Consider the following 56424-nt stretch of genomic DNA (forward strand, 5'->3'; position numbering starts at 1 on the left):
CCCTTCACGGAGGAGTCGGTCCCCTCGGAGGCCGAGCTGCGGATCGCGCAGGCCCAGCTGGTGGGCTGGCTGGAGGGACTCTTCCACGGGATCCAGACCGCGCTGTTCGCCCAGCAGATGGCGGCCCGCGCCCAGCTGGAGCAGATGCGCCGCGCGCTGCCCCCCGGCTCCGGCGACGACGAGGGGGTCCCGGGAGGCGACCCGCACGGCGCTCTCCGATCGGGCCCGTACCTCTAGGACCGTCCTCGCCGCTCATCCGGCGACGCACGCCCCGGAGCCCACCGGGCCCGGCCCGCATCGTCTGCGGGCCGGGCCCGGTGGGCTCCTGTCGTACGGCGTGCCGGCCCGCTCGCGCTGCCCGTCAGGCCGGGTGCGCGGCGGGTGCCAGCAGCAGGACCTTGCCGATGTGAGTACTGGACTCCACCACCCGGTGCGCCTCGGCCGCCTCGGCCATCGGCACCGTTCGGTCCACGATCGGACGGACCACGCCGCCCTCGACCAGCGGCCAGACGTGCTCCCGCACCGCCGCCACGATCGCGGCCTTCTCGGCGAGCGGACGGCCCCGGAGCGAGGTCGCGGTGACGGCGGCCCGCTTGGTCAGCAGGGCTCCCAGATCGAGTTCGGCCTTCGCGCCGCCCTGGAGGCCGATGATGGCGAGCCGTCCGTTGGTGGCGAGGGCCTCCACGTTCTTCGCAAGGTACTTCGCGCCCACGATGTCGAGGATCACGTCCGCACCGGCGCCGTCGGTCGCCTTGCGGATCTCCTCCACGAAGTCCTGCTCGCGGTAGTTGATCAGGATGTCGGCGCCGAGTTCCGCGCAGCTCGCGAGCTTCCCGGCGCTGCCCGCGGTCACCGCGACCCGGGCGCCGACCGCCTTGGCCAGCTGGATCGCCATGGTGCCGATGCCGCTGGAACCGCCGTGCACCAGCAGGGTCTCGCCAGGACGCAGGTGCGCCACCATGAAGACGTTGGACCAGACCGTCGACGTGACCTCGGGCAGCGACGCCGCCGACACCACATCGAGTCCCGCGGGCACCGGCAGCAGCTGCCCGGACGGCACCACCACCTTCTCCGCGTATCCGCCGCCGGCGAGGAGTGCGCAGACCTCGTCGCCCACGGCCCATCCGCTCACCCCGGGCCCCAGCGCGGCGACCCGCCCCGCGCATTCGAGACCCGGGTACGGCGAAGCGCCGGGCGGAGGGTCGTAGAAGCCCTGGCGCTGCATGACGTCGGCGCGGTTCACCGCGCTGGAGAGCACCTCCACGAGGACCTCGCCCTCGCCGGGTACGGGATCGGGCACCTCGGTCCAGACGAGTGCCTCGGGGCCACCGGGTTCCGGGATCGTGATCGCATACATGGCCGCGAGGCTACTCCGTACCCGCCGACACGCCCGGGAGGCGGTGGCGAGGGCCTACAGCCGCTGCGGGCCCTGCGGCGGCCGGTTCGGGACCAACGGGGAGGGCAGCGGAGAGGCGCGCACGATCACGACCACCCGGTCCGTCGTCTGCAACGGGCTGGCGGCCGGGTCGTCGTAACGGAGCATCCGGTGCCCCCGCACGACGTTCACCACCAGGTCGTCGGTCTCCCGGGCTCCCTTGCCCACCTCGCTCTTTATCACCGGCCGTTCGATGAGATCCAGACCGCTGCCCTGCTGGATGAGGTCCTCCAGCACCGTGCCCGCGCTGGGGCTGAGCGCCGAGAGGCCCAGCAGCCGGCCCGCCGCACTGGCGCTGGCGATGACGGCGTCCGCGCCGGACTGCCGGAGCAGCGGGGCGTTCTCCTCCTCGCGCACGGCGGCGACGATCTTCGCGCTCTGGTTCAGCTGGCGCGCCGTCAGTGCCACCAGGACCGCGGTGTCGTCGCGCTGGGTGGCGATGATGATCTGCTGCGCCTTCTGGACCTCGGCGCGCAGGAGCACCTCGCTGCGGGTGGCGTCCCCCTGCACCCCGGTGAACCCCTGGGCGCCGACCGCGTCGATGACCTTGCCGGACGGATCGACGATGACGATCCGGTCCTTCCTCACGCCGGTCGCGCAGAGGGTCTGCACGGCTGAGCGGCCCTTCGTACCGAAACCGACGACCACACTGTGATCACGCACGTTGCTTCTCCAGCGATTCAGCGATTCAGGGATTCAGCGATTCGGGGATGACGCATCACGGACGGGCGGCGCGCGGTACGACGCGACTCCCAGGGTACGGAAAGACAGGACACCACGGCCGCGCGGAACGCCTTACGCTTCTTCCCGCCGGTGACGACGCACCACGGGTGGAGACGCCACTCCGTGCCAGCCACTGCGGCCACCGTCCTCGTCGTCGATCCGCGACCATGGGCCACGACGTGACCACCTGCCCGCCGCCGCCAGAGGACATGCCTTGAAGGACGAGAACCGACCAGCAGCCCGGACCGGCAGGTTCTCCATTCTGCGGACGCTCTGGCACCGCTCCCGCGCGGAGGCGAGGGACGACAGTGAGGCCAGTCGCTCCATCACCATGCCGACGCAGGGGGCTCTGCCACCGCTCCAACAGGTGCTCCGGCGCCTGGCGATGGCCCTGCTGGTGCTCGCGATCACGGTGCTGATCGTCTGGGCGGACCGCTCCGGCTACAACGACACCTCCGACGGCAGCGTCGACCTGCTCGATGCCGTCTACTACGCGACGGTCACCCTCTCCACCACCGGATACGGCGACATCACCCCGGTCAGTGACGGCGCCCGGCTCACCAACGTCCTCATCATCACCCCCCTTCGGGTGCTCTTCCTGATCATCCTGGTCGGCACCACCCTCGAAGTCCTCACCGAGCGGACCCGTCAGCAGGTGCGCATCCACCGGTGGCGCTCCCGCACCAGTGGCCACGTCGTGGTGGTCGGCTACGGCACCAAGGGGCGCCACGCCATCGAGTCGTTGATCGCCACGGGGATCACCAAGGACAAGATCGTCGTGGTGGACCCGCAGCAGAAGGCCGCAGACGCCGCGAGCGACGACGGGCTGGTGACCGTGATCGGCGACGCCACGCGCTCCGAGACGCTCATCAAGGCCGAGGTGCAGAGCGCGAGTCGGGTGATCGTCGCCCCTCAGCGCGACGAGACGGCCACCCTGATCACCCTGACCGCCCGCCAGCTCAACAAGCACGCCACCATCGTCGTCGCCGTCCGGGAGGACGAGAACGTTCCCCTGCTCAAGCAGAGCGGAGCGGACACCGTGGTCACCAGCTCCAGTTCCGCCGGCCGGCTGCTCGGGGTCTCCATGGCGAGCCCGCCGGTGGCCAGGACACTGGAAGACCTGATGACCCACGGAAGCGGACTCGACCTCGGGGAGCGGGCGGTGCGGGAGGACGAGATCGGACGGCCGCCACGCGCGTGCGCCGACCTGATCGTCGCGGTCGTCCGGTATCGGAAGCTGCTCGACTACACGGACCCCGCGCTCACCAGCCTCCAGCGCGGAGACCGCGTCATCACCATCAGCCGATCCGGTTCGGAGCACTGAGCAGGGCCCACAGCGTGGTGTCCAGCGGGTGCGGTCTTCGGCTCCCGTGCCGCTGCCGATGCCGTCGGCGCTGCTGGTGCTCCTCGTGCGGCGGGTACGGCTGGTACGGCTGGTACGGCCACGGCATGTTTCACGTGAAACGACGCGGACGTTGTTTCACGTGAAACCCCTCCACCCCGGGGGGAGTTGCAGCCAGTGGGGACTTCAGACCCACGGCAGGTCGAGAACCTCCACCTCGGTGCCGGGCCGCACCCCTCCCGGCGGCACGACGGCCATCCCGTCGGCGGTGGCGATCCCCCGCAGCATCGCGGGCCCGTTGTAGTGCAGGGGGATCACATGGTCCCGGTCGTCTCCGCGCCCGGCCCGGTGCACCACCGGCACGAGCCGGGTGTCGTGCGGGTGCCCCTGCACCGCGTCATGGACCAACGCCCGGTACGGCTCCTGCTCCACGCGGCCGGCAAGGCCCCCGAGCAGCGGAAGCGCGAGGGTGAGGAGGCCGGAGACGGCCGCGAGCGGATTGCCGGGCAGTCCGACCAGGCAGGGGCCGTCCGGGGCCAGTCTGGCCAGCAGCATGGGGTGCCCCGGCCGTACCGTCACCCCGTCCACCAGCAGTTCGGCGCCGATCTCCGCGAGAACCGGGTGCACATGGTCGACCGGACCGGCCGCCGTACCGCCCGTCGTCAGCACCAGGTCGGCGTCAGTGCTGGTGAGCGCCCGCCGCAACGCCTCCGGGTCGTCGCCCAGGCAGCGGGGGTCCGCAACCTCGGCGCCCATCGACCGCAGCCACGGTCCGAGCATGGGGCCGAGGGCGTCGCGGATCCGGCCACCGTGGGGGAGACCCGAGGTGAGCAGTTCGTCTCCGAGGACCAGTACCTCGACCCGAGGGCGTGGCACCACGGCGAGGGCGTCGTACCCGGCGGCTGCGGCCAGGCCGAGCACGGCGGGGGTGACCAGCGTGCCCGGCACCAGCAGTTGCTCGCCGGTCCGGCACTCCTGGGCGCGCGGCCTGATGTCCTGGCCCGGGACGACCGCGCGCCGCGCGTGCAGCATCCCCTTGGCCTCGTCCACCTCGGCATGCTCCGAGCGGATCACCGCCGTCGCCTCGGCGGGCATCCGGGCTCCCGTGGCGATGCGTACCGCCTCCCCGTCGGGCAACTGTCCGAGGCCGCCGTCCCCGGCGAGCAGCCCCGAGCCGTCGTGGAACCGCCACGGACCCGGGCCCGTGACGGCCCAGCCGTCCATGGCGGAGGTGTCGAAGGAGGGCAGGTCGGTCAGCGCCACGAGCCCTTCGGCCAGTACGTGGCCGAGGGAAAGATCGAGCGGCAGCCGGATCGCGGGGAGCGAGGTCCTGCGGCCGGCCCGAAGGGACACCGTCCGGGCCCGCTCCCAGGGGGTGGCGGCCCGCCGGGCGGGGGCGGCCTCGCGAGGGGTACCCGCCCGGCCTTCCGACGGGGCCTTGTCGGCGGGGGCCGACGACGCCGGAGGGCCCGCTTCCCGGGACCGGTCGGCCCGCGATCCGGAGGGCTCGCCGGACGCGGCCCCGGCTGGGGAGGCGGAGCCGTGCGAGGGCACGCGGTTGGCCAGCGCCAGGGCCTGCTCCACGGCCCGCTCCTCCTCCATGGACGACGTCCTCCGCGCCGGCGCGGGGCAGTCGTCCAGTTCCGGGAGGACGAAAGTTTCTCCGGGCGCGTGCCGGCCGGTGATGCGGACGGTCGGGGCCTCGGGCGGGAAACCCTGCTCCCGGCCGGTCACGCGGTTCCCGTGCTCGTGCCGTCGCCCGACTCTTCCTCCCAGCGCAGGGCGAGGGCAGTCGCCTTGCGGGACGCCTCGGCCACCGCGCGGGCCGCGTCACCGGGTTCGGCGTTCGCGCCGGCCCGTCCGGCCGCGTAGCCGACGAGGAAGGTGGTGAGCGGGGCGGCGGGCCGCGCGACACCGTGGGCGGCGTCGCGTGCCAGGTCGAGCAGGACGTCGGTGTCGACGTCGAGTTCGATGCCCAGTTCGCTCTTGACTGCGGTGATCCATTCGTCCAGCACGGCCTCATGCTCCCTGATGTGCGCCCTCGCCACCCTGATGTCGTCCCAAGTGTCGCAGTCGAAGGAGGCGCGTTCGGGTGTGGCCACGGCGGCGAGATCGAGTTCGGCCGTCAGCAGGCGCAGCGGGAGCCCGGCGAGGGAGCCGTGCTCGGTGGCGAGCAGGGCGAGCTCGCGCCGCAGCGGTTCGGCGCGGTAGACGGCGACCAGCGGCTGTCGACGCCCGCCCGGGTCCGTGCTCAGGGCGCCTTCCCTGTTGCCCGCTTCGGCGGCGGTCAGCAGGGAGTCCAGGGTGGCGGAGCCGAGGAACGGCAGATCGGCGGAGAGGGCCACGATCCACGGGGCGGTGGTCTCCCGCACGCCCGCGCCCAGCGCGGCCACCGGTCCTCCGCCCGCAGGGGTCTCACGGGTCCAGGTCACCGGCCGGACCGTGGGCCGGCGGGGCCCCACCACCACCGTGCTCGCCGCTCCGGCGCACGCCGCGAGCACGCGGTCGAGAAGCGCCCGGCCGCCGACGCTGAGCCCGGGCTTGTCCGCTCCCCCCAGTCGTCGGGCGGCCCCTCCGGCGAGAACGATGGCGTCATAGGCGGTCATGCGACGAGTATGGGCGCCCGGTCCGGGGCCCCGGACCGCCGGGGGATGCCCGGCCCGGAGCCCCGGACCGCCGGAGCCCCGGACCGCCGGGGGACCGCCCGGTCCGGGGACCGGGACCGCCCCGGGAGCCGTGGCGTACGGGCCGGGCCGTCGGCCCCTACCGTCGGCCCCTACAAGGTGCGCAGCAGGATCGCCGGCTGTTCCACGCAGTCGGCGACGTACCGCAGAAACCCTCCTGCCGTGGCGCCGTCGCAGACCCGGTGATCGAAGGTGAGCGAGAGCTGCACCACATGACGCACCGCCAGCTCGCCGCCGTGCACCCAGGGCTTCGGGACGATGCGGCCGACACCGAGCATCGCCGCCTCGGGATGGTTGATGATCGGAGTGGAGCCGTCCACCCCGAACACGCCGTAGTTGTTCAGGGTGAAGGTGCCACCCGTCAGCTCCGCCGGTGTCAGCTTCCCGTCCCGGGACGCCTCGGTGAGCCGGGCCAGCTCGGCCGCCAGCGAGTCGACGGACCGCGTGTGCGCGTCGCGGACCACGGGGACGACGAGCCCCCGGTCCGTCTGCGCGGCGAAACCGAGGTGGACGGAAGGCAACAGGACGATCTCCCGGGCGGAGGCGTCCACGGTCGAGTTCAGCTCGGGGAACTTCGCCAGCGCCGCCGCACAGATCCGGGCCAGCAGGGCGAGGATCGACACCTTCGGGCCCGCGGCACCGTTCATCGCCGCGCGGGCCGCCATCAGCTCGGTCGCATCGGCGTCCACCCAGCAGGTGGCGTCCGGGATCTCCGTCCTGCTGCGCGACAACTTGTCGGCCACCAGGCCCCGCAGGCCTCGCAACGCGACCCTTTCACCGGTCTCGGAGGCCGGCAGCGGGACGGCGGCTTCCACGGCGCCGGCCGCGTGCTCGCCGACCACCGCCGCCTCCCGGATCGTCGCCTCGACGTCGGACCGCAGGATCAGCCCGTCCGGCCCCGACCCGGCCAGCTTCCGGAGGTCGAGTCCGTGCTGCCGGGCCAGCCGGCGGACGAGCGGCGAGATGACCGCGACCGGACCGGCCCCCGTGCGCGCTCCGGCCGACACGGCAGGACCACCGGCAGACGGGCCGGGTCCGGCAGGAACGGCACGCGGGGCGGGTGCGGCAGCCGCTGCGGCCGGGTCGGGCGCGGCGGCCGTCACGAGCTGGGGGCGGACCCGTCGGCGTCGCGCCGCCGGAGCCGCCGTCCCGTACCCGACCAGCACGTTGCCCGAGGACTCCGGCGTGTCTCCCCGCGCCTCCGCCTCCGCCTCCGCCTCCGGTGAGGGCGACCGCGCCGGACCCGGTGTCGGAGCGTCCACGGAGGCCGCTCCCGCCGCAGATCCGACCGCCACCGTCACCAGCGGGGCCCCGACCGGAAGCTCCTCCCCCTCCTCGCCGAAGCGGACCGTCACCACGCCCCCGTACGGGCACGGCACCTCCACCAGGGCCTTGGCCGTCTCGACCTCGACCACCGGCTGGTCCACCGCGACGACGTCACCGACCTCCACCAGCCACCGCACGATCGTCGCCTCGGTGAGGCCCTCGCCGAGGTCCGGCAGCGTGAATTCGAGCACCGTGGGCATCAGCGCGCCGCCTCCCACTGGAGCCGGGCCACCGCGTCGAGCACCCGGTCCACCCCTGGCAGATGGTGCCGCTCCAGCATCGGCGGCGGGTACGGGATGTCGAAACCGGAGACCCGCAGCACCGGCGCCTCCAAGTGGTGGAAGCACCGCTCGGTCACCCGGGCCGCGATCTCGCCCCCCGGTCCGCCGAACCCGGTCGACTCGTGGACGATCACCGCGCGGCCGGTCCGGCGCACGGAGGCGGCCACGGTCTCGTCGTCGAACGGCACCAGCGAGCGGAGGTCGACGACCTCCAGGTCCCACCCCTCCGCCACCGCCGCCTCGGCGGCCTCCAGGCACACCGGCAGGGACGGGCCGTAGGTGATCAGGGTCGCGCTCGTCCCGGGCCTGCGGACCACCGCCCGCCCGAGGGGCTCGACCTCCGCCGGGTCCTGGGGCGACCAGTCGGACTTCGCCCAGTACAGCCGCTTCGGCTCCAGGAACACCACCGGGTCGTCCGACGCGATCGAGGCCCGCAGCAGCCCGTAGGCGTCCTCGACGGTGGCCGGAGTGACGACGTACAGCCCCGGGGTGGCCATGTAGTACGCCTCCGAGGAGTCGCTGTGGTGCTCGACTCCGCCGATGCCGCCGCCGTAGGGGATCCGCACGGTCAGGGGCATCGGCAGGGCTCCCCCGGTGCGGTTCCGCATCCGGGCCACATGGCTGACGAGTTGCTCGAACGCGGGGTACGCGAACGCGTCGAACTGCATCTCCACCACGGGTCGCAGGCCGTACATCGCCATCCCGACGGCGGCGCCGAGGATGCCCGCCTCCGCGAGCGGGGTGTCCGTGCACCGGGCGTCGCCGAACTCGGCCGCCAGCCCGTCGGTGACCCGGAAGACGCCGCCGAGCGTGCCGACGTCCTCGCCGAGGACGTGCACCGAGGGGTCCTCGGCCATCGCGTCCCGCAGCGCCCGCCCCAGCGCCTGCGCCATCGTGGCCGGCCGGGTCCGGTCCGCCCGTACCGCCGTCGTCATCGTCCGTCCTCCGCGACCTGCTCGTCGTCCGGTCCGCCGGCGGCGGGCCCCTGCCCCGGGGCGTGCCCGGCGTCCTCGTGCGCGCTCGCCGCCTCCAGCTCGGCGCGCAGCCGCGCCCGCTGTTCTTCCAGAGGTCCCGTCCGCCGTGTGAAGACGTGCGCGAACAGATCCATCGGGTCGAGCACCGGATCCGCGTTCATCCGCTCCCGCAGCGCCGCCGCCATCCGCTCGGCGTCCTGGCGCACCGCCCCGAGGGCCTCCTCGTCGAGCAGACCCCGGCCGGTCGCCTCGCGTTCCACCAGGAGCACCGGATCGTGGTCCCGCCAGGACGCCACCTCCTCGTCGGAGCGGTAGCGGGTCGCGTCGTCGGCGTTGGTGTGGGCTTCCATGCGGTAGGTGACCGCCTCCACCAGCGTCGGTCCCCCACCGCTCCGGGCGCGCGCCACAGCCTCGGCGAGCACCTCGTGGACCGCGACCGCGTCGTTGCCGTCGACGAGTCTGCCGGGCATGCCGTACCCGACCGCCTTGTGGGCGAGGGACGGCGCCGCCGTCTGCTTCGACAGCGGCACCGAGATGGCGAAGCCGTTGTTCTGCACCAGGAAGACGACCGGCGCCCGCCACACCGCCGCGATGTTCAGCGCCTCGTGGAAATCGCCCTCGCTGGTCCCGCCGTCCCCGACCATCGCCAGTGCCACCACGTCGTCGCCCTTGAGCCGCGCCGCGTGCGCCAGACCGACCGCGTGCGGCAGTTGCGTCGCCAAAGGGGTACAGAGCGGCGCGATCCGGTGCTCGCGGGGGTCGTAGCCGGTGTGCCGGTCACCACGCAGCAGCGTCAGCGCGTCGACCGGGTCGAGACCCCGGGCCACCGCGGCGAGCGTGTCGCGGTAACTCGGAAAGAGCCAGTCCCGTTCCTCGAGCACCAGCGCGGCGGCCACCTCGCAGGCCTCCTGCCCCGTGCTGGACGGGTACACGGCGAGGCGCCCCTGCCGGGTCAGCGCCGTGGCCTGCGTGTTGTACCGGCGGCCGCGCACCAGTGCGGCGTGGAGGCGGAGCAGCAGCCCGGGATCGACTCCGGCCGCTGCGTCCGTACCGAGCACCCGGTACGGCTCCGCATCCGGCAGCAGCGGCTCCGGGTCGGTGAGCGGCTTCCACGCAGGGGGCGGCGCGGGCCGGTAGGCGGCCGCGCCCGGCAGCTCTTGGACCGTCATGAGAGGCACCTCCTGGCAACAGGGCAGAACGACAGGGGCAGTGACCCCGCCGGGACTGGCGCCCTACGTCGGGGTGTACGTCCCCGGAGGAGGGAACGCACGTGGACGAGCCCCGGGGGTGTCCCGGGTGACCTGTCCCACCTACCGATTGTTCGGTCGCCGACGCATTTTGGCTACAGGCACCCCCGCCCTGTGGACAAACGGTTCTCCACAGCCTGGGATGGAGGCAGCTCGTCCACACCGGGGAGGCACGGGGGCATGGCAGCTGAACGAATGGCCGAGGGGTCCGGGCAGGCACCGCCGCCGCGTCCGCTGGACGCCGTCGACCGCGACATCATCCGCATCCTCCGCGCCGACGGCCGGGCCTCGATACGGGCCGTCGCCGAGCAGGTCCACGTCTCGCGCGCCAACGCCTACGCCCGCATCGACCGGCTGGTCGAGGACGGGGTGATCCGGGGCTTCAGCGCCCGCGTCGACCACGAGCGGGCCGGGCAGGGGGCCTCCGCCTACATCACGCTCAAGATCGTGCAGAACTCCTGGCGGACCGTCCGCGAGCAGCTCCAGGCCCTGCCGGGCGCCACCCACCTCGCCCTCGTCAGCGGTGATTTCGACGTGCTGCTGCTGGTCCACACACCGGACACCCGCGCCCTGCGCGAACTCGTCCTGACCCGCATTCAGGCCATTCCCGAAGTGCTCTCCACCCGCACCCTGCTGGTCTTCGAGGAAACCGACCTGGGCCACGGCTCCGCCGACCCCGCCACCTGACACCACCGCGCCGGCCGGCCGGCCCCGACGCACGGGCCGGGCCCGGCGTCCTCAGCGGCCGGTGTCACCGCCCGGTGGAACGCATCCCCTCGAAGGCCAGCCGCACGACGGTCCCCGGCAGGTCGCCGCCGGCCCCGTCCCCCTCCGCGGCGCCGGCCGCCCCGGCGCCGTCGGCCTGCGGCCGGTACCACTCGACGAGGGAGTTCACCATGCCGAACAGCAACCGGGTGGCCAGCCGTATGTCCACGTCGGCCCGGAGGTCCCCGTCCGCGACGGCCGCCTTCAGAAGTGCCGAGACCCGCTGGTCGAACTCGCGGCGCCGTTCCAGCGCCCAGCGCTCGGTCTTCGTGTTGCCGCGCACGCGCAGCAGCAGGGTGACGTAGGGCAGGTCGGCCATCAGCACCTCCACCGTGCGGCGCGTGACGTACTCGACGCGCTCCACCGCGCGTCCCCGCACCGCGCCCGGCTCGTCAAGGATCCGGAAGAGGCCGTCGATCGCCCGGCTCACCGCGCGGCGCAGCAACTCCTCCTTGCCCGCCACGTGGTGGTAGATCGAGGACTTCGAGATGCCCGCGGCACGGGAGAGGTGCTCCATGGACGTGCCGTCGTATCCGCGCTCGTTGAAGACCCGCACGGCGACGGCGAGCAGAGTCTCCGGGGTGTACGTGTCCCGCTTGGCCGTGGTCATGGACGCGATCCTCCCCCATGAGTTGTCCACAGGTTGTCCGGGGCCCCTTGTCCCGACCGATCGTTCGGTTACTCTAACCCCGTCAGCACGTCCCCGCCCGGCTCGATGAGGAGTTGGTCCGCCATGGCCGCCGCGCTCTCCCTCCAGAAGCTGTCCGAGATCCACCGGCCCACCCTCGACCAGGCCCTCGAAGCCGTCCGGACCCGCGCCTACTGGTCGCCCCACCCCGAGCACCCCAAGGCGTACGGCGAGGGCGGAGCACCCGGCAGCCTGGGCGCGGCCGAGGGCAAGGCCGCGTTCGACGCCCTCCTGCAGAGCAGGTTCGACCTCGGTCAGCCCGGCACGGACGGCTGGACCGGCGCCGAGACCTCCCCGTACGGCCCCGAGCTGGGCATCGAGTACCCGCACGCCGATCCCGACGTCCTGCTGCCCGCGATGAGCGCCGGAACGGCGGCCTGGCGGGACGCAGGCCCGGAGGCCCGGGCCCTGGTCTGCCTGGAGATCCTGGCCCGCATCGGCGCCCGGACGCACGAGCTGGCGCACGCCGTCATGCACACCAGCGGCCAGGCCTTCCTGATGGCGTTCCAGGCGGGCGGCCCGCACGCCCAGGACCGCGGCCTGGAGGCCGTGGCGTACGCGTACGAGGAACAGCTCCGTACCCCCGCCGGGGCCGACTGGTCCAAGCCGCAGGGGAAGCGCGACCCGCTCCGGCTGCGGAAGACCTACACCGCGGTCGGACGCGGTGTCTCGCTGCTCATCGGATGCAACACCTTCCCCACCTGGAACAGCTACCCGGGCCTCTTCGCCTCGCTCGCCACCGGCAATCCGGTCCTCGTCAAGCCGCACCCCCGCGCCGTGCTCCCCCTCGCGCTCACGGTCCGCATCGCGCGGGACGTGCTCGCCGGGACCGGCTTCGACCCGAACCTCGTCGCGCTGACGGCCGAGCGGCCGGGTGAGGGGAGCGCCAAGACGCTGGCCCTGCGCCCGGAGGTCCGGATCATCGACTACACCGGCTCCACCGCCTTCGGGGACTGGCTGGAGACCCACGCGCGCCAGGCCCAGGTGTACACCGAGAAGGCCGGGGTCAACACGGTCGTCATCGACTCCACCGACGACTACACCGGCATGCTCGCCAACCTCGCGTTCTCGCTCTCCCTCTACAGCGGCCAGATGTGCACCACCCCGCAGAACCTCCTCGTCCCGCGCGACGGCATCACCACCGACGCCGGCCCCCGGACGTACGACGAGGTGGTCACCGACCTCGCGACGGCCGTCTCCGGGCTCCTCGGCGACGACGCCCGGGCCGCCGCCCTCCTCGGAGCCCTGGTCAACCCGGAGGTGCGGGGCCGCCTCGAAGCGGCGCCGGACCTCGGCGACGTGGCCCTGGCCTCCCGCGAGGTGGCGCACCCCGAGTTCCCGGACGCCGTGGTGCGCACGCCGGTGCTGGTCAAGGTGGCCGCCGGGGAGCCCGGCCCGGACGGCGGTGAGCCCGTCCACCTCTCCGAGTGCTTCGGGCCGGTGTCCTTCGCGGTCCGGGTGGACTCCACGGCGGACGCGGTCGAGCTGCTGCGCCGCACGATCCGGGAGAAGGGTGCGATGACGGTCGGCGCCTACACCACCTCCCCCGAGGTGGAGAGCGCGATCGAGGAGGTCTGCTTCGAGGAGTCCGCCCAGCTGTCGCTGAACCTGACCGGCGGGGTCTACGTCAACCAGACGGCGGCCTTCTCCGACTTCCACGGCTCGGGCGGCAACCCGGCGGCCAACGCGGCCCTCTGCGACGGTGCCTTCGTCTCCGGGCGCTTCCGCACCATCGAGGTCCGCCGCCAGGCCTGAGCCAGTGCCGGGCCGCCGCCCCACCGGGAGCGCGCGGCCCGGTCGTCAGACCCGCGGGTCCGGCACGTCCGCGTACCGCTGGATCCACGCGTGCATGGCGATGGCGGCAGCGGCGCCCGCGTTGATCGACCGCGTGGAACCGAACTGCGCGATCGAGCAGACCATCGACGCGTGGGCCCTGGCCTCCTCCGTGAGCCCGGGGCCCTCCTGGCCGAAGAGCAGCACACAGCGCCGGGGCAGCACGGTCCGCTCCAGCGGGACGGCGCCGGGGAGGTTGTCGATCCCGATGATCGGCAGCCCTTCCGCTGCCGCCCAGGCGGTCAGGTCGGCGGTCCCGGGGTGGTGGCGCACGTGCTGGTAGCGGTCGGTGACCATGGCCCCGCGCCGGTTCCAGCGACGCCGGCCGACGATGTGGACCTCCTTCGCCAGGAAGGCGTTCGCCGTACGCACGACCGAACCGATGTTGAAGTCGTGCCCCCAGTTCTCCACCGCCACATGGAAGTCGTGGCGCCGCAGATCGAGGTCGGCGACGATCGCCTCACGAGTCCAGTAGCGGTACTCGTCCCCCACGTTGCGCCGGTCACCGCCCGCCAGCAGCTCGGGGTCGTACCGCTCGCCCTCCGGCCAGGGGGAGGGGTGCGGCCCGACACCGATCCCGTCCCCGAAGCCCTCGTCGTACTGCGCCGGTTCCGGGGCCGGATCGGGCCCCTCGGCCACGAAGGGCCGGAATTCCTCTGTACTGCCGGTCTCGCTGCTCACCCGACGAGCGTAGGGCCCCCGTCGGCGGGCCGCCGCGAGGCCTCCCGGCCGGGCTCCTCGCCCCCCGCCTCATCGGTACCCGCCCCGGCGCCCTGCGCCGCGGCGGCACGCGCCCCCGCAGCCCCCGGATCGGCAGCCTCCGCCTCGGTGGGCTTCCGTCGACCGGGGAGGCGTGCCGCGGCCGGGCCACGGCTCACCCGGGCCAGCAGCCGGTCCCGGCCGGAACCGACCCGGGCGCCGAGCCACACCAGGAAGACCGTGGGCAGGAAGACGGCGTCCGCGGAGATCATCGCCATCGAGAAGAAGGGCAGCCCCAGCAGGACCGCGATCCCCGCGTGCTCGCCCATCATGAGCACCAGCAGGACGTTCTTCACCCGCCGGTCGAAAAGCGTGAACGGGAACGCGACCTGCACGATCACCGTCGCGTACGTCACCACCATCACCATCACCGCGCTGCCCGCGATCAGGTTCGAGAGCTCGGGCCACGGGGTGAAGTAGTCCAGCTTCAGGGGGTAGTAGAGCGCGGTGCCGTCCTGCCAGCGCGAACCCTGGATCTTGTACCAGCCGGCGGTGGCGTAGATCAGACAGACCTCGGCCATGATGACGACGAGGGCGACGTTGTGGGCGATGTTGGCCACCACGTCGAGCAGCACCCGCGGTTCACCGTCGGGCGCGTACCGGGTCGCGGCCCACCGAGCGGCGCACCCCAGCCACAGCAGCCACAGCAGCGTCGGCAGCCACCAGGTGCCCCCCAGACCGTGCTGCACGGTGGCGACCAGCAGGACCGGCCCGAGGACCGCCCAGAGCACCAGCCCCACCACGTCCCGGCCCGGCCTCAGCCCTTCCGCCCGGCGCGCGGCCTCCCGTGCGGCCCGCCGCGCGTCGAGCGACCAGACCTGGGCGCACCGCGTCAGGACGAGGTAGATCGCCATCAGATGGACGACGTTGTCGCCGCCGTCGCCCATGAAGACATTGCGGTTCTGGATCGAGAGGACCCCGACCATGAAGAGGACGGACATCGTCCGGGTGCGCCACCCGATCAGCGTGCAGAACGCCGATACGAGCGTGAGCGCGTAGACCGCCTCGAACCACGCCGAACCGTCCGACCACATCAGGACGGTGAAAGCGCGGTTCTCGGATATCAGCCGGTGCGCCAGCTCCCACTGCCACGGCGCGTCCGGCCCGTACAGCTCGTGCCGGTACGGCACCTCGCGCAACAGGAAGAGCAGATAGGTGGCGGTGAACCCGATCCGGATCACGGCGCTCTGGTAGGGGCCGAGGGCCGAGGCGGTGACCCGCTGGACGGCACGGCCGGCCCTGCCCACGGCCGCGGGGCGTGCCAGGGGGTCGGGGTGTGCGGGGGAATCGGTGCGCACGGCGGACTCGGCGTCCGTCACGGGGGCGGTACTCACTGGTCGGCCTCCTCGCCGGACGCGGCTGCCGCCGCCACGCCACCCTCGGGCAGATCGTCGCTGGACACGGTCCACCAGGCGAGTTCGCGGTAGACGGGCCGCGTGTCGGCCTTCTCGGTGCTCCACGGGGGAGCGTCGACCAGACGGGCCGACGAGCGCAGCTGAATGCGGTCGACCGTCCCGCCGTAGTCGTGGCCGTCCAGCCGCAGCATCACGATGCGCCGCAGGTACGCCTCGGAGAGCTCACCGCGCGCACCCGTCGAACGGTTCTTGTCGTCGTGGCTGTTGACGAAGAAGTCCCAGGCCCTGCGCAGTTCGTTCTGGTAGGCGTGGCTGGGCAGCGGGTTGCCCCGTATCGCCTTGCCGTCCTCCGCGCTGAGGCTCATCCAGCGGGTGGTGCTGCGCGCACCGCTCGCGTCGACGACTTCGGCCCGGACGTGCACGGTGATGTTCTGCTGAAGCGGGTTGGGAGCGAAAAGCTTCCAGTTCTGTTCGAACTCCGGGTAGATCCAGTCGTCGATGGTCTCCCCGTGCTGCTTGGAGAGCGTGTTCGACGGCGCCACGTGGAGGAAGACCATGCCCAGGTGGACGCAGGCGATCAGACCGACGACCCCCGCCACCAGCGCCGCGACGACCCGGTACGGGGTCGACAGCGCGGCGATTCCGGCCCGTGCCGCATCCGGGGGCGGCCCGGCCGGCGCGGGGGAGGCGGCGTCCGGGCCGCCGTCGCCGCCCTCACGGCCGTCGCCGTCCCGGCCGGCGCCCTCACGGCCGTCGCCCGCTCCGCGGTCCGCGGCAGCCGGCACCCCGGCTCTCCCGGCCTCGGTCCTTCCGGTACGGGATTCGCGGGCACCTGGCTCCTCGGCCGCCTCGGGTTCCCAGGCACATGGCTCCACCGCTGTGTCGGGCTCCTGGGGGCCGGGTTCCACGACGGGCCCTGGTTCCCCGGAACCGGACACTCCGCCGCTCTCCACCGGCTCGCTCCCGGCAGCACCCTTCTCGTCGGCGCCGAGGGCGTCGGGCCGCTCTCCGGCGGGGCTCGGCGTCTCTTCGGACGCCTTGTCGGCACCCGCCTCGTCCGGACCCTCACTCCCGTCGGCGAACCGACGTTTCGAGCGCCCCCCGTGATCCGATTCCATCCCGCCCCGATCGTCGTCGATCACCACTCGGTTATCCACAGGGTTGACACCCTACGGTCCACCGGCCGACCATTGAAGTCGATGGACCGAACGATCGGTCGGGACGGAGTCGTCATGGTGACAGTGGCCTCGGGCCGCCGGGCAGCGGAGGGCGCGGACACGACCGCTGCCGGGGACGCCGGCCGCACGGCGTCGTTCGACGCGGCGGTGGCCGCGGACGAGCGGATCGAACCCCGCGACTGGATGCCGGACGCGTACCGTGCCTCGCTGGTCCGCCAGATGGCCCAGCACGCGCACTCGGAAATCATCGGGATGCAGCCCGAGGCGAACTGGATCACCCGGGCCCCCTCGCTGCGCCGCAAGGCCGTCCTGATGGCCAAGGTGCAGGACGAGGCGGGCCACGGCCTGTACCTCTACAGCGCTGCGGAGACCCTGGGCACCAGCCGGGCGGAGCTGCTGGACAAACTGCACGCCGGCCGCCAGCGGTACTCGTCGATCTTCAACTACCCGACCCTGACCTGGGCGGACGTGGGCGCGATCGGCTGGCTGGTGGACGGGGCCGCCATCACCAACCAGGTCCCCCTCTGCCGCTGCTCGTACGGCCCCTACGCCCGCGCGATGGTCCGCATCTGCAAGGAGGAGTCCTTCCACCAGCGCCAGGGGTACGAACTCCTGCTGACGCTGAGCCGGGGCACGCCGGCACAGCACGCGATGGCCCAGGACGCGGTGGACCGCTGGTGGTGGCCGTCGCTGATGATGTTCGGGCCGCCGGACGACGAGTCCGCGCACAGCGCCCAGTCGATGGCCTGGAAGATCAAGCGGCACTCCAACGACGAACTCCGTCAGCGTTTCGTCGACATCTGCGTCCCGCAGGCCGAGTCCCTCGGCCTCACCCTCCCCGACCCGGAGCTCCGGTGGGACGACGCCGAGGGCCGGCACCGCTTCGGCGCCATCGACTGGACGGAGTTCCAGGAGGTGCTCCGGGGCAACGGCCCCTGCAACGACCAGCGTCTCGCCCAGCGCCGTGCGGCCCACGACGCCGGCGCGTGGGTACGCGACGCGGCAGCCGCGTACGCGGCCAAGCACGCGCCGCCCGAGCGACCCCGACAACCCGCGGACCCGCCCGCCTCCGCTCCCCCGCGGGGAACGGGTGCGACGGCGGGGACACCGGCCCACCCGACCCGCACGACGGAGGCGACACCATGAGCGGCTCGACCGACTGGCCGTTGTGGGAAGTGTTCGTCCGCTCCCGCAGAGGGCTCTCGCACACGCACGCGGGCAGCCTGCACGCCCCCGACGCCACCATGGCCCTGCGCAACGCCCGGGACCTCTACACCCGCCGCGCCGAGGGCGTCTCGATCTGGGTGGTCCCCTCCACCTCCGTCACCGCCTCCTCGCCCGACGAGAAGGACTCCTTCTTCGAACCGGCCGCCGACAAGCCCTACCGCCACCCGACCTTCTACGAGATCCCGGAAGGAGTGCGGCACCTGTGACCGCCACCCCGACCGGCGCCGCTGCCGGCGCCCGGGCCACCGCGCACCCCCCGGTCCTGGCCGGAGCCCTCGCGCTGGGCGACGACGCCCTGGTGCTCTCGCACCGGCTGGGGGAGTGGGCGGGCCACGCCCCGGTGCTGGAGGAGGAGGTCGCCCTCGCCAACATCGCGCTGGACCTGCTCGGCCAGGCCCGCGTGCTCCTCTCCCTCGTCGGCGACGAGGACGAACTCGCCTACCTCCGCGAGGAACGCGCTTTCCGCAACACCCAGTTGGTAGAGCAGGAGAACGGCGACTTCGCCCGCACCATCGCCCGGCAGCTCTACTTCTCCGTCTACCAGCGTCTGCTGTACGAGCGGCTCGCGGCCGGAGAGAGCTGTTTCCAGGCCCTGGCGGCGAAGGCGGTGAAGGAGGTCGCCTACCACCAGGACCACGCCGAGCAGTGGACCCTCCGTCTCGGTGACGGCACCGAGGAGAGCCACCGGCGGATGCGTGAAGGGCTGGACGGACTCTGGAGGTTCACCGGTGAGCTCCTCCAGCCGGTCGAGGGCGTCGACATCGACTGGCAGGGCCTCGCCGACGACTGGCTCGCCTCGGTCACCGACGTGGTCGTGCGGGCCGGCCTCTCCCTGCCCACCGGCCCGCGCAGCGGCGCGTGGACGGCCGGCGCCGGCCGTCAAGGTCTGCACACCGAGCCCTTCGGACGCATGATCGCCGAAATGCAGCACCTCCATCGCAGCCACCCGGGGGCGTCATGGTGACCGTGACGCCGCTGGAGGAGGAGTTGCGCCGGATCGCCGGAGCCGTCCCCGACCCCGAACTCCCGGTGGTGACCCTCGAAGAGCTCGGTGTCCTGCGGGGAGTGCGCGTGGAAGGGGCGGGCCGTGACGCCGTCACCGTCACCCTCACCCCGACCTACACCGGCTGCCCCGCCGTGGAGACCATGGCGCACGACGTCGAACAAGCCCTCCGTGACCACGGAGTGGCGCGGGTTTCGGTGGTCACCGTGCTGGCACCGCCCTGGAGCACGGACGACATCAGCGCGGAGGGCCGGCGCAAACTCGCCGCGTCCGGCATCGCGCCCCCACGCGCCCTCCACCCTCCGGACGGTCCGGTGCCGCTCACCCTGGCCGTGCGCTGCCCGCACTGCGGCTCGACCGGCACCGAGCTCCTCAGCAGATTCTCCTCGACCGCCTGCAAAGCACTGCGCCGGTGCACCGAGTGCGGCGAACCCTTCGACCACTTCAAGGAGTTGTAGATGTTCCATCCGCTCCGGGTCGCTGCCGTCGAACGCATCACGGACGACGCCGTGGCCGTGACGTTCGACGTCCCGGCCGCCCTGCGGGAGACCTTCCGCCACGTACCGGGCCAGCACCTCAACGTGCGCTACCGGGTGGACGGCGAGGAGATCCGGCGTTCCTACTCGCTCTGCTCCCCCGCCGTGGCGGCCCCGGACCCCCCGGTGCTCCGGGTCGGCATCCGCCTGGTGGACGGTGGCGCCTTCTCGACGTACGCGCTGAAGGAACTCGCGGTCGGCGACCGGGTGGAGGCGATGGCCCCGACCGGGCGCTTCACCCTGGAGCCCCGGCCGGGGCTCTTCGCGGCGGTGGTCGGCGGCAGCGGCATCACGCCGGTCCTGTCGATCGCCTCGACCCTGCTCGCGCGGGAACCCCTGGCCCGGTTCTGTCTCGTGCGCGGTGACCGGACGGTGGCGTCGACGATGTTCCTCGACGAGGTGGCGGACCTCAAGGACCGCTACCCGGACCGCTTCCACCTCGTCACCGCGCTCTCCCGCGAGGAGCAGGCGGCCGGGCTCCCCACCGGCCGGCTCGACCAGGAGCGGCTGACCGCTCTGCTGCCCGCCCTGTTGCCGGTGGCGGACGTGGCCGGCTGGTTCCTGTGCGGACCGTTCGGACTGGTCCGGGGAGCCCAACGGGCCCTGCGCGCACTGGAGGTGGACCGCACCCGCATCCACCAGGAGATCTTCCACGTGGCCGAGGCTCCGGACCCGGCAGCGGCCAGGACAGCGAAGGCCTCGGATGCAGCCGCCGGTGGCGCGGCCGTGATCACCGCCCCCGCGGAAGCCACGCTGACGGCGACCCTGCACGGCCGCTCGGGCAGCTGGCCGGTCGAGAACGGCGACTCACTGCTGGAGACGGTGCTGCGCAGACGCGACGACGCGCCCTACGCCTGCAAGGGCGGCGTCTGCGGCACCTGCCGCGCTCTCCTCGTCCGGGGCGAGGTACGGATGGAGCGGAACTACGCGCTGGAACCGGAGGAGACCGAGGCGGGCTTCGTCCTGGCCTGCCAGTCGCACCCGCTCACCCCCGAGGTAGCCATCGACTTCGACCGCTGACCGACCGGACCTGAGCGGCCGGCCGACCGACCGGCCGGCCAGCTGGCCGACCGCTCAGAGGACGAAGGGCGACGCGGCGTCGTCGGCGACCATCGGCCGGCCGGCACCGTCCCAGGCGAGCATGCCGCCCTCGATGTTCACCGCGTCCACGCCCTGCTGGACGAGGTACTGCGTCACCTGGGCGGACCGTCCGCCCACCCGGCACATCACGTACACTCGGCGACCGTCCTCGGCTGCCTCGGTCAGCTCGCCGAAGCGGCCGACGAAGTCGCTCATCGGAATGTGCAGCGCGTTCTCGACGTGACCGGCCGCCCATTCGTCGTTCTCACGCACGTCGAGCACGAAGCCGTCCGACGGCACCGCAGCGACGTCCACCGAGGGCAGCGGGGCGAAGTTCATGGGTCATGCCTTCTCTCGTACGTACGCGACACCGTCTCGCGAAACGCTACTGCACCAGCTCCGCGAGCTCCGCTTCCCGCCGGGACACCTCGCCCAGCAATTGGTCGGCGATGTCCACCAGCAGTTGGTCCGGATCGTCCGGCGCCATCCGCAGCATCGATCCGATCGCGCTCTGCTCCAGCTCCTGCGCCAGCACGGTCAGCAGCTCCTTGCGCCGACTGAGCCACTCCAGCCGGGCGTAGAGCTCCTCGCTCTCGCTGAGCAGCGCCGGCGGACGCACCGGGTCCGCCGCCCACTCACCGGCCAGTTCCTGGAGCAACGGCACGTCGCCCCGCCCGTACGCCCCGTTCACCCGGGCGATGAACTCCTCGCGCCGCTGCCGGTCCGTCTCGTCCCGTGCCAGGTCGGGATGGGCCTTGCGGGCCAGCTCGCGGTAGAGCTTGCGGGCCTCGTCGCTGGGCCGTACCCGCTTCGGCGGCTGGACCGGCTGTTCGGTGAGCATGGCCACGGCCTCCGGGTACAGCCCTTCCGAGTCCATCCAGCCGTGGAACAGCTCGTCCACACCCGGCATCGGCATGACGGCGGCACGGGCCTCCCGTGCGGTGCGGAGGTCCTCCGGATCGCCGGTCCGGGCGGCCTTCGCCTCGGCGAGGAGGGCGTCCAGCTCGTCGAGGCGGGCGTACATCGGGCCGAGCTTCTGGTGGTGCAGCCGGGAGAAGTTCTCCACCTCGACCCGGAAGGTCTCCACCGCGATCTCGAACTCGATCAGCGCCTGCTCCGCCGCCTGCACGGCTCTGGCGAGCCGCGCCTCCGGCCGGGCGTCGGACTCCTCCGCGCCGGGCACCGGCTCCCGCACGCGAGCGCCGTCCGTCGCGGACGCGTCCTCCTGCGTGGAAGGCCCCGCGTCCCGCGGCTGATCGCCGTCCCCCGCGCTGTCCAGGTCCTGGACCTGCTGGTCCGCGTCCTGGACCTGCCGGTCCTGAACCTGCCGGTCATCGTCGTTCCGGGTGGTGCCCACCCCGGCGGCTTCGTCGGTCACCCGTCCAGCGTATGGCCCCGGCCGGCCCCCCGAGGACCCGGCGGCGCCCACACCGCCGTTCACACCCCCGGCTCGGCGGCCAGCCGCCCGGATCCGATGGCCTTGAGCAGCGCGGCATGGTCCGCCTCGGTCCGGTCCGCGTACAGCACGGCGAAGTCCGCCACCGCCTGCTCCAACTCGTCGTTCTTCCCGCAGTAGCCGGCGATGAGACGGGGATCGACGCTGTGCGCGTGGGCCCGGGCGAGCAGCGCGCCGGTCATCCGCCCGTAGTCGTCCACCTCGTCCGGAGCCAGCGCCGCCGGATCGACGCTGCCCTTGCGGTTCCTGAACTGCCGCACCTGGTAGGGCCGGCCGTCCACGTCGGCCCAGCCGAGCAGATGGTCGCTGACGACCTGCATGCGCTTCTGCCCCAGCACGACCCGGCGGCCTTCGTGCGCCACCACCGGAACGTCGAAACCGACGGCCGGCAGGAACGGCGTCAGCGCGGACGGCCTGGCCTCCTTCACCTGGAGCACCAGCGGCTCCCCCCGGTGGTCGAGGAGGAGCACCACGTACGAGCGGGTCCCCACGCTGCCCGTCCCGACCACCCGGAACGCCACGTCGTGGATGGTGTGACGGGCGAGCAGCGGCACCCGGTCCTCCGGAAGGGTCCCCAGGTAGCCGCCGAGCCCGGCCGCGACGGCCGCCGCCTCCGCGTCCGGGACCCGGCGCAGCACGGGAAGTGCGTCCACGAAGCGCCGCCCGCCGTCCTCCGACACCTCGGTGGACCGGGCTGCGAAGCGGGCACTCGTGTTCCGCCTGGCCTTCTCCGAGACCCGCTCGAGCGTTCCGAGGAGATCCCGTGCGTCCGCGTGCGAGACGAGCGCCTCGTCCGCGATGGCGTTCCAGGCGTCGAGCGCGGGCAGCCGGGCGAGCAGCCGCATCGTCCGCCGGTACGCCCCCACCGTGTCGTACGCGCCCCTGCGGCAGGTGTCCTCGTCGGCCCCGGCGGCCCGGCCCGCGAGGACGAAGGAGGCGGCCAGCCGCTTGAGGTCCCACTCCCAGGGCCCGAAGGCCGTTTCGTCGAAGTCGTTGAGGTCGATGACGAGGTTGCCGCGGGCGTCCCCGTACAGACCGAAGTTGGCCGCGTGCGCGTCGCCGCAGAGCTGTGCGCCGACCCCGGTGACGGGCGTGCCCGTGAGGTCGTGGGCCATGAGCCCGGCAGCACCGCGCAGGAAGGCGAAGGGGGACGCGGCCATCCGTCCCACCCGTATCGGGGTCAGCCCGGGGACCCGGCCCCGGTTCGACTCCTCGACGGCCCGCACCGCGTCGGGTCGCCCCGGCGGAAGGACCAGCGAGGCGTGGGCGGCTCTCGGCACCCGCTCGCGCAACGCCCGGCCCGCCGCCTTCCGCGACGACTCCTCCGCCCGCCGCGCGAAACCCGCGACCGCCGGGATGCGTGTCCCGGGCACCCCGTTCGCCGGCGCATCCGCCACCGGCCGCCGTTCCGGGCCGGCCGGGGCGAAGCCCGCTCCCACCACCGCGAGGCCCGGATCGACCGAGGACGCACGGGCCACCGACGCGCTCTCCGCGGAGGCGGACACCGGAGCATCCCTCACGGTCGGCTCCGCCGCCGCCAGCACATCGGTCCCACTCATGGAAACCGCCTCCCCCGCCCACCGGCGGTCCCGTTCGTCCTCGATGGGCCATGACCGTACCGCCGTTCACCCCGCACCGACGGCCCTCATGCACACGTACCGTCCCCACCGGTGGAAAAGACGCTGAGCAGGCCAAAGAGCGGGTAAAGCCTCTCGCTCGTCACCTCGGACCCTCACGCCGATCAACTCCGGCGTGACCGTGGTCACCTGCGACACCGGCGCGACTCGTGACACGGCCCCCGTCGAGGACCAATGACGGAGCCCGACGCGCCGCCGACCGCCTCGCCCACCCCGCCCCGGGTTCGGAGACGCACTCCGGGAGACGGGTACGCGGCACCGTTTCACGTGAAACACCGCACAGTGCCGCCCGGCCGAACGCGGATCACGCCCGAGCACGCCGGCCCCGGCGGACGCCGGCCGAGAACGCGCGCGGACGCCGGACGAGAGCCCTCGCGCACACCGACGAGAGCCCCGGCGCGCGCCGGACGAGAACCGCTCACCCCGACCGGACAGAGGCAATCCGCCACCGCACAACGAAGAACCCCCGCACCGGATCTCTCCGTTGCGGGGGTTCTGTCGAACCGACCCAGCAGCTGTTCCCAGCCGCTCATTGTGCGCGAGGGGGGATTTGAACCCCCACGTCCCGAAGGACACTGGCACCTGAAGCCAGCGCGTCTGCCGTTCCGCCACTCGCGCAAAGTGGTGTCCAGTTCCTCGCACCGTTTCGGTGCTTCTCCCTGGCGACATCGGAAGATTAGCACGCTGAGCGGGGAGGATTCACATCCGTTGTTTCGGGGGGCACCGAGGGGGAAACGGGAACGCGGAACCCTCTCCCCACTCCTGCTCAGTGCACCCCGCGTGCGGGACACTGTCATGGGGCCACCTCTACGATCCGTGTGAGGGGTGACACTCATCCACCGGGCAGACAAGGGGAACCAGCCGATTTCCCGAGGCGTGGATACGATCAGTAAGCAGTACAGGGACGATGACACCGGAGGAGGTGCCCCATGGGAGTCATGAAGCGTTTCGAGCAGCGTCTCGAAGGTCTGGTCAACGGCACCTTCGCCAAAGTCTTCAAGTCCGAGGTCCAGCCGGTCGAGATCGCGGGCGCGCTCCAGCGCGAGTGCGACAACAACGCGACGATCTGGAACCGCGAGCGGACCGTCGTCCCCAACGACTTCATCGTCGAGCTGAGCGCTCCCGACTACGAGCGGCTCAGCCCGTACTCCGGCCAGCTCGGCGACGAGCTGTCCGGGCTGGTGCGGGACTACGCGAAGCAGCAGCGCTACACCTTCATGGGACCGATCAAGGTCCACCTGGAGAAGGCCGAGGACCTGGACACGGGCCTCTACCGCGTGCGCAGCCGCACTCTCGCGTCCAGCACCTCCCAGCAGGAGCCCGGCGACCCGCAGGGCGACCCGGGCCGGCAACCCTACGGAGCCCGTCCCGACGCGTACGGGGCCCAGCGCCCCGCGCCGGGCAGGCCCGCCGCGCCGCAGGGGCAGCAGCCCCCCGGCGGCTACGGATACCCGCCGGCCGCCGCCCCACCGATGCCGGCGGCCCCGCCGCCGGCCACCGGACGCCCCGCGGGGACCGCCAACGACCGGCGCCGCCCGCCCGCCGCCTCCGGCCCGCTCCCGGACGCCCAGGTGCGGCGCTGGATCGAGATCAACGGCACCCGCCATCAGATCTCCCGCCCGACGCTGGTGCTGGGACGCAGCACCGAAGCCGACGTGCGGATCGACGACCCCGGCGTATCGCGCCGGCACTGTGAGATCCGGACCGGAACGCCCTCGACGATCCAGGATCTCGGGTCCACCAACGGCATCGTGGTGGACGGGCAGCACACCACCCGCGCTACGCTCCGCGACGGCTCGCGGATCGTCGTGGGCAGCACCACCATCGTTTACCGGCAAGCCGAAGGGTGAAGCGGGGGCAATGTCAGAGCTGACCCTGACGGTCATGCGGCTAGGTTTCCTGGCCGTTCTGTGGCTATTCGTGATCGTGGCCGTACAGGTCATTCGCAGCGACCTGTTCGGGACGCGCGTCACCCAACGCGGCTCGCGCCGCACGGGTACCGAGACGCGCCCCCAGCAGGGGCGCCAACAGGCGGCAGCGCCGCCGCAACAGCGCCAGCAGCCGACGCGTCAGCGTCGCGGCGCACCCACCAAGCTGGTCGTCTCCGAGGGCTCCCTCACGGGCACCACGGTCGCGCTCCAGGGCCAGACCATCACGCTGGGCCGGGCCCACGATTCAACGATCGTGCTGGACGACGACTACGCGTCCAGTCGGCATGCCAGGATCTACCCCGACCGGGACGGCCAGTGGATCGTCGAGGATCTCGGGTCCACCAACGGCACGTATCTCGACCGGACCCGTCTCACCACCCCGACGCCCGTTCCGCTGGGTGCGCCGATCCGTATCGGCAAGACCGTCATCGAGCTGCGGAAGTAGTACGACAATGAGCGAGCGGAGCGAGCGAGCCGCGGCGGTCCTGACGAAGGACGCGGCCCGGCTCCCGACCGGAGGGTGGGCAGTGTGGCTCGACAGGACCGGCCGTACCCCGAACCGACGGGCGAGGTGCGCATGAGTCTGACCCTGCGTTTCGCCGCCGGATCGCACAAGGGCATGATCCGGGAGGGCAACGAGGACTCCGGCTACGCCGGTCCCCGCCTCCTCGCGATCGCCGACGGCATGGGCGGTCAGGCCGCCGGTGAGGTCGCGAGCTCCGAGGTGATCTCCACGCTCGTCCAGCTCGACGACGACGTCCCGGGGTCGGACCTCCTCACCTCGCTCGGCTCCGCCGTGCAGCGGGCCAACGACCAACTGCGCGACATGGTCGAGGAGGACCCCCAGCTGGAGGGCATGGGCACCACGCTCACCGCCCTGCTCTGGACGGGCCAGCGACTCGGCCTGGTCCACGTCGGCGACTCCCGCGCATACCTGCTGCGCGACGGGCTCCTCACCCAGATCACCCAGGACCACACCTGGGTGCAGCGACTGGTCGACGAGGGCCGGATCACCGAGGAGGAGGCGACCACCCACCCGCAGCGCTCCCTGCTGATGCGGGCCCTGGGCAGTGGCGACCACGTCGAACCCGACCTCTCCATCCGCGAGGTACGGGCCGGTGACCGCTACCTCATCTGCTCCGACGGCCTCTCCGGCGTGGTCTCGCACCAGACGATGGAAGAGACGCTGGCCAGCTACCAGGGTCCGCAGGAGACCATCCAGGAACTGATCCAGCTCGCCCTGCGCGGCGGCGGACCGGACAACATCACCTGCATCGTCGCCGACGTGCTCGACGCCGACAGCAACGACACCCTGGCCGGCCACCTCAGCGACACCCCGGTGATCGTCGGCGCGGTCGCGGAGAACCAGGCCCAGCTCAGCGACGGCGGGGCCATGCAGACCCCGGCGGGACGCGCGGCCGGCCTCGGCCGCTCGGTCCCGCCGCCCGCCGGTGGCTTCGGGCCTCCCGGCAGCGGCTCCGACACCGACTACGGCGACGGACCGCACGGCGCCTTCGAGGCCTACACCGAGGACGACTTCGTCAAGCCCGGCGGACGCCGGTGGCTCAAGCGGTCGCTCTACGTCGTGCTCGCTCTGGCGATCGTCGGCGGTGGCCTGTACGGCGGGTACCGCTGGACGCAGACGCAGTTCTACGTGGGCGCGAAGGACGACAACGTCGCCCTCTTCCGGGGCATCAGCCAGGACCTCGGCTGGGTCTCCCTCTCGAAGGTCGAGAAGGACCACCCGGAGATCGAACTCAAGTACCTGCCGCCGTACCAGCGCAAGCAGGTCGAGGAGACGATCGCCGAGGGCAACCTCACGGACGCCCGTAAGAAGGTCGACGAACTGTCGGCCCAGGCGACCGCCTGCATGAAGGCCGCTCAGCGTCGAGCCGCCGCCGAGCAGCAGGCCGCGGAGAACGCCGCCTCCACCGACAAGACCTCCGGCACGGCCTCCGACAAGGGGACCGTCAAGGAGACGAAGCCGACCGCAGCGACCCCCACTCCCGGCCCCAGCCTCTCGGAGGAAGAGCAGAAGCTGGTCCCGCAGTGCGGAAAGCAGTAAGGCCGTAGGGGGCCCACAGCACCATGAGCGTTGTCACCAACACGACCACCATCGGCGCGATCGACGCACCGAGCCGCCGCAACACCGAACTGATGATGATGGTCTTCGCCGTCGCCATCTCGGTGTTCGCGTACGCCAACGTCGGTCTCGCCATCGACGGCAAGCTGCCTTCCGGCATGCTCGGCTACGGTGCCGGGCTCGTCCTGCTCGGCGGCGTGGCCCACCTCGTGGTGCGCAAGTTCGCGCCGTACGCCGACCCGCTGCTGCTGCCGCTGGCCACCCTGCTCAACGGCCTCGGTCTGGTGCTGATCTGGCGCCTCGACCAGTCGCAGCGGCTGATCCAGGACGCGGAGCGGCGCTGGGGGTCCTACAGCCCGGACGCGCCCAAGCAGTTGCTGTACTCGGCGATCGGGGTCGCCTTCTTCGTCGCCGTGCTGATGGTCCTCAAGGACCACCGCGTCCTCCAGCGCTACACGTACATCTCCATGGTCGTGGCCCTGATCCTGCTGATCACGCCGATCTTCTTCCCCGCCGTCAACGGCGCGAAGATCTGGATCAGCCTGGGCCCGTTCTCCATCCAGCCCGGAGAGTTCGCGAAGATCTTCATCGCGATCTTCTTCTCCGGCTATCTCATGGTGAAGCGCGACGCGCTCGCTCTGGCGAGCCGGCGCTTCATGGGGATGTACCTCCCCCGCGGACGCGACCTCGGCCCGATCCTGACGATCTGGGCGCTGTCGATCCTGATCCTGGTCTTCGAGACCGACCTCGGCACCTCGCTGCTCTTCTTCGGCCTCTTCATCGTCATGCTCTACGTGGCGACCGAGCGGACCAGCTGGATCGTCTTCGGTCTGCTGATGTCGGGGGCGGGCGCCGTCGGTGTCGCGACCTTCGAGCCGCACGTCCAGCAGCGGGTGGACGCCTGGATGGACCCCTTCAAGGGATTCGGTCAGGGCGGGGCGGGTGCGAGCGAGCAGATCGCCCAGTCCCTGATGTCGTTCGGCTCCGGCGGCACCCTCGGCACCGGCCTCGGCCAGGGCCACTCGGACCTGATCATGTTCGCCGCCAACGCCGACTTCATCCTCTCCACCGTCGGTGAGGAGCTCGGCCTGGCCGGGATGATGGCGGTCCTGCTGGTCTACGGCCTGATCGTCGAGCGCGGCATCCGTACGGCGCTCGCCGCCCGCGACCCCTTCGGCAAGCTCCTGGCGGTCGGCCTCTCAGGGGCCTTCGCCATCCAGGTCTTCGTCGTCGCCGGCGGGGTGATGGGCCTCATCCCGCTCAGCGGTATGACCATGCCGTTCCTGGCGTACGGCGGTTCGTCCGTTCTCGCCAACTGGGCGCTGATCGCCATCCTCATCCGGATCAGCGACACCGCGCGCCGCCCGGCGCCGGCCCCCGCCCCCTCGCCCGACGCCGAGATGACTCAGGTGGTCCGTCCGTGAACAAGCCCCTGCGCCGGATCGCGATCTTCTGCGGTGTCCTCATCCTGGCCCTGCTGGTCCGCACCAACTACCTCCAGTACGTCAGGGCCGACGAGCTGAACTCGCGCGAGGAGAACCGCCGCGTCCGGATCGAGCGGTACGCCCACGAGCGCGGCGACATCATCGTCGACGGCAAGGCCGTCACCGGCTCCGTGGAGACGAACGGCAGCGACTTCAAGTACAAGCGGGTCTGGAAGGACGGGCCCATGTGGTCCCCCGTCACCGGATACTCCTCGCAGGCCTTCGACTCCACGCAGCTGGAGAACCTGGAGGACGGCATCCTCACGGGCAACGACGACCAGCTCTTCTTCAACCGCACGCTGTCGATGTTCACCGGCGACGAGAAGCAGGGCGGCAACGTCGTCACCACGCTGAGCGGCGCCGCGCAGAAGGCCGCCTTCGAAGGGCTCGGCAACCAGAAGGGCGCGGCCGTCGCGCTCGACCCGCAGACCGGCGCCATCCTGGCTCTGGCGAGCACGCCCTCCTACGACCCCTCGGTCTTCGCCGGCAACTCCGACAAGGACTCCGAGGCCCGCGCGAAGCTCCTCGCGGACAAGGACAAGCCCATGCTCAACCGGGCTCTGCGCGAGACCTACCCGCCGGGCTCGACGTTCAAGGTCGTCACCGCCTCCGCCGCCCTGGAGAACGGCCTCTACGACTCCATCGACGAGCCGACCGACTCCCCCCTCCCGTGGATCCTCACCGGGACCCGGAACCCGCTGCCGAACGAGGGCAACATCCCCTGCAAGAACGCCTCACTGCGCGAGGCGCTGCGGTACTCCTGCAACACCGTCTTCGGCAAGATCAGCTCCGACCTCGGCAACAAGAAGATGATCGAGGAGGCCGACAAGTTCGGCTTCAACGAAGAGGTCTTCACCCCGGTCCGCGCCGACAAGAGCGTCTACCCCGAGGACATCCCCTCGCAGAACGCCATGGCGGGCATCGGTCAGGCGTCCAACCGCGCCACTCCGCTCCAGATGGCCATGGTGGCCTCGGCCGTCGCCAACGACGGCAAGCTCATGCAGCCGTACATGGTCGCCAAGCGCCAGGCACCCAACCTGGACACCATCTACACGGCCGAGCCGAAGGAGATGAGCCGGCCCCTCACGGCGGCCAACGCCCAGAAGCTGCAGCAGATGATGGAGACCGTCGTCCAGAGCGGGACGGGAACCATGGCGAAGATCGACGGCGTCACTGTCGGCGGAAAGACCGGTACCGCGCAGCACGGACTGAACAACAGCGAGAAGCCGTACGCCTGGTTCATCTCGTACGCGAAGACCGACAAGGGTTCCCCGGTCGCCGTCGCGGTGGTGGTCGAGGACGGCAAGGCCAACCGCGACGACATCTCGGGTGGCGGCCTCGCCGCCCCGATCGCCAAGGCGATCATGAAGGCGGTTCTCGACGGCAAGTAGCGGGGCCCGTCGCACGACCGCGTACCGGGACATCGGGATACCGGTCGGGTATCGGCTGACGGGTGCGGGCCGATCGCGTCGCGCGTGCCCGGTAGCGTATGCGCCAACAGCGCACCGCCGGACCACACACGGGTGCGGTCGGGACTGACGGAGAGGGCTGCAACAGTGATGGAAGAGCCGCGTCGCCTCGGCGGCCGGTACGAGCTGGGCTCGGTGCTCGGCCGTGGTGGCATGGCCGAGGTCTACCTCGCGCACGACACCCGGCTCGGCCGCACTGTGGCCGTGAAGACGCTCCGGGCCGACCTGGCCCGCGATCCGTCCTTCCAGGCCCGGTTCCGCCGTGAGGCCCAGTCCGCCGCCTCGCTCAACCACCCCGCGATCGTCGCCGTCTACGACACCGGCGAGGACTACGTGGACGGGGTCTCGATCCCGTACATCGTGATGGAGTACGTGGACGGCTCCACGCTCCGTGAACTCCTGCACTCCGGTCGCAGACTGCTGCCCGAGCGCATCCTGGAGATGACGGTCGGGATCCTGCAGGCGCTGGAGTACTCGCACCGCGCCCAGATCGTCCACCGCGACATCAAGCCGGCCAACGTCATGCTGACGCGCACCGGCCAGGTCAAGGTCATGGACTTCGGCATCGCCCGCGCGATGGGTGACTCCGGCATGACGATGACGCAGACCGCCGCGGTCATCGGCACCGCCCAGTACCTCTCGCCGGAGCAGGCCAAGGGCGAGCAGGTCGACGCCCGCTCCGACCTCTACTCCACCGGCTGCCTGCTGTACGAACTGCTGGCGGTACGCCCCCCGTTCATCGGGGACTCGCCCGTCGCGGTGGCCTACCAGCACGTCCGCGAGGAGCCGCAGCCGCCGAGCAACTTCGACCCCGAGATCACGCCCGAGATGGACGCGATCGTGCTGAAGGCGCTCACCAAGGACCCCGACTACCGCTACCAGTCGGCCGACGAGATGCGCGCCGACATCGAGGCCTGCCTCGACGGCCGCCCGGTCGCGGCGGCCGCGGCCATGGGCGCGGCCGGTTACGGGGCATACGGCGGGTACGACGGCGGCTACGGCGGCGACCAGCCCACCACCGCCCTGCGCGCCGCCGAGGGCGGTGGCCCGCAGACGTCGATGATGCCGCCGCTCAACCCCGACGACGGCGGGTACGGCTACGACGACCGCCCCGGCCGGCGCCGTCAGAAGAAGAGCAACACCTCGACGATCCTCCTGGTCGTGGCGGGCGTCCTCGTGCTGATCGGCGCCATCCTGATCGGTCAGGTCGTCTTCAGCAAGAAGGAGAGCGACGCCACGGTTCCGGTGCCGAACCTGGTCGGCCTGACCCTGCAGCAGGCCCAGCAGCGCGCGGACAACTCCGATCTGCTCCTCAAGGTCGGCGAGGAGAAGCCGTGCGAGGACCAGGAGAAGGGCAAGGTCTGCTCGCAGAACCCGAAGAGCGGTGAGCTCGACAAGAACGACACCGTAGAGGTCGTCGTCTCCACCGGAGCTCCCAAGGTCGAGGTCCCGGACGTCACCGAGAAGTCCGAGGACAACGCCCGCAAGAGGCTGGAGGACAAGGGGTTCACCGTCAAGGTGAAGCGCGAGCAGTCCGAGGCCACGCCGGGGACGGTGACCGAGCAGAGCCCGGACGGCGGCTCCGAAGCGGAGAAGGAGTCCGAGGTGACGATCACCGTCGCCACGGAGAAGCTCCTCTCCATGCCGAACGTGTCGACGAACGGCCGTACCTACGACCAGGCGCAGGGTCAGCTGGCCGCTCTCGGGTTCACCAACATCGCCCGGGAGGACGTCGACGGGACCGCAGCGGTGAACACCGTGGTCGGCCAGACCCCGGAGGCCAACAGCCAGCAGGCCAAGGACGTCCGGATCGTGCTGAAGGTCTCCAAGGGCCCGCCGCAGCCCGAGCAGACGACCGTCCCGGACCTCACGGGCCACACGCTCGGCGAGGCGAAGGCGATGCTCGCGCAGAACGGGCTGGTGCTCGGCAACGTCGACGGCTCGACCGACGACAACGCCCGCGTCTTCGGTTTCGACCCGCCGGCCAACCAGCCGCTCGCCAAGAACAGCCCGGTCAACGTGAAGACGGTCGGCGGCGGTGGCGGTGGCGAGGCCGGCGACTTCTTCGGGGGACTCACCGGCTGAACACCTGAGCCAAGGAAACGGGCTCCGGCCACCTCAGGGTGGTCGGAGCCCGTCTCTGTGTTCGGAGGGTGAGCCGGTGCTCAGGGGCGGGGTGTCAGCGCAGTTCGGCCGGGGGAGTGCGGTCGGCGTCGACCTTCTCCGTACGCTCGAGTTCGCCCCAGACGACGTAGCGGTACTTCGAGGTGTAGACCGGAGTACAGGTCGTCAGGGTGATGTAGCGGCCGGGCTTCGTCACGCCCGCCTCCTTCGGCACCTGCTGGAGCACGTCGACGTTGTACTTCGTGGTCTCCGGGAGCGTCTTGAACACCTTGTAGACGTACCAGGTGTCCTCGGTCTCGAAGACGATCGCGTCACCGTCGTGCAGCTTGTCGATGTTGTGGAACTTCGCTCCGTGCCCGTCCCGGTGGGCGGCGAGGGTGAAGTTGCCCCGGGGTTCCCCCGGCAGCGCGGCCGGGATGGGATCGGTGTAGTAGCCGGCGACGCCGTCGTTGAGGATCGCGGTGTCCGTGCCCTTCTTGACCAGCACCTCGCCGTTCCTCATGGCCGGCACGTGCAGGAAGCCGACGCCGCCCCCGGTGTCCAGCGCACCCGGACCGGAGGCGGCCCCCCAGCCGTCGCGGACCGCGTTGCCCTGCTCGTCGGCCGCGCGGTCGGCCACGACGTTGGTCCACCACAGGGAGTACGCGACGAAGAGGCCGAGCACCACCCCCGCGGTGATGAGGAGTTCACCGAAGACGCTGACGGCCGCCGCGACCGGATGACGCGCGGCGGGCGCCGCTCCGGCCGGGGGCGCGGGTTCGTCGGCCCGCGCCTCGTGCTCGGTCTTCGTCGCCACCGCACCGTCCTTGCCGTGAGGTTGTCCGTCAGTCCAGGAGAGCGTCGGGCTTGCCCTCGCTCCGCGGCCGCTCCTCGACCATCTTGCCCCAGACGATCAGACGGTAGGTACTGGTGAACTCCGGTGTACAGGTGGTCAGAGTCAGGTAGCGGCCGGGCGCCGTGAAACCGGATCCGGCGGGCACCGGGCTGATCACCGACACGTTGGAGGGCGAGGTCTGCGCGAGCGTCTTCACCATCTCGTAGGTGTAGTACGCGTCCTGGGTCTCGACCACGACCTTGTCGCCCGGTACGAGTCTGTTGACGTAACGGAACGGCTCACCATGGGTGTTGCGGTGACCGGCCACCGCGAAGTTCCCCGTGGGGTCGGACGGCATCGCGGTCTTCAGCGAACCCTCGCTGTAGTGGCCGATCATGCCCCGGTCGAGGACCTTCTCCTTGCTGGTGCCCTCCGCGATGGGCGCGACGACGTCCAGCTTCGGGATGTGCATGACCGCGAAGCCCTGGCCGGGCGCGAAGGTCCCGGGATCCCGGTCGCCGGTCGCCCACTGGTCCTGCATCTTGTGGGTCTCCTGGCCGGCGATCCGGTCGGCCCGCACGTTGGTCCACCAGAGCTGGTAGGCGACGAACAGCAGCATCAGCACGCCGAGCGATATGAAGAGCTCACCGGTGACCCGGCTGACGACCACGGCCGGACTGTCCTTGGCCGCCCGGGCCGCCTTGCGGGCCTCCACCCGCGACATCGGCCGGGCGGGCGGCGCACCCTCTGCCCTGGCACCCCCGCCGGCCGGGGCCGGCTGCCGCGGGGCGCGGCGGCGCGTGCCCGCCTTCGCCGCCCGGCGCCGCTCGGCCCGCCCGCCCGGGGCGGGGCCGTCGGGAGCGGGGCCGTCCTCCGGGCCCCGACCGGTGCGGGTCGCTCCGGTCGCGCGCTCGTCCAGAACGGGGATGAGGGCGGTCACCACCTCGTCCCGCTGCCCGGGAGCGGGGTACGGCCCGGTGGCGGAGTCCGGCGCGGTGGCGGAGTCCGGCGCGGTGGCGGGGTACGGACCGGTGACGGGGTCCGGCGCGGCGGGGGACGCGTGGCGGCCGGAGGTACGGGCGGGGCCCGCCGCGGGGGCGCCGTCCACCGGCCCGGGCCCGGCGCCCGTCCCGAAGCCGGCTGCGGTGGGCCTGGCCGGGCCGGGATGCTGCGGCTGCCGCTCCTGCCCGTACCAGTCACGGTGGTCACCCCCGTGACCCGCGGGGTCGTACCACTCGCCGGGCCCGGCAGCCCGCCGGAAGCCCTCCTGCGGCCCGTACGTGGCCTGTTGAGGGCTCTGATAGTGCCGGGGCGGGGTGGAGAGGGGCGGCGGCTGTTCCCGTCCCGTACGGGGCCGCAGGGAGCTCTCCACCACCACGCCCTCGACGACACGTCCTCCCGTGGGCGGACGGTCGGCCGGCGGGCGGCGCGGAACGCTCTCCACCGGATCCGGCCCGGCGTGGTGCGGCCGGGACGGAGGGTGGCCGCCCGGCAGGGGGTCGTTCAACGGATCGTCCAGCCGGCCGACCGCCTCCTCGAACGAGCCGCCCGTCCCGCGCCCGCGCGGGTACTCCTGAGCGGCGTCGTGCTCGGGACGGCGTGCGGTCACGCGACGGCCTTGCCCACCACCGGCGTGAGCCCCGCCGATCTGCCCACCGCGCCCGTGTCGCCGCACCGGACGAGCCAGTTGGCCAGCATCAGGTGCCCGTGCTCGGTGAGCACCGACTCGGGGTGGAACTGCACGCCCTCGACCGCGAGTTCGCGGTGGCGCAACCCCATGACGATGCCGTCGGCCGTCCGCGCGGTGACCTCCAGCTCCACGGGGAGCGCGGAGGGTTCGGCGGCCAGCGAGTGGTAGCGGGTGGCGGTGAAGGGGGACGGCAGCCCCGCGAAGACGCCCTGCCCGTCGTGGCTCACCGGCGAGGTCTTGCCGTGCAGCAGCTCCGGGGCACGGTCCACGACCCCGCCGTACGCCACGGCCATTGCCTGCATGCCGAGGCAGACACCGAAGACCGGAACGCCCGTCGCGGCGCAGTGGCGCACCATGTCGATGCAGACACCGGCCTGCTCGGGAGCGCCGGGCCCGGGCGAGAGCAGGACCCCGTCGAAACCGTCCTGGGCATGGGCGGTGGTGACCTCGTCGTTGCGGAGTACCTCGCACTCCGCGCCGAGCTGATAGAGGTACTGCACGAGGTTGAAGACGAAGCTGTCGTAGTTGTCCACGACCAGAACGCGTGCGCTCACTGCCCTGCCTCCGCTCCGGCGCCCTGGCCGTCCACCGTCACGTCGCCGAACGGGAGCAGCGGCTCCGCCCAGGGGAAGACGTACTGGAAGAGTGCGTAGACGACCGCCAGGACGAGCGCGAGCGAGATGATTCCCCGCAGCCACGCGTTGCCCGGCAGATGCCGCCAGATCCAGCCGTACATGCTGCCCCTCCATTCGGTTCGGGACCAGACTAAAGGGCTGCGGCCCGGACGTGGGGCAGCTGTGGAAAGCGGCGGTCCGCCGGGTGGAAGGCGATCGTCCGGTGCGGCTGCGGCGGCCCTACTCGACGGGCTGCGCGTAAGGGAGGTCGATCGTGCCCGCGTACGCCGGCAGGGTCGCGTCATCGTCCTCGTCGACCTTCCAGCCGAGGCCGTAGGCCTTCACGTACAGCTGGTAGTTCTGCAGGGCCGTGGAGGCGCCGAGCGCCTTGCGGAGCTCGCCGGGGTCGCCGACGGCCGTGACCGTGTACGGGGGCGAGTAGACGCGGCCCTGGAGGATCAGGGTGTTGCCCACGCAGCGGACCGCGCTGGTGGAGATGAGCCGCTGGTCCATGACCTCGATGCCCTGGGCCCCGCCGTCCCACAGCGCGTTGACGACGGCCTGCAGGTCCTGCTGGTGGATCACCAGGTCGTTGGGCTGCGGCTCCGGGTATCCCGGGTTCGCGGTGGCGTCCGGCGGAGCGTCGTCGAGCGTGACGCTGACGGACTTCCCCTTGATCTTCGTGGTGCCGGCCGATTTTTCCAGCGCCAGGCGCCGGGCGTCCTCCGCCTCCGTGCTGCCGTCGCCGCGCTGTGCCAGCGCGTCGATGCGCGCGCGCACGGCCGCGTTCGAGTCGGTCAGCTCCCCGTTCTTGTCGCTCCGCTCACGGATGAGGTCGGAGAGCTTGAGCAGGGAGGAGTCGCTGCGGATGTTGGTGCCCCTGGCCGTGTTGGCGCTGGTGACGAAGATCAGACCGGCCAGCGCGAAAACGGCAGCGGTGAGCACCCGGACCGGCCACTTCGAGGTGCGCCGGGCCGCCCCTTCGGGAGAGTCCGCGAGATTGCTCAACGTACCCTTATCTCATCAGGCGCCATGGAAGCACTACGCTAACGGACGCCCGGGGGAGGCAGCTTCCCCCCGGCGCCCTCGGGCGCCAGTCAAAGATCACTGCGCGGTCACGCAGCGCATCGACAGGAGCGTTCCTCGTGCCGAAGTCACGTATCCGCAAGAAGGCCGGTTTCACGCCGCTCCCGGCGAACCAGGCGACCACCATCAAGCTGGGGAACCGCGGCTGGATCGCTCCGGTGATGCTGGGGCTCTTCCTCATCGGTCTGGCCTGGATCGTCCTGTTCTACGTGACCGACGGCTCGCTCCCCATCGAGGCGCTCCACAACTGGAACATCGTGGTCGGCTTCGGGCTCATCGGCGGCGGCTTCGCCGTCTCCACGCAGTGGAAGTAGCCCTCGGGCCCCGCTGACCCCGCTGTCCCACCGCGCTCCTCCCCGCGGCTCGCGCCGCGACAACCGCTCGTCCCCGTCGGATCGCACCACCCGGTGACCGGCCCCATCCGTGCGACCACGGTGCCCGGCCGCCCGGGGGTCCGCTCCTGCCCCGCCACGCCGATGTCGGACCTCTTCCGCAAGCCCTGCCCCGAAGTTACCCACAGAGTTATCCACAGGCGGGGGAAAAGGTCGGACGATCTGTGGATAACCCGCGCCGAAGTTGACGCCGATGTGACTACAGCCTCCCCCATCCGGGGAGGCTGTAGGGGGTTAAGGGGAGAAGAAGACCCTGTTCAGCGACGCGGCGAACGCATGTACCCATGTTTTCCACCCGGCCTGGCGCCATCCTGTGGATAAGTGTCTCGCAGGAGTGGACAAAATCCGTCAGGTCAATACGGCAGTACGAGCAAGAACGATCACAGCGGTCACCACCAGGACCAGTGCGCAGGCTCCGCACTGCACCGCGATCCGCCTCGTGCGGGGTGCGTGCACCAGGGCGACGGCGATGAGCGTGCCGGCGACCAGCCCGCCGAGGTGGGCCTGCCAGGCCACCCCGGGCCGCAGGCTGAAGAGGACGTTCAACGCCAGGATGACGAGGGCCGGCCGCAGGTCGTAGTTCATCCGCCGCATGAGGACGACGGTGGCCCCCAGAAGGCCGAAGACCGCCCCGGAGGCTCCCAGCGAGCCCTGGTTCTGCGCGCTCATCCAGTAGGTGACCGCGCTTCCCGCCAGGCCGGAGAGCAGATACAGCGCGAGGAAGCGGATCCGGCCGAGAGCGGCCTCCAGGGGCCCGCCCAGCCACCACAGCCCGAGCATGTTGAACGCGATGTGCAGCAGTTCCTCGTGGAGGAACACCGACGTGAGCAGGCGATACCACTGCCCCTCGGCGACCCCCACCCAGGCGCCCGGGAAGGGCTGGGGATCCCAGGCGCGGCCCAGCATCATGAGGTCCTCCACCAGCCACGACCTGCCGGTGAGCCAGACGGCGGCGAACACGGCGACGTTGACCGCGAGCAGGATCTTCGTGACCAGGTGGGGATCGGCCGAGACCGTCCCCCCGGTGAGCGTGCGCGGCCGCGAGGCGGCCGGGTGGTGGCCCGTCCCGGCCGCGTTCCGCACGCATTCCGGGCACTGGAAGCCCACGGAGGCGCTGACCATGCACGCGGTGCAGATCGGCCGCTCGCAGCGGGTGCAGCGGATCCCCGCGCTCCGGTCCGGATGGCGGTAACAGACCTGCGGCGACCCGCCCTCCTCGGACGGGTCCCGGTCTGCCGGCGGCTGCTGGTCCATCGGTCCCGGCCTCTCCCGACCTCTCGGTCTCTCGCTGCCAGTCCTGTAGCTGCCAGTCCTGGTCCGTTATGTAACCGTACGGACCGTCGGTCCGGATGGTTCCCCACCGGGCGCCTCGTTTTCGGGCCGGCGGGCCGGAGAGGCCCGGGTCAGCAGCCGCGCGTCGGCACCGCGGCAGCCCTGGGAGCACCGGGTGCACCGGGTGCACCGGCTCAGAAATCCGGAGGCCCGATCAGGACCGACTCCAGGACGACGTCCTGGTAGGGCCGGTTCGTCCGCGGATTCGCCGGAAGCGACGCGATGGCGTCCACGACCCTGCGCCCGGCCGTGGTCGGGACCTCGCCGAAGATGGTGTGCTTCCCCGTCAGCCATGCGGTGGGTGAGACGGTCACGAAGAACTGCGAGCCGTTCGTACCCGGTCCGGCGTTGGCCATGGCGAGCAGATACGGCCGGTTGAACGCGAGGTCGGGATGGAACTCGTCCGGGAACTCGTATCCCGGTCCCCCGGTCCCGTTCCCCAGCGGATCACCGCCCTGGATCATGAACTTGTCGAGGACCCGGTGGAACACCGTGCCGTCGTAGAGCCGGTTCCTCGACCGGGTACCCGTCGCGGGATGGGTCCATTCGCGGCCGCCGGTGGCAAGGTCGACGAAGTTGCGAACGGTCCTGGGAGCGTGGTTCGGCAGAAGCCGGATCTCGATGTCGCCCAGGCTGGTCCTGAGGGTGGCGTACAACTGATCGGCCACGGTCTGCCTTCCATGAATCATCGGGTCTGCGCTGAAAAGCTCCCCGATCCTCGCACGACGGGCCGTACCGGCGAGGCGTCCGCGGAACCCTCTTCCCCCGTGCCCCACACGGACGCTCCAGCAGGACACACCCGATCGGGCGGGCACGCGTACGGCGCGCCTCCATCCGAACCGTGGCATCGTCGTCCACGCACTCCCTGATTCGGATTGACTGCATATGCCCATGACCCGGATGCCCGCCCCGCATGCCGCGCCCAAGCCTCGCAGGCATGATTTCGGCATGGGCGGACAGGCGGAGTACCTACCCGCCACCAAGGAGGAGGATCACGTGACCCGCATCGACAGCGTGCGCGCCGCAACCGACTCGGCGAAGGACAGCGCGCAGCACGCCGCGGAAGTGGTGGCGCCCTACGCCGACACAGCCAAGATCCAAGCCGCGCACTACGCCAACGAGGCTCGCGTGCGCCTCGCACCCAAGGTGTCGGCCGCCGCACAGCAGGCCCGCGTCCAGTACGTCGCGCACGTCGCGCCGCGCATCGAACAGGCCCGTGCCCATGTGCCCCCGAAGCTCGACGGCGCCGCCCGTGATGCCGCCGTACGGACCCGTAAGGCGGCCAAGAACGCGGCCGACTACACGGTGCCCCGCTTCGAGCACGCGGTGGCCGTGGCACAGCCGGTCGCCGAGGAGGCCCAGGTGCGCAGCGCTGCGGCTCTCGCCGCCCTGCGCGGTCAGGTCACCGCCAAGGACATCCAGCGACTCGCCAGGAAGAACGTCCGCCGAGCCAAGACGGGCCGTTTCGTCAAGGGTTTCGTCGTCTTCTCCCTGGTCGCCGGTGGCGCTGTCGCGGCATGGCGGTGGTGGGACCGTCAGGCCAACCCGGACTGGCTGGTGGAGCCCTCGGAGCCCACTGCGGTGGGGGACTCCCCGACGCCGCTGAGCTCGGTCGACGGCACCGACCTTGACCCCGAGGTGCGGGCCAAGCAGGCGGACGCCGAGGCCGGTGACCTCAACGGTCAGGGCCGCGACGACCGGATCTGACCCGTCTCGCTCCGTCCCGGGGCACTGAACGCCGCGGGAACGTGGAACCGGCGGGCGAGGGGCACGTGCCTCGCCCGCCGGTTTCGCGTGCGCGCTCGTCCCGCATACCTCAGGGGTCGAGTACCGCAGGTCTACGGGGCTCATGTTTCACGTGAAACGAACGCTTCCGGATCCTCGGCCCGGGGCGTCCGCGCCTGCGCCATCCGCTCGGCCACCGTGGGGCGTCGGACGACTTCACCGTCGTCCGACGCCCCACGAGCGTGTCAGGCCCCCTCGGCGGCCGGGGGCGCGATCGGCCGACGGTGGACCGCTGGGGACGCCTGTCGGACGAGGGGCCGACCGGGCCCCAGGGCTGCGGGGCCCGGTCCGTCCGGCGCGCGGATGCGGGGTGTCCTGGACCGTGTTTCGCTGGCTCGGTGGCCTCCCGTTCCTCGCGTTACTCCCCACCGGGGACCGAACCGGCGCCGGCTCCGCGCGGAAGCGGGCTGTTGCGCCGGCAGCCGTGGCTGGACCGCGCGCTGGTGGCGATCGTCGGACGACCCCGCCGCCGCCTCGGCTGGCTGATGCCACTGGCCCTGCTCCTGATCGTCTGCTCGGCCGACTGGAACACCACGGGCGACTTCCGGGTGCTGTCCTGGCTCGTGGTGGTTCCCGTCGTGGCCGCCGTCCTCTGCCCGGTCGGCACCACCGCCCTGTTCGCAGTCGCCTCCGTGGTCGCGTACGCGCTGATCGACCAGGCGTGGGAGCACGAGTTCCGCTCAGGGCTGCCCGATTTCATCCTGGTCTCCACGGGTGGGCTGCTCGCTGTCGCAGCCGCGTGGATGCGCCGTCGCGGTGAGCGGCGGGCGCTCTCCGTCCGGAACGTGGCGGACACCACGCGGGCCACCGTGATCCGGCCGCTCCCGCCCAACTGGGGGGGACTGCTCCATGCGCACATCTACCTGCCCGCCGACGCGGAAGCCCGGCTGGGCGGCGACTTCTACGACATCCAGCCGAGCCCTTGGGGGACGCGCGCACTCCTCGGTGACGTACAGGGCAAAGGCCTGGGAGCCGTGGCGGTGGCGGCCAATCTGCTGGGCACCTTCCGTGAGGCCGGGTTCCACCAACCCGATCTCCGGATGGTCGCCAAGCGCATGGAGATCAGGATGGAGCGCAACCGGCTCTACGAACAGGCGATGGGCTACAAGGACGGGGACCGGTTCGCGACGGCGGTGCTGCTGGACTTCCCGGCGCCCGGGTCCGACGACGGGTACGTCGACATCATCAACTTCGGGCACGATCCGCCTTTCGCGGTCAGCGCCCGTGGGATACGCCGGCTGGACAGCGGCAGCAGGCTCCCGCTCGGACTCAACGAGCTGGCTCCGGCGCCGGACCGGTTCGAAGGGCCGCACCGGTTCCCTCTGGCGGCGGACGAGACCGTGCTGCTCACCACGGACGGGGTGACCGAAGCCCGTGACGGAGCAGGAAGGTTCTTCCCGCTCGCCGAGTCGCTGGAGGCGGCGGTGATCGCCGACCCGCAACTCGCCGACTCGCCGTACCGCCTGGTCAGGGCCGTACGGGACCGGATGCTGCGGCACGTGTACGGACGGCTCCAGGACGACACCACGATCTTCGCCGTGCGGGTCGCGCGTCCCCCGGCGGACTCGGGCGGATCCGCGCTCGCCCACACCGTGTGGACCGAGCACTCCCCGGCAGCCACTGCCGTGCCCGGTTGGCAGGACTCCACCGAGCTCCCCTGACGGCACCCGGATGTCCGGCCGGGCCGGAGGCCGGGGCACCGTGGCCGCACCTCCGGCGAACGCTCCCGCCCGTAGGTGGCCGGGGGATCCGTCCACTCGCCGCGACGAGAAATCCGTGGAAAGTACACCGGCGTCGCCGGCGCCGGACCACCCCCTCGCCTCACGCGTCCCCGACGGCGCCGGCCGGCCGTGGTCTCAGCCGAGTCGCCGCTCCCGCCACCTCGCGACGGGCCCAAGAACACCCTCCGCCCCGGCCGCGATCCTGGTCCAGGCACCCGGCGTCCTCTACGCCGCCGGAGCGCGCCCGGCCGACCGGTCGAGACGGCCGGCCCCGGCCTCGTGCAACGGCTCGCCGACGACCGGGCCGCGTACTCCGTAGGCGGAGCGTCCCCGCCGCTCGTGCCCGCCCCCATCGGCATGTTTGCGGGGCGCGCCGCACTGGTCGCACGCGCACGAGTCCGGCAACCCCACGTGGCCCGGAGCCCGGGCGTCACCCGCGCCCGCCGGCTGCTCAGCGAGTGGGTCCGGCCGCGTCGGCGAGCGACCCCCGCCGGTCCGTCGGCGACCGTCATCGGCAGCCGCTGGGGCAGCTCCGTCGACCGGGCCCGGCACCAACGGCGGTTCGGGCAGCACCGCGGGCATCTGCCGCGCCCTCACCGCAACGCCCGCCACGCTGCGCGTGGGGTGGGTCCGCCACAAGGACGACCCGACGACCGCCGGTCGCCACCGCGACACCTGCGCGTCGGATCAGCAGGCCAGGCCGATCCCTCGTCGTCCCTCGCGACCGGCAGGCCGGGCGCGACGGCGACCGGGCCGCGGGGTACCCCGGCGGAACGTCAGGCCGCCCCGACTGAGACCGGGAGAACTCCGGGAGAGCGCCGCGTGGCAGCGGCCCTCGGGGACATCCCGAGGACCGGCCTGTGATGGCTGCTCGTCAGCACCACCGTGCCGACACACCACCGTGCCGACACACCACCGTGCCGACACACCACCATGCCGACACGTCAGCACGGGAAAAGGAGGACAACGACAGAAAGACCCCTCCGACCGCACTTCGCAGGTCGGAGGGGTCTTGAAGGTGTGGAGCCTAGGAGATTCGAACTCCTGACATCTGCCTTGCAAAGGCAGCGCTCTACCAACTGAGCTAAGGCCCCGGACAACGAAAGCCGCCACTCGCGTCCGCGCGTGGAGGATCCGTCGGAGACAAGAGTACCGGGTCGTGGCCGGATTCCCGCAAAGAGATGGGGACTCCCGGGGGACGACCACTCTCCGTAAGATGTCCGACTAGGTTCGCAGCAGCGAAGGGGAGGCGTGATGGACGCAGCGCAGCAAGAGGCCACCGCAAGAGCCAGGGAGCTGCAGCGCAGTTGGTACGGGGAGCCGCTCGGCGCGCTCTTCCGCCGGCTCATAGATGACCTTGGCCTGAATCAGGCCCGGCTCGCCGCCGCGCTCGGGCTCTCCGCGCCCATGCTCTCCCAGCTGATGAGCGGCCAGCGGGCCAAGATCGGCAACCCGGCGGTGGTCCAACGCGTCCAGGCCCTGCAGGAGCTCGCCGTCCAGGTCGCGGACGGCAGCGTCAGCGCGGGTGAGGCCACCGACCGGATGGACCAGATCAAGAAGTCCCAGGGGGGATCGGTTCTGTCCAGCACCGGCCAGACCACCACCAGCGGCCAGGCGCCCACCGTCCGCCGCGTCGTGCGCGAGATCCAGTCGCTGCTGCGGTCGGTCTCGGCGGCCGGCGACATCATCGAAGCGGCCGACTCCCTCGCCCCGACCCACCCGGAACTGGCAGAGTTCCTCAGGGTGTACGGCGCGGGTCGCACCGCGGACGCCGTCGCGCACTACGAAGGACACCAGAACTAAGGGGCAGGGATCGCGGGGGGAGCGGCACCGGGCACCGCCGCACCCGCCACCGCGGATCGTGCGCCAGGGGCCCGTTCGACGCCCTGGCGCCCGGTGGCACCCCGAGTTCCGGCACCCGGCACCATCCGGCACAGGACTGGGAGCGGACACAGCGCAATGGGTGAGGTATTCGCCGGCCGGTACGAACTGGTCGACCCGATCGGACGCGGTGGCGTGGGCGCCGTCTGGCGCGCCTGGGACCACCGGCGCCGCAGGTACGTGGCGGCCAAGGTGCTCCAGCAGAGCGATGCGCACACCCTGCTCCGCTTCGTGCGCGAACAGGCCCTGCGCATCGAGCACCCCCATGTGCTCGCACCCGCCAGCTGGGCGGCCGACGACGACAAGGTCCTCTTCACCATGGATCTGGTCAGCGGCGGCTCACTGGCCCATGTCATCGGCGACTACGGGCCGTTGCCGCCGCGCTTCGTCTGTCTCCTGCTCGACCAGCTGCTCTCGGGGCTGTCGACGGTGCACGCCGAAGGGGTGGTGCACCGCGACATCAAACCGGCCAACATCCTGATGGAGGCCACCGGTTCGGGGCGCCCGCACCTGCGGCTGTCGGACTTCGGGATCTCGATGCGCAAGGGCGAGCCCCGGCTGACCGAGACCAACTACGTGGTGGGCACCCCGGGTTACTTCGCCCCGGAACAGATGATGGGTGCCGAACCCGACTTCCCCGCCGACCTCTTCGCGGCGGGGCTCGTCGCGCTCTACCTCCTCCAGGGCCACAAGCCCGACTCCCGGGCGATCATCGAGCGCTTCGCCGCCCACGGCACCCCCGCCGCCCCCCAGGGCATCCCGGAGCCCCTCTGGCAGGTGCTGGCCGGGCTGCTCCAGCCGGATCCGCAGGCCCGCTTCCGTACCGCCACCGGCGCACGCAAGGCGTTGGCCGCCGCCGTGGAGGTGCTGCCCGAGGCTCCGGGCGACGAGGAGAGGGTGGAGGTGTTCGATCAGATCGGGCCCCTGCCGGACGGATTCGGCCCGGACGGCCCGCTCCTCAGCAGCCCGCTCCACGCCCCGCGGTCGGCCCCCCGGCCGCCCGGAGGGGCCGACCGGGCCACCGGGGGAGGCCCACTCCCGCACCAGCCCTCTCCCGCGCCCCAGCACCCCTCCGCCCCGCCTCCGGCCGCCATGTCGGAGACCGGCAGCTTCCACCTGGCCCCGCCGCCCGCCGCCCCGGCGTGGCAGGCCGCCCCGCCGGCCGGCCCGGAGCACGCCGCCCGCGCCCCTTCCTCCGCCACCGCCTCGACGGCCGCCGCGCACCGCGGGTCCGCCCCGACCCGCGGCTACACGGCGCCCCAGGGACACCCCGCCGGCGCCGCCCCGCTCCCGGCCCCCGCCGCGTACCCGCTCACCACCGCCCCCCGGGCCCGTACGGCACGACCGGGACCGTCCCCGAAGGTGGCGGTCCCGGTCCTGCTGGTCGCGTTGGTCTGCTTCGCGGTCGGCATCTGGGCACTCACCCAGGCCTGACCCGGGCCCCGGCGGGGGCGCGGGCGGGGCCGCGCACCGGCCACGGGACGCCGCGCACCGTCCGTTCCCGGACGAGCGGGGTTACCAGGCCCGCGGCGGCCCTCCGTACGCCGGGGGCCGGCCGCCGGGTCCCTCGGGAGCGGCGGCAACCGGCTTGCGCCGGGCCAGCAGCGTCCACACGCCGAGCCCCAGAACCAGCACCGTCCCCGTTCCGATGCCGGCCACACCGACCAGGCGCAGGGTCCCGCTCCTCCCGGCCCGCGGTCCGCTCAGCCCGCTGCGCGCCATGTCCCGGTCGCCGTCGCTCACTCCGAAGATGCCGGCCGCACCGGCGTACGGCGACGCCTGCGCCGCGTTCCTCACCTGGACCGTCAGCGTCAGCTTGAGCGGGCCGTCGCCGTACTCCTTCGCCACGGCGGGGCTCAGTCCGACCGCCACGTAGTACCAGCCGGCGAAGCGCACGGCCGACACGTCGTTCGCCGAGGAGTAGCGGTTGCTCCAGCCGACCGGGGGCAGCGGGTCGAGCGCTACGGAGGCGGGCCTGCCGGAGTACGAGAGGACCGCGCCGTCCACGTGTCCGCGGGCCGGGTTCGCCAGGGAGAGCGAGAGCGCGTTGCCGAGAAAGGTGGTCGAGGCGTCGTTGTTGCTGAGCTCCGCTGTGACGAAGAGCTGCTGCCCCCAGTCGACCGGGACCCGGTAGAAGCGGGTCCCGCCGGGCGTGAGGGTGTCCTTCCACTCGCCCGGCTCCAGGCCGGTCGCGTCGTTGAAGCCGGTGCCGCCGGCACGCGCGGCGCGCGGCGCCGACGTGGGAAGCGGCGCGGGCGGCTCGGAGGCGAACGCGGTGGGAGGCGTGGTCGGTTGGGACCCGGCCTCCTTCAACGCGGGCTCCACGTCGTGGCGGATCTCCAGCTCCCACACCTCGGGCGTCGAGGTCTCCTTGCTCGTCCGCTCGATCAGGACGTCGTACGCGCCCGCCTCCTGGCAGAACGGACTCGCCTCGCCGATCGTCCGGGAGGCGTACGCGGAGATCGGACGCGCGAACTCGGCCGATCCGACGGAGACGTCCTGCGTACCGCACCGCGAGTCGTTGCGGTCGCGGATGGACACCGTGATGCCGTCCCCGTAAGCGACCTTCGCGTCCGCGGACTTGGGCACCGCGACCGCCGAGACGTACGCGTTCGAGGTGGCGTCCAGGTTCACCCGGTAGTAGAGCTTCTCGCCGGGCCCGATCGAGCTGCGGTGGACCGAACCGGCGTCCAGCACCGGGGCGTCGGTGTTCGCGACCGTCCCGGTCACCCGCTCGGCGTCAGGATCGAAGGCGTACGGGACCGGGCCGGACGCGTACGCCGGGCCGGACAGCGCCAGCGTCGCCCCCATGGCGGCGACGGCCGCCGACGCCGCCCGGACGCCCCTGCCGATCTGCCTCTTCACGCGCTCCCCCTCGTGTCCCGGCGACCACCCCGCGCCGGCCCGTACGTGAACGGGGCCCGCACCGACGCCGCCGGAGCGACCGCCCCTGCGGCGGCCGCGATCCGCGTCCATCCTGCCCCGGCCGCCCCACCCCTGTCTGCGAGCACGACGGATCGGGTGCCGGTTCCGGGTCGGGCCCTCGCAAAGGGCTGCGGGCGGGCGCCGGGCCCGGACGACAGGAAGCCCCGGCCGCTCGGCGGCCGGGGCTTCTCACAGACTGCGTCGTCTCACACGCCGGAACCTGCGGGCACGGAGTCGGTCGCCTCCGTCCACAGATCCTGCTCGGCGCGATCCGCCTGGATCTGGCGGTACACGAGGAGCCCGCCGATGGCGGCCAGTGCGACCAGGAGAAGCTTCTTCACCGCGCGACCTCGTCTTTCCTAGGTTCTAAGGGACTTCTGCCGCCCGACTATACACACCGGCCGATACCGATCGGTGACCTGCCCGGCCCCCACCGCAGGCCCTTTCCAGGGGCCTCGGAGCGGCCGGCGGACCCCGGTCGGCCCTCCCGGAGACGTCCGCGACCGGTCCGTCGGACCGGTTGCACCATACGAGTGGTGTTCATCAGAAGATCGGCGCACCGGTGGCGTCGCTCCCAGAAATGCGCTTCCTCATCCACATCATCAGAAAGGTAAGCAAACCGGACCACCTGAAAGTGAGGGGCCATGAGCGCCTTCAAGGTCAAGAACCTCTGGACCGCCTTCATCACCGCCTTCTTCGCCCTCCTCGCCTCCCTCGGTCTCGCCTCGGCGAACGCCTCGGCCACGGAGCAGCAGCCCACGCAGACGACTCAGGAGCACACGGGTGCGACCGCGGCAACCGCGACCACCCCGTCGGTCCGATGGACCCTTCCGCGTGACAGGGCGCTGCCACCGACGATGAAGCAGCGCATCCGCGCCGAGGCGCACGGCTCCTCACCCGCCACCAGGCACCTGCCCGCCGACACCGCGAACGCCCCCGGCACCAACGCGGCCCGCACCAACTACGCGGCCACGGAAGGCGAGTCCCCGCTCCCCCCTCCCTGACGGCCCCACCGCCACCCGAGACTTCAGGCCCCCGGCCCGGTACCCACCGGCCGGGGGCCTTCCCGTGCGCCCTGCGGCTCCCACGGGCCCGGCAGGCCTCCCAGCGGGGTCTCCTCCGCGCCGGCCGGCACGCACAGCCGGCCCCGCAGTCAGGGACGGTGCAGCGCCCACGTCTGCAGGGCGAAGGGCCGCCCCTTCTCCTCACCCCTGATCAGCGGCACGTCGAGCAGTCCGAAGCCCGCCCTGAGGGCCACGGCGACGCTGGCCGCGTTCTCCGCCTCCAGCTCCAGGATCACCCGCTCCGCACCGAGCTCTTCGAAGGCGTACGCGGCCATCACCCGGACCGCCCGCGTCGCCAGTCCACGGCCGCGGTGGCCCGGACCCATCACGTAACCGATCTCCGTCCCCTCCGCGGCACGCCGCAGCATCACCTCGCCGAGCGGGGCGCCGCCGTCGACGGTGACGGCGAGCAGGATCGTGGTGCCGTCCGCCCGCAGCCGCCGGGCCCGGTCCAGCCGTGCGCAGGCGGCCGCTCCGTCGAAGGGGGAGACGATCGGCGTCCAGTACGCGACGTCGGGATGGTCGAACAGCTCCGGCATCGCGGTCAGGTCGGCCTCCGTCCAGTCGCGGAGCACGAGACCCTCCCCCGAGATCTCCAGCCGCTCGGGAAAGGACGGAGCGGTACCGCTCATGGTGGGGCCTCCCAGGCCTGGTACGGACGACGCGGACGACGGCGGGCCCCGACGGGCGGACCCACCGGCACTCCGGGGGCTTCCGTCCCCCGTCCGTGAGGACCGGAGCGACGGAAGGAGCGGCACTCGCCGGACTCCCCCGCGGACCCCGGGCCGGCCGGTCCATGCAGAAGGCCCCCCGCCGTTACCGGTGGGGGGCCTTCGTACTGGTGGGGCTAACAGGATTTGAACCTGTGGCCTCATCCTTATCAGGACCCGGCCCTATACGAAGGAGCACCGCAGGTCACCCCGCAAGTCCGTCCACCCTAGCCCTACACCGATCTACATCGCCAGGCATTCGTAGATCCCTGCCCGGCTTACTCAGCTGCTGGGGTAGTTCTGGGGTAGCCACGGGGTAGCCCACGTCTACGCGACCAGGCGCAGCGGCCGCTTCGCGCCGCCCCGGCCCGGCTTCTTCTCCTCCAACGCCGCAAGCACCTGGCCCGCGTAGTCGGCCGCGGCGTGGGTGTACAGCCACGTGACCTTCCCCGCCCGCTCGTGTCCGAGGATCTCCTGGGCGATGACCTCCGGCACTCCGCGGTCGTGAAGCCGGGACGCGAAGCTGTGCCGCTGGTCGTGGAAGGCCGGCCACCACTCCGTCCGCTCCTTCGCAACCTTCCGCATGCGGCCGGTGTCCGGGTCGGCCTCTTCGACGGTCACCTTCCGCGTCGTCTTCCTGCCGACACCCGACTCCTCGAGGGCGGTGGTCCAGAGTCGGCGGAAGGCGCTACGCCGGAGCGGGGCCCGGTACGGCTCGCCCGTCGTCCCGGCAAGCTTCGAACCGCGTCGGATCTTGTTCCGGCCGTGGAAGACGAGCTCGGCCGGGCAGAGGCCGTCGTCCGGTCCGGAGCGGTTCGTGCTGGCGTCGGGCTCGTCGGCCAGGAGCTCGCGGAGCACCCGGAGGGCGAGGCCCGTGATCGGCACCGTGCGGAGGCCGGCGTCGCTCTTCGGGTAGACCTTCCGCTTGATCCGCCCTTTCACCTCGGTGAGCACCTCGCGGACGTGGATGACGCGGCGGACCAGGTCGACGTTGCACCAGCGGAGGCCGGCGAGCTCGCCCCACCGGAGACCGGTCTCCTGGGCCACGATCTGGAGTGTGTGCATGTAGTCGGGGAGAGCGGCGCGGATCAGCCACAGCTGGGCGTACGACGGCGGCCGCCGGTCCTCGGGGTGCTTCTTCTTCACGGTGGGCAGCTTGATGCCCTCGGCCGGGTTGTAGGGGAGGCGGCGGTCTCGCTTCGCGGCCTCCAGCATCCGGTCGAGGATCTGAAACACCTTCACCACGGAGGATGCAGCGAGGGGGCCGCCGTTCGCGTCGTGGAGCCCGTTCACCCAGGTCTGGATCCCGAGCCAGCTGAACTCGTAAAGGCGGAGGCTGCCGAAATGCGGCTCGATGTGGTTCCGGTAGCTCCGGCCGTCCCGGTCGAGGGTGGTCTCCTCGCCGGTCTGCGTCGGCCACCAGAGCCTGTGCCACGCGCAGAGGGTGATCTCGGACCGAGCGGGGTCGAGCCACGTTCGCTGGCGCATCTCCGTACGGACCTGTTCCAGGAACTCGATGCCCGCGGTCTCCGTAGGCCAGTTCTTGGAGCGCCCCTTGCCCTGAGGGTCGGTGTAGCGGGCCTCCCAGGACCCAGTGTGCTCGTCGGTCGGGACCGGCGGCCGGTCGCCGGGGTACTTCGCCAGGCACGGTGGGCAACCGCACCGCATTGACGGGTTGGGCCGCGGGTTGCGGGTCGGGGGCTTGGCCTGCTTCTTCTGCACGGCTGTACTCCTGATCAGAGCGGGCCGGCGGCGTACGCCTCGTGCGGGATGGTGATGGGGTCGCCGCAGAAACAGGCGAGTCCGCTGCCGGTGGAGGTGGTGGTGGGTGCGCCGAGGTCGGCCAGGAGAGCCGCGAGTTCTCTGATCAGGTCGTGCGGGTGGGTGCCCCCTTGGACGGTGATGGTGATCTCGTCCGGGTCCCAGATGGCGGTCTCCGCCTGGTCAGCGGCGGTGGTGATGATCATGCACACAGGTGTCCCCCAGGGCTGCGCGGACTGCGGTAGCCGCTCCGGGAGGACAGCGGGAAGTTGAATCTACATCGACATGTGGAACGTGCACAGCGTTTTCGGCATATGCATTCGGAGCCGTCGGTTCACCCCTCTCCGGCCTATTAAGCGGCTGATGTCGCTTGCCTCATGGCCTCTGCGGTTTGGAGGAGCGCCCGCTGAGATCGAGCCGGTAGCTGGCGGTAGATCTCCAGCAGGCGGTTCTCGCGTTCGACGTCAGTGGGCCCCGGCACGGGGCGCCCGGCGGCCTCGAAGATCTGTCGGGGGGTCGTCTCGACTCCCCAACCGCGCAGGATGTTCGCGAGGGCGCGGAGGTCGTCCGGGTTGATCCGGGACGTGCCGCGCGTGCGGTTCATCCACGCGTTGAGCGTCGGGTACTTGATGCCGGCCTCAGCAGCCAGGTCTTTCTGGGTCTTGTCGGTCTCGCCGAGGAGGCGGGCGAGTAGTGCTGCCAGGTCCTCACCTGTGGGGGCGGGGTCCTCGGCGGCGCGCGCGGAGTCGCCGGGGGTGCTCGGGCCTGTAGTCACACAGGGCAGGATCGTGCATCCACATCTACATGCGCAAGTAGATCTGCCCAGGTTGGCGCATTCGTAGCATCACTCCGGCGCACTACACCGCCCCCATGCGCCCTTACCGAGCGCGCCCACACCCCGACCGAACACCCCTTGACTCGATCTACATCTACATGCATTCTGTAGACAGCGCAGGTCACCACGGCCCGCGTGACCCCTATTCGGCCATGCGCCGGAGGATCACCATGCGACGACTGGACCAGGGAGCCCCGCTCCGCGCCGCCATACAGGCGGCCGGGCTGGACATCCCGCACCTCGCCGCCCGAACGAAGGACGTCGACCCGACCGGCAAGGGACTGTCGCCGGCCTACATCGGGTTCATCGCCGGACGCGGCAAGAGCGCCCGCGAGGACTGCTCCGACCGGGCCGCCGAGCTCATCTGCAAGGTTCTCGGCCGGGAGGTCACCGACCTCTTTGAACCGGTTCTTCTCACGCTCGTGGAATCTACATCTACAAGCAGATCCGTTACACCAGTTTCGGGTAAGTCGGGCCGCTCAACGAAGGCGCCTCTCCCGGACCGGCTCATGGATCAGCGCGAGCTCGCTGAGTTCCTTCGGAAGTCGCCGAGCTGGATCGACGCCCAGATCAAGCAGGCGCGGCAGGACGGCCATCTCTGGCCCGGCCTGATCTACGTCGGCCGGTCGCGGCGGTTCGACCCGAGGGCCGTGCTCGCCGCGATGCGCGAGCAGCACAACCGCATCTCCGCCTGAACGCACTACGGGGCCGCCCGCACCGCCAAGTACCGGACGACCCCGAGACCCAACCTCACCCGATCAGCAAGGAACAGGAGGCAGGCCGTGACCACACAGGCTAGCCCCAAGATCACCCCGCCGGGAGCGGGACAGGAGCCGGAGCTCCTCGTCCTCGCGCGCAACGGCGACCGGGATGCATTCGCCTCCCTCTACAACGAGCACGCCCCGGAAGTGGCCCGGTACATCCGGGTCCGCGTCTGTGACGCGTACCTCGCCGAGGACCTCGTGCAAGAGACGTTCCTCCGCGCTCTGGGCCGCATCTCCACGTTCACCTGGCAGGGCCGCAACTTCGGCGCCTGGCTGGTCACGATCGCCCGGAACCTGATCACGGACCACCTCCGGTCCGCGCGGGCCCGCCTGGAGACCGTGGTCGGGGACATCCTGGACGCCGACACGACCGTGGACAGCGCCGAGACGGCTGGGCTCCGCGTGCTGGCCACCGCCGAGGCCGTCGAGACCGTCCGCACCGCGCTGCTGAAGCTCACGCCCGAGCAGGCCGGAGCGCTCCAGCTCCGGTTCCTCGGTGAGCTGTCCATCGCGGAGACCGCGACCGCGATGGGCCGCACCGAGGGCAGCATCAAGCTCCTCACGCACCGGGGCATGGCGTCACTGCGGACCCGTATGGCGGTGGCCGCATGAACCGCAACCTGGGTGCGACCACCACCCTCGTCCGCCAAGTCCTCGCTGGCGGAGGGCCCGACATCGCCGCTGCCATCGCGCACGCCCTGAACGGCGCCGGCCTCCTCGTCGACCCGGAGCGTACGTACGGCACCGTCCTGCGAAAGACCCCGTCCGGGTGGGCGCTGGTGGCCCCCGCCACGGGCTGGGCTGCGTCCCTCCCCGCCCCCGACGCACCGCCGGTAACCGAGCTGGAGCGGGAGGCGAGCGCCTGGGACCAAGCGTGCGAGCGCGCCCAGGCCCTCGCCACCGCCACCGCCATGAAGTACGCGGCCGAGCCCGAGGTCACCCGCGTCACCGCCGACCGCGACACCGTGGTCATCAGCCTCCACATCGTCGAGCGCGACCGGTGGACGGGGTGGATGGCCGCTCTGGGCATCGCCCCGGACCAGGTGACGGTCAGCGAGTACGTGGTGCACGGGCGGACGTCGTGGGACGGCGTCCCGGTCAGTGTCCTCGCGTACGACATGCCGGAGCTCCAGGCCGCCACCGCCGCCAGCCTCCTCGCGAACCGCCCGTACCGGTACGCCGGAGTCGTCTACGACCTGGCCCTCGAACAGCAGGACATCAACGGCGACCGCTGGTTCTACCACGGCGAGGAGACGGCCGAGAGGATGCCGCTGCTGTCTCAGGACGGACGGCCCGAGCGGTGCACCTTGGCGAACATCGTCGAGCTGGTCGGCCCGCTCACCCCGGTCCGCGAGCTCGCCACGACGACGGACGGTGCGCGATGACGGAGTCCCAGATGCCCGCCACGATCGAGCTGTTCGACGGCACCGTCACCCTCACTGGCTGGTCGCTGACCGAGCTCTCCCCAGACTTCTATGGGCACAGCCACATGCAGATCGGTGGCTGGCTTCCGGAGGACTACCAGCCCGACCTGATTGCACAGGGCACCAACCTCATGGTGCGCGCCGACCTGCCGGGGATCCCGGACGTCGCCCAGGCCGTGAACGTCCAGGTCGAGACAAAGAGCTACGGCGGGCCGCAGCGCTTCATGAAGATCCAGTGGCGCCACCTGTCCTACCCGACCAACTGGCTGGACACCCTGCGGGACACGGGGAAGCTCCCCGCGCCGATCGCCGATGGCCGCACGCCAAGGTGGCTCGCGGACAGGCAGACGCGGCTGGGCCAGATGATCGGTTGCACCGCCACCGGCTGCTCCTTCGCGGAGTGGTCGTCGAAGGCAGAGGAGCGCGGCTGGGTCCGGCGCGGTGACAGCTGGCTGTGCGTGCAGTGCGCAGACGCCGCCGACGAGCGCGCCGAGATCGTCGCACGTATCGACGCCGGAACTTGGGGCGGAGCGGCGCTGAGCTACCGGGCTCAGCAGCTGCTCGCTCACGTCCGGGAGACCGTCGGTACCCGGTGGACGACCGGCCGCGCGGAGCGGCTCTACGCGGAGCTCGGCTATCCGAAGCGGGGCCGCCGCCACGACGCCCGCTCGGACCTCCACGCCCTGGCCGCCCTCGACCTGGTCACCGTGCACGGCCCGGACGACGGCCGCTACTTCCTTCTCGCCCAGCCCAAGGACGGTGCCTGATGGCCGCCAGTAAAACCGCGAAGGCGTGGAACGCCGGCATGACCGGTGCCCCGAAGGCGGGACGCGAGATCAAGCCGTCCGGTCGGCAGTGCGCGACCCCGAACTGCGGTGCCGAGTCAGGCAGCGTCTACCGGTCCGCGGGCTGGGTCGTGATCGAGGTCATCGGGTCCACGGAGCCGAAGCGCCTGTTCTGCTCTTGGGACTGCGCCGCGTACGGGTCCGCGCTCGCCGAACTCCGCGTGGGCGGTGACCTGTGAGCGCCTACACCCGGATCTACCGGAACCTCACCGCCAACGGCATGTCCGCCGACAACGCGGCGGCGGAGCTCGCCGACCTCCGCCGCGAGCTCGGCCAGGAACTCGCTGCCGGCCTCCTCGCCTACGCCGCCGAGCAGTACGGGACGCGGCAGGCGAACGACTCCAACGCCATCGCCCGCGCCCGCACCCGCCGGTTCGGCGCCGTCCGGGCCGCCTCCGAGTGGCTGATCACCGCCACCTCCACCGGCCGCCGCACCACCACCCCGCAGCAGCGCACCAGGAGCAACCCGTGAACTTCACCTTCGCCCCCGCTACCCGCGAAGCCGCCAAGGCCCGTATCGGGCTCCAGGGCCCGGCCGGCTCCGGCAAGACCAAGTCGGCTCTCCGCATCGCCGAGGGCCTCGCCCGGGGCGGCTCCATCGGCGTCATCGACACCGAGCGCGGCTCCGCCCTCACCTACGCCCCCGTCCCCGGCAAGCCGGAGCTGGGCGGCCACGAGTTCGGCCACATGCCGATGGACACTCACGACCCTCGCCACCTCATCCAGGCCATCGCCGCCGCCCGCGCCGCCAGCATCAACGTGCTGATCGTCGACAGCTGGTCCCACTTTTGGAACGGCCGGGGCGGCCTCCTCACCATCGTGGAAGAGGCCGGCCGGAAGCCGGGCGCTGGCGGCTCCTTCGGCGGCTGGCGCGAGGGCAACCCGATCGAGCAGGACATGCTCGACGCCCTCCTGAACTACCCCGGCCACGTCATCGCCACCATGCGCACCAAGGGCGACTACGTGATCGAGGGCAAGAAGGTCACCAAGGTCGGCGTCAAGGCGGTCCAGCGCGAGGGCGCCGAGTACGAACTCGGGCTGATCCTCGACATGGTCGAGGGCACCGGCACCGTCACGAAGACCCGGTACGAGCCGCTGGAGGGCCTGACAATCCACCACCCGGGCGAGGATCTGGCGGAGATCATCCTCGAACAGCTCGGCCAGGGTGTGGACCCGATCGAAGTCCTGATGACGGATATCACGGCCGAGACCCTCACGTACGACGGAGCGCTCGCGCTGCACGCTCGCGCGAAGAGCCGGGGCCTGCTTGAGACCGGTCAGCTCCACCCGAAGACCGGGGAGCCCACGACAATCGGTGCGCTGATCGCCGAGTACGGGTCGGCGCTGCGTCCTCAGCCCGTCCAGCCGACGCCGCCCCCGTCTGGCCCCGCGCCGAGCGGCATTCCCGCTCAGCCGCAGCAGTCCACCGCGCCGTCCGGACCGGCCCTGGTGAGCGCTCCGCAGATGCGGATGATGCACGCCTGCTTCGCCAAGGTCGGGCTCGGCGCGAAGGACCAGCGCGAGGAACGGCTCCGCGCGACCGGCCTCATCATCGGCCGCCAGGTCGAGACGGCGAACGGCTTGACCTTCGACGAGGCCGCGACGCTCCTCGACACGCTCACCCAGTACGGCGACTTCGACAACCCCGCAGACGAGTTCGCCGCCATGGTCCAGGGACTCGAAGACCAGCTCGCCCGCGCCTGATCCACCACTGACTGCGGGCCCGGCCGCTCACCCCCCGGCCGGGCCCGTACCCACCCCAGAGAGGAGGGCACCCCAGTGGTGGACCCCACCCCGGAACAGCGCGACGCGATCGACACGTACGGCGACGGCATCGACCTGGTGCTCCAGGCCGGCGCCGGATGCGGGAAGTCGAGCACGCTGAAGATGATCGCCCGCAGCGACCCGCGCAGGAACATGACGTACGTCGCGTACAACAAGGCCATCGCCGCCGACGCCTCGCGCAGCTTCCCGGCGACTGTGCTGTGCAAGACCGGCCATGCGTTGGCTTTCGACCCGCGCCACCTGCCCCGGCTGAACATGCCCCGCCAGACCGCGCACGCCGCCGCCCAGGCGCTCGACGTGAAGCGCATCCTCGGCATCATCGGCGCGACGCCCACGATCCCTACGGACCTCGGGGCTCGGAAGGCCATGACCGGCA

55 protein-coding genes, 2 tRNA genes and 1 pseudogene (2 of these 58 cut by a window edge) are annotated in these 56424 nt (G+C 71.8%); 29 read left to right on the top strand and 29 right to left on the bottom strand.

Going from position 1 to position 56424, the window contains the following annotated elements:
- Positions 1–237: the final stretch of a bacterial proteasome activator family protein gene (locus PZB77_RS15015; RefSeq protein ID WP_275493103.1), read on the top strand. The gene continues 312 nt to the left of window position 1, outside the view; the window shows 237 of its 549 coding nt (coding positions 313–549); its start codon lies off the left edge, out of view; it ends in the stop codon at positions 235–237.
- A 124-nt stretch (positions 238–361) separates the two neighbouring features.
- Here PZB77_RS15015 and PZB77_RS15020 read toward each other — a convergent pair whose 3' ends face one another.
- The gene (locus tag PZB77_RS15020) at positions 362–1357 is read right to left on the bottom strand and encodes an NAD(P)H-quinone oxidoreductase (RefSeq protein ID WP_275493104.1); all 996 of its coding nucleotides are present in this window, start codon (positions 1355–1357) and stop codon (positions 362–364) included.
- A 54-nt stretch (positions 1358–1411) separates the two neighbouring features.
- Positions 1412–2113: pseudogene (locus tag PZB77_RS15025) on the bottom strand (NAD(P)-binding protein); the annotation flags it as partial.
- 259 nt (positions 2114–2372) lie between these two features.
- Between PZB77_RS15025 and PZB77_RS15030 the strand changes: the two are divergent.
- Positions 2373–3482, top strand: a complete 1110-nt coding sequence (locus PZB77_RS15030) for a potassium channel family protein (RefSeq protein WP_275493105.1) — start codon at positions 2373–2375, stop codon at positions 3480–3482.
- 204 nt (positions 3483–3686) lie between these two features.
- Here the strand turns inward: PZB77_RS15030 and PZB77_RS15035 are convergent, their stop codons facing one another.
- From PZB77_RS15035 to PZB77_RS15055, 5 genes are all read right to left on the bottom strand, one after another.
- A complete protein-coding gene (locus PZB77_RS15035) occupies positions 3687–5102 on the bottom strand; it encodes a molybdopterin molybdotransferase MoeA (RefSeq protein ID WP_275493106.1) in 1416 nt (471 codons plus the stop codon).
- Between the two features lie 128 nt (positions 5103–5230).
- Positions 5231–6106, bottom strand: coding sequence for a DUF6457 domain-containing protein (locus PZB77_RS15040; RefSeq protein ID WP_275493107.1), 876 nt, complete (start codon positions 6104–6106; stop codon positions 5231–5233).
- A 170-nt stretch (positions 6107–6276) separates the two neighbouring features.
- Positions 6277–7710, bottom strand: coding sequence for a dihydrolipoamide acetyltransferase family protein (locus PZB77_RS15045; RefSeq protein ID WP_275493108.1), 1434 nt, complete (start codon positions 7708–7710; stop codon positions 6277–6279).
- Entirely contained in the window at positions 7710–8726 is a 1017-nt protein-coding gene (locus PZB77_RS15050; RefSeq protein ID WP_275493109.1) for an alpha-ketoacid dehydrogenase subunit beta, read from the bottom strand. The genes PZB77_RS15045 and PZB77_RS15050 overlap by 1 nt, the downstream gene beginning before the upstream one ends.
- Positions 8723–9934 (bottom strand): thiamine pyrophosphate-dependent dehydrogenase E1 component subunit alpha, encoded by a 1212-nt coding sequence (locus tag PZB77_RS15055; RefSeq protein WP_275493110.1) that lies wholly within the window; start codon positions 9932–9934, stop codon positions 8723–8725. Before PZB77_RS15055 ends, PZB77_RS15050 begins: the two co-directional genes overlap by 4 nt.
- Positions 9935–10192: 258 nt before the next feature.
- Here PZB77_RS15055 and PZB77_RS15060 point away from each other — a divergent pair, with 258 nt between their 5' ends.
- Positions 10193–10699 (top strand): Lrp/AsnC family transcriptional regulator, encoded by a 507-nt coding sequence (locus PZB77_RS15060; RefSeq protein ID WP_275493111.1) that lies wholly within the window; start codon positions 10193–10195, stop codon positions 10697–10699.
- A 64-nt stretch (positions 10700–10763) separates the two neighbouring features.
- Here the strand turns inward: PZB77_RS15060 and PZB77_RS15065 are convergent, their stop codons facing one another.
- Positions 10764–11387, bottom strand: a complete 624-nt coding sequence (locus PZB77_RS15065; protein WP_275493112.1) for a TetR/AcrR family transcriptional regulator — start codon at positions 11385–11387, stop codon at positions 10764–10766.
- Between the two features lie 123 nt (positions 11388–11510).
- Between PZB77_RS15065 and paaN the strand changes: the two genes are divergently transcribed.
- On the top strand, positions 11511–13220 hold the full coding sequence (gene paaN, locus PZB77_RS15070) for a phenylacetic acid degradation protein PaaN (protein ID WP_275493113.1): 1710 nt from the start codon (positions 11511–11513) through the stop codon (positions 13218–13220).
- 45 nt (positions 13221–13265) lie between these two features.
- On the opposite strand, the gene PZB77_RS15075 is transcribed toward paaN, so the two are convergent.
- The 3 genes from PZB77_RS15075 to PZB77_RS15085 all read right to left on the bottom strand — a co-directional run bounded on the left by PZB77_RS15075 (position 13266) and on the right by PZB77_RS15085 (position 16197).
- Positions 13266–13979, bottom strand: a complete 714-nt coding sequence (locus PZB77_RS15075; protein ID WP_275493114.1) for a TrmH family RNA methyltransferase — start codon at positions 13977–13979, stop codon at positions 13266–13268.
- Entirely contained in the window at positions 13976–15322 is a 1347-nt protein-coding gene (locus PZB77_RS15080; RefSeq protein WP_275496075.1) for an HTTM domain-containing protein, read from the bottom strand. The genes PZB77_RS15075 and PZB77_RS15080 overlap by 4 nt, the downstream gene beginning before the upstream one ends.
- A gap of 65 nt (positions 15323–15387) precedes the next feature.
- Positions 15388–16197: a DUF5819 family protein gene (locus tag PZB77_RS15085; RefSeq protein ID WP_275493115.1), complete on the bottom strand. Its 810-nt coding sequence runs from the start codon at positions 16195–16197 to the stop codon at positions 15388–15390.
- Positions 16198–16611: 414 nt separating this feature from the next.
- On the opposite strand from PZB77_RS15085, the gene paaA reads away from it, so the two are divergent.
- From paaA to PZB77_RS15110, 5 genes are read left to right on the top strand one after another with little or no spacing between them, the layout of a single operon-like run.
- Positions 16612–17736, top strand: a complete 1125-nt coding sequence (gene paaA / locus PZB77_RS15090) for a 1,2-phenylacetyl-CoA epoxidase subunit PaaA (protein ID WP_275493116.1) — start codon at positions 16612–16614, stop codon at positions 17734–17736.
- A complete protein-coding gene (gene paaB, locus PZB77_RS15095; RefSeq protein WP_266706660.1) occupies positions 17733–18023 on the top strand; it encodes a 1,2-phenylacetyl-CoA epoxidase subunit PaaB in 291 nt (96 codons plus the stop codon). Before paaA ends, paaB begins: the two co-directional genes overlap by 4 nt.
- A gap of 56 nt (positions 18024–18079) precedes the next feature.
- The gene (gene paaC / locus PZB77_RS15100) at positions 18080–18781 is read left to right on the top strand and encodes a 1,2-phenylacetyl-CoA epoxidase subunit PaaC (RefSeq protein WP_275496076.1); all 702 of its coding nucleotides are present in this window, start codon (positions 18080–18082) and stop codon (positions 18779–18781) included.
- Positions 18775–19278 carry a 1,2-phenylacetyl-CoA epoxidase subunit PaaD gene (paaD, locus tag PZB77_RS15105; protein WP_275493117.1) on the top strand — a complete coding sequence of 168 codons (504 nt, stop codon included), beginning with the start codon at positions 18775–18777 and terminating at the stop codon, positions 19276–19278. Before paaC ends, paaD begins: the two co-directional genes overlap by 7 nt.
- The gene (locus PZB77_RS15110; protein ID WP_275493118.1) at positions 19279–20376 is read left to right on the top strand and encodes a 2Fe-2S iron-sulfur cluster-binding protein; all 1098 of its coding nucleotides are present in this window, start codon (positions 19279–19281) and stop codon (positions 20374–20376) included.
- 54 nt (positions 20377–20430) lie between these two features.
- On the opposite strand, the gene PZB77_RS15115 is transcribed toward PZB77_RS15110, so the two are convergent.
- The 4 genes from PZB77_RS15115 to PZB77_RS15130 all read right to left on the bottom strand — a co-directional run bounded on the left by PZB77_RS15115 (position 20431) and on the right by PZB77_RS15130 (position 24147).
- The gene (locus tag PZB77_RS15115) at positions 20431–20775 is read right to left on the bottom strand and encodes a rhodanese-like domain-containing protein (protein ID WP_275493119.1); all 345 of its coding nucleotides are present in this window, start codon (positions 20773–20775) and stop codon (positions 20431–20433) included.
- Between the two features lie 46 nt (positions 20776–20821).
- Complete coding sequence (locus PZB77_RS15120) at positions 20822–21814, bottom strand: hypothetical protein (RefSeq protein WP_275493120.1); 993 nt, start codon at positions 21812–21814, stop codon at positions 20822–20824.
- A gap of 59 nt (positions 21815–21873) precedes the next feature.
- Positions 21874–23451 (bottom strand): DUF2252 domain-containing protein, encoded by a 1578-nt coding sequence (locus PZB77_RS15125; protein ID WP_275493121.1) that lies wholly within the window; start codon positions 23449–23451, stop codon positions 21874–21876.
- A gap of 613 nt (positions 23452–24064) precedes the next feature.
- Positions 24065–24147, bottom strand: a tRNA-Leu gene (locus PZB77_RS15130).
- 311 nt (positions 24148–24458) lie between these two features.
- Between PZB77_RS15130 and PZB77_RS15135 the strand changes: the two genes are divergently transcribed.
- The 6 genes from PZB77_RS15135 (at position 24459) to pknB (ending at position 32581) form a co-directional block, all read left to right on the top strand.
- Positions 24459–25379 (top strand): DUF3662 and FHA domain-containing protein, encoded by a 921-nt coding sequence (locus PZB77_RS15135; RefSeq protein ID WP_275493122.1) that lies wholly within the window; start codon positions 24459–24461, stop codon positions 25377–25379.
- A gap of 10 nt (positions 25380–25389) precedes the next feature.
- Entirely contained in the window at positions 25390–25905 is a 516-nt protein-coding gene (locus PZB77_RS15140) for an FHA domain-containing protein (protein ID WP_275493123.1), read from the top strand.
- Between the two features lie 132 nt (positions 25906–26037).
- The gene (locus PZB77_RS15145; protein WP_275493124.1) at positions 26038–27525 is read left to right on the top strand and encodes a Stp1/IreP family PP2C-type Ser/Thr phosphatase; all 1488 of its coding nucleotides are present in this window, start codon (positions 26038–26040) and stop codon (positions 27523–27525) included.
- A gap of 23 nt (positions 27526–27548) precedes the next feature.
- On the top strand, positions 27549–28967 hold the full coding sequence (locus PZB77_RS15150) for an FtsW/RodA/SpoVE family cell cycle protein (RefSeq protein WP_275493125.1): 1419 nt from the start codon (positions 27549–27551) through the stop codon (positions 28965–28967).
- A complete protein-coding gene (locus PZB77_RS15155) occupies positions 28964–30418 on the top strand; it encodes a penicillin-binding transpeptidase domain-containing protein (protein WP_275493126.1) in 1455 nt (484 codons plus the stop codon). Before PZB77_RS15150 ends, PZB77_RS15155 begins: the two co-directional genes overlap by 4 nt.
- 168 nt (positions 30419–30586) lie before the next feature.
- Positions 30587–32581, top strand: a complete 1995-nt coding sequence (gene pknB / locus PZB77_RS15160) for a Stk1 family PASTA domain-containing Ser/Thr kinase (protein ID WP_275493127.1) — start codon at positions 30587–30589, stop codon at positions 32579–32581.
- Between the two features lie 94 nt (positions 32582–32675).
- On the opposite strand, the gene PZB77_RS15165 is transcribed toward pknB, so the two are convergent.
- The 5 genes from PZB77_RS15165 to PZB77_RS15185 all read right to left on the bottom strand — a co-directional run bounded on the left by PZB77_RS15165 (position 32676) and on the right by PZB77_RS15185 (position 36746).
- Positions 32676–33416: a class E sortase gene (locus PZB77_RS15165; protein WP_275493128.1), complete on the bottom strand. Its 741-nt coding sequence runs from the start codon at positions 33414–33416 to the stop codon at positions 32676–32678.
- 28 nt (positions 33417–33444) lie between these two features.
- Positions 33445–35043: a class E sortase gene (locus tag PZB77_RS15170; protein WP_275493129.1), complete on the bottom strand. Its 1599-nt coding sequence runs from the start codon at positions 35041–35043 to the stop codon at positions 33445–33447.
- Complete coding sequence (locus PZB77_RS15175) at positions 35040–35678, bottom strand: aminodeoxychorismate/anthranilate synthase component II (RefSeq protein WP_275493130.1); 639 nt, start codon at positions 35676–35678, stop codon at positions 35040–35042. Before PZB77_RS15175 ends, PZB77_RS15170 begins: the two co-directional genes overlap by 4 nt.
- Complete coding sequence (locus PZB77_RS15180) at positions 35675–35860, bottom strand: hypothetical protein (RefSeq protein ID WP_275493131.1); 186 nt, start codon at positions 35858–35860, stop codon at positions 35675–35677. The genes PZB77_RS15175 and PZB77_RS15180 overlap by 4 nt, the downstream gene beginning before the upstream one ends.
- A gap of 118 nt (positions 35861–35978) precedes the next feature.
- Positions 35979–36746 carry a DUF881 domain-containing protein gene (locus PZB77_RS15185; RefSeq protein WP_275493132.1) on the bottom strand — a complete coding sequence of 256 codons (768 nt, stop codon included), beginning with the start codon at positions 36744–36746 and terminating at the stop codon, positions 35979–35981.
- Between the two features lie 137 nt (positions 36747–36883).
- Between PZB77_RS15185 and crgA the strand changes: the two genes are divergently transcribed.
- Complete coding sequence (gene crgA / locus PZB77_RS15190) at positions 36884–37138, top strand: cell division protein CrgA (protein WP_275493133.1); 255 nt, start codon at positions 36884–36886, stop codon at positions 37136–37138.
- 426 nt (positions 37139–37564) lie between these two features.
- Here the strand turns inward: crgA and PZB77_RS15195 are convergent, their stop codons facing one another.
- On the bottom strand, positions 37565–38470 hold the full coding sequence (locus PZB77_RS15195; protein WP_275493134.1) for a rhomboid family intramembrane serine protease: 906 nt from the start codon (positions 38468–38470) through the stop codon (positions 37565–37567).
- Between the two features lie 212 nt (positions 38471–38682).
- Positions 38683–39216: a peptidylprolyl isomerase gene (locus PZB77_RS15200; protein ID WP_275493135.1), complete on the bottom strand. Its 534-nt coding sequence runs from the start codon at positions 39214–39216 to the stop codon at positions 38683–38685.
- Between the two features lie 328 nt (positions 39217–39544).
- Between PZB77_RS15200 and PZB77_RS15205 the strand changes: the two genes are divergently transcribed.
- Together PZB77_RS15205 and PZB77_RS15210 are read left to right on the top strand one after the other, a co-directional pair.
- The gene (locus PZB77_RS15205; protein WP_275496077.1) at positions 39545–40255 is read left to right on the top strand and encodes a DUF5324 family protein; all 711 of its coding nucleotides are present in this window, start codon (positions 39545–39547) and stop codon (positions 40253–40255) included.
- Between the two features lie 488 nt (positions 40256–40743).
- Entirely contained in the window at positions 40744–41994 is a 1251-nt protein-coding gene (locus PZB77_RS15210; protein ID WP_275493136.1) for a PP2C family protein-serine/threonine phosphatase, read from the top strand.
- A 1081-nt stretch (positions 41995–43075) separates the two neighbouring features.
- Here the strand turns inward: PZB77_RS15210 and PZB77_RS15215 are convergent.
- Positions 43076–43148 (bottom strand) — tRNA-Ala (locus PZB77_RS15215).
- 160 nt (positions 43149–43308) lie between these two features.
- Here PZB77_RS15215 and PZB77_RS15220 point away from each other — a divergent pair.
- Together PZB77_RS15220 and PZB77_RS15225 are read left to right on the top strand one after the other, a co-directional pair.
- The gene (locus tag PZB77_RS15220; protein ID WP_275493137.1) at positions 43309–43857 is read left to right on the top strand and encodes a helix-turn-helix transcriptional regulator; all 549 of its coding nucleotides are present in this window, start codon (positions 43309–43311) and stop codon (positions 43855–43857) included.
- 156 nt (positions 43858–44013) lie between these two features.
- Positions 44014–45369, top strand: a complete 1356-nt coding sequence (locus PZB77_RS15225; protein ID WP_275493138.1) for a serine/threonine-protein kinase — start codon at positions 44014–44016, stop codon at positions 45367–45369.
- Between the two features lie 81 nt (positions 45370–45450).
- Here the strand turns inward: PZB77_RS15225 and PZB77_RS15230 are convergent, their stop codons facing one another.
- Positions 45451–46800 (bottom strand): hypothetical protein, encoded by a 1350-nt coding sequence (locus PZB77_RS15230; protein ID WP_275493139.1) that lies wholly within the window; start codon positions 46798–46800, stop codon positions 45451–45453.
- Positions 46801–47066: 266 nt separating this feature from the next.
- Positions 47067–47201 (bottom strand): DLW-39 family protein, encoded by a 135-nt coding sequence (locus PZB77_RS15235; RefSeq protein WP_003958712.1) that lies wholly within the window; start codon positions 47199–47201, stop codon positions 47067–47069.
- A gap of 303 nt (positions 47202–47504) precedes the next feature.
- Here PZB77_RS15235 and PZB77_RS15240 point away from each other — a divergent pair, with 303 nt between their 5' ends.
- Positions 47505–47864: a DUF6344 domain-containing protein gene (locus PZB77_RS15240; protein ID WP_275493140.1), complete on the top strand. Its 360-nt coding sequence runs from the start codon at positions 47505–47507 to the stop codon at positions 47862–47864.
- 149 nt (positions 47865–48013) lie between these two features.
- On the opposite strand, the gene PZB77_RS15245 is transcribed toward PZB77_RS15240, so the two are convergent.
- From PZB77_RS15245 to PZB77_RS15260, 4 genes are all read right to left on the bottom strand, one after another.
- The gene (locus tag PZB77_RS15245) at positions 48014–48556 is read right to left on the bottom strand and encodes a GNAT family N-acetyltransferase (protein ID WP_275493141.1); all 543 of its coding nucleotides are present in this window, start codon (positions 48554–48556) and stop codon (positions 48014–48016) included.
- Between the two features lie 405 nt (positions 48557–48961).
- Positions 48962–50356 carry a site-specific integrase gene (locus PZB77_RS15250; RefSeq protein WP_275493142.1) on the bottom strand — a complete coding sequence of 465 codons (1395 nt, stop codon included), beginning with the start codon at positions 50354–50356 and terminating at the stop codon, positions 48962–48964.
- A 14-nt stretch (positions 50357–50370) separates the two neighbouring features.
- Positions 50371–50601 carry a hypothetical protein gene (locus PZB77_RS15255; RefSeq protein ID WP_275493143.1) on the bottom strand — a complete coding sequence of 77 codons (231 nt, stop codon included), beginning with the start codon at positions 50599–50601 and terminating at the stop codon, positions 50371–50373.
- A gap of 146 nt (positions 50602–50747) precedes the next feature.
- Positions 50748–51170 carry a helix-turn-helix transcriptional regulator gene (locus PZB77_RS15260; protein WP_275493144.1) on the bottom strand — a complete coding sequence of 141 codons (423 nt, stop codon included), beginning with the start codon at positions 51168–51170 and terminating at the stop codon, positions 50748–50750.
- 230 nt (positions 51171–51400) lie between these two features.
- Here PZB77_RS15260 and PZB77_RS15265 point away from each other — a divergent pair, with 230 nt between their 5' ends.
- The 8 genes from PZB77_RS15265 to PZB77_RS15300 all read left to right on the top strand — a co-directional run.
- On the top strand, positions 51401–51925 hold the full coding sequence (locus PZB77_RS15265; protein ID WP_275493145.1) for a hypothetical protein: 525 nt from the start codon (positions 51401–51403) through the stop codon (positions 51923–51925).
- An 87-nt stretch (positions 51926–52012) separates the two neighbouring features.
- Positions 52013–52606 (top strand): sigma-70 family RNA polymerase sigma factor, encoded by a 594-nt coding sequence (locus tag PZB77_RS15270; RefSeq protein WP_275493146.1) that lies wholly within the window; start codon positions 52013–52015, stop codon positions 52604–52606.
- The gene (locus tag PZB77_RS15275) at positions 52603–53379 is read left to right on the top strand and encodes a BN159_2729 family protein (protein WP_275493147.1); all 777 of its coding nucleotides are present in this window, start codon (positions 52603–52605) and stop codon (positions 53377–53379) included. Before PZB77_RS15270 ends, PZB77_RS15275 begins: the two co-directional genes overlap by 4 nt.
- Positions 53376–54185: a hypothetical protein gene (locus PZB77_RS15280; RefSeq protein ID WP_275493148.1), complete on the top strand. Its 810-nt coding sequence runs from the start codon at positions 53376–53378 to the stop codon at positions 54183–54185. The genes PZB77_RS15275 and PZB77_RS15280 overlap by 4 nt, the downstream gene beginning before the upstream one ends.
- A complete protein-coding gene (locus tag PZB77_RS15285) occupies positions 54185–54442 on the top strand; it encodes a hypothetical protein (RefSeq protein WP_275493149.1) in 258 nt (85 codons plus the stop codon). The genes PZB77_RS15280 and PZB77_RS15285 overlap by 1 nt, the downstream gene beginning before the upstream one ends.
- Positions 54439–54735: a hypothetical protein gene (locus PZB77_RS15290; protein WP_275493150.1), complete on the top strand. Its 297-nt coding sequence runs from the start codon at positions 54439–54441 to the stop codon at positions 54733–54735. The genes PZB77_RS15285 and PZB77_RS15290 overlap by 4 nt, the downstream gene beginning before the upstream one ends.
- Positions 54732–55967: an AAA family ATPase gene (locus PZB77_RS15295; protein WP_275493151.1), complete on the top strand. Its 1236-nt coding sequence runs from the start codon at positions 54732–54734 to the stop codon at positions 55965–55967. Before PZB77_RS15290 ends, PZB77_RS15295 begins: the two co-directional genes overlap by 4 nt.
- Before the next feature lie 75 nt (positions 55968–56042).
- Positions 56043–56424 carry the 5' portion of a UvrD-helicase domain-containing protein gene (locus PZB77_RS15300; protein ID WP_275493152.1) on the top strand. It continues 1094 nt past the right edge of the window, so only the first 382 of its 1476 coding nucleotides appear in the window; its start codon is at positions 56043–56045; its stop codon lies beyond the right edge, outside the window.

This window comes from Streptomyces sp. AM 2-1-1 (genome assembly GCF_029167645.1).
GTDB lineage: Bacteria > Actinomycetota > Actinomycetes > Streptomycetales > Streptomycetaceae > Streptomyces.

Excerpts from the sequence above, each read along its gene's own strand:
- PZB77_RS15050 (WP_275493109.1), bottom strand. The coding sequence starts at position 8,726 with ATGACGACGGCGGTACGGGCGGACCGGACCCGGCCGGCCACGATGGCG.
- PZB77_RS15045 (WP_275493108.1), bottom strand. The coding sequence starts at position 7,710 with ATGCCCACGGTGCTCGAATTCACGCTGCCGGACCTCGGCGAGGGCCTC.
- PZB77_RS15220 (WP_275493137.1), top strand. The coding sequence starts at position 43,309 with ATGGACGCAGCGCAGCAAGAGGCCACCGCAAGAGCCAGGGAGCTGCAG.
- PZB77_RS15195 (WP_275493134.1), bottom strand. The coding sequence starts at position 38,470 with ATGGACCAGCAGCCGCCGGCAGACCGGGACCCGTCCGAGGAGGGCGGG.
- PZB77_RS15275 (WP_275493147.1), top strand. The coding sequence starts at position 52,603 with ATGAACCGCAACCTGGGTGCGACCACCACCCTCGTCCGCCAAGTCCTC.
- PZB77_RS15135 (WP_275493122.1), top strand. The coding sequence starts at position 24,459 with ATGGGAGTCATGAAGCGTTTCGAGCAGCGTCTCGAAGGTCTGGTCAAC.
- paaB (WP_266706660.1), top strand. The coding sequence starts at position 17,733 with ATGAGCGGCTCGACCGACTGGCCGTTGTGGGAAGTGTTCGTCCGCTCC.
- PZB77_RS15180 (WP_275493131.1), bottom strand. The coding sequence starts at position 35,860 with ATGTACGGCTGGATCTGGCGGCATCTGCCGGGCAACGCGTGGCTGCGG.
- PZB77_RS15125 (WP_275493121.1), bottom strand. The coding sequence starts at position 23,451 with ATGAGTGGGACCGATGTGCTGGCGGCGGCGGAGCCGACCGTGAGGGAT.
- PZB77_RS15285 (WP_275493149.1), top strand. The coding sequence starts at position 54,185 with ATGGCCGCCAGTAAAACCGCGAAGGCGTGGAACGCCGGCATGACCGGT.
- paaN (WP_275493113.1), top strand. The coding sequence starts at position 11,511 with ATGGCCGCCGCGCTCTCCCTCCAGAAGCTGTCCGAGATCCACCGGCCC.
- PZB77_RS15020 (WP_275493104.1), bottom strand. The coding sequence starts at position 1,357 with ATGTATGCGATCACGATCCCGGAACCCGGTGGCCCCGAGGCACTCGTC.
- PZB77_RS15110 (WP_275493118.1), top strand. The coding sequence starts at position 19,279 with ATGTTCCATCCGCTCCGGGTCGCTGCCGTCGAACGCATCACGGACGAC.
- PZB77_RS15060 (WP_275493111.1), top strand. The coding sequence starts at position 10,193 with ATGGCAGCTGAACGAATGGCCGAGGGGTCCGGGCAGGCACCGCCGCCG.
- PZB77_RS15065 (WP_275493112.1), bottom strand. The coding sequence starts at position 11,387 with ATGACCACGGCCAAGCGGGACACGTACACCCCGGAGACTCTGCTCGCC.
- PZB77_RS15280 (WP_275493148.1), top strand. The coding sequence starts at position 53,376 with ATGACGGAGTCCCAGATGCCCGCCACGATCGAGCTGTTCGACGGCACC.
- PZB77_RS15055 (WP_275493110.1), bottom strand. The coding sequence starts at position 9,934 with ATGACGGTCCAAGAGCTGCCGGGCGCGGCCGCCTACCGGCCCGCGCCG.
- PZB77_RS15115 (WP_275493119.1), bottom strand. The coding sequence starts at position 20,775 with ATGAACTTCGCCCCGCTGCCCTCGGTGGACGTCGCTGCGGTGCCGTCG.
- PZB77_RS15040 (WP_275493107.1), bottom strand. The coding sequence starts at position 6,106 with ATGACCGCCTATGACGCCATCGTTCTCGCCGGAGGGGCCGCCCGACGA.
- PZB77_RS15150 (WP_275493125.1), top strand. The coding sequence starts at position 27,549 with ATGAGCGTTGTCACCAACACGACCACCATCGGCGCGATCGACGCACCG.
- PZB77_RS15255 (WP_275493143.1), bottom strand. The coding sequence starts at position 50,601 with ATGATCATCACCACCGCCGCTGACCAGGCGGAGACCGCCATCTGGGAC.
- PZB77_RS15145 (WP_275493124.1), top strand. The coding sequence starts at position 26,038 with ATGAGTCTGACCCTGCGTTTCGCCGCCGGATCGCACAAGGGCATGATC.
- pknB (WP_275493127.1), top strand. The coding sequence starts at position 30,587 with ATGGAAGAGCCGCGTCGCCTCGGCGGCCGGTACGAGCTGGGCTCGGTG.
- paaD (WP_275493117.1), top strand. The coding sequence starts at position 18,775 with ATGGTGACCGTGACGCCGCTGGAGGAGGAGTTGCGCCGGATCGCCGGA.
- PZB77_RS15140 (WP_275493123.1), top strand. The coding sequence starts at position 25,390 with ATGTCAGAGCTGACCCTGACGGTCATGCGGCTAGGTTTCCTGGCCGTT.
- PZB77_RS15240 (WP_275493140.1), top strand. The coding sequence starts at position 47,505 with ATGAGCGCCTTCAAGGTCAAGAACCTCTGGACCGCCTTCATCACCGCC.
- paaA (WP_275493116.1), top strand. The coding sequence starts at position 16,612 with ATGGACCGAACGATCGGTCGGGACGGAGTCGTCATGGTGACAGTGGCC.
- PZB77_RS15245 (WP_275493141.1), bottom strand. The coding sequence starts at position 48,556 with ATGAGCGGTACCGCTCCGTCCTTTCCCGAGCGGCTGGAGATCTCGGGG.
- PZB77_RS15035 (WP_275493106.1), bottom strand. The coding sequence starts at position 5,102 with ATGGAGGAGGAGCGGGCCGTGGAGCAGGCCCTGGCGCTGGCCAACCGC.
- PZB77_RS15225 (WP_275493138.1), top strand. The coding sequence starts at position 44,014 with ATGGGTGAGGTATTCGCCGGCCGGTACGAACTGGTCGACCCGATCGGA.
- PZB77_RS15265 (WP_275493145.1), top strand. The coding sequence starts at position 51,401 with ATGCGACGACTGGACCAGGGAGCCCCGCTCCGCGCCGCCATACAGGCG.